Raw genomic sequence first — 55,776 nt, forward strand, 5'->3', positions numbered from 1 at the left:
GCGAGGCCGGCCTGGCCGGAGTTCACGCCGCCCGGCGCGGAGTGCAGGCCGCCGATCGTCTGGACGGCGAGCTGCAGGTTGCCGTCCTCGGCGCTGCCCCAGGCGTAGACGATCGTGTTCACGCCCTCGGCCACCTCCACGTCGGCGGGGCCGATCACCGGGTCGGTCGTGCCGGCGACCGCCACCGCGGCGGACACCACCCCGGCCGGGAGGTTGAGCACGGCCTCCTTCGGGTTCTCGAGCCCGGAGACGACGGCCTGTCCGCCGGCGAGGATGTCGACGGCCGGCGCCGCGGCGGTGTGCCGGACGGTGAGGCGGCCCTCACCCGCGGCGGTCGTCGCGATGTCGTTCGTGAACAGCGTCGCGGTCGGGGCGCCGTCGGCGCCCAGGTGGGCGACGGCGGTGTAGCTGGTGCCGGCCTCGAGCGGCAGGTCGACGGGGCCGATCACGGGCTGGGAGTCGTCCGCGGCGTCCGGCGCCGTGATGGCCACCGAGTAGGTGCCGGCCGGCAGCTCGAGCGGGCCGGCGAGGTCGCCGGGCTGGAAGTCGTCGAGCGTGAGCTCGCCGTTCACCCACACGTCCACCGGAGTGTCCGGCACACCGTGCAGGACCGAGAGGTCCGCCGCGGTGTCGGAGAGAGCGTTCGCGGGGATCGCCAGCGCTGCGGCGGCGAGAATGCCGGCGGTGGTGCCGGCCAGAAGCGTAGAGCGCATTTTCAGTCCTCCTCTGAGGTGTCGGCGTATCTCGCCGTCACCCATCACTTCCGGGCTTCCCCCTCCTTCGGATGCACCTGCTCCGATTTTTTTCCCACTGTGGCGCGGTATGCCCTTTCCGACATACTGAGCATGTGTTCAACAACGCCTCTTCCGACCTGATCGGCACGCTCTTTTGGGTCGGCCTCGTCGTCGTCCTCCTCCTCATCGTGCTCGTCTCCCTGCTGCGCGGCATCAAGGTCGCGAAGCCCGACGAGGCGATCATCGTCACCTCCCGGCAGCGCGGCCGGAAGACGGGCGCCGAGGAGGACGAGAACGCCGGCCAGCGCGTCGTGTTCGGCTCGCGCGTCTTCGTCAAGCCGATCATCGAGGCGCACTTCAAGCTGAGCCTGCGCAGCCGCCAGCTCAACGTGCAGGCGACCGCGCAGACGCGGGACGCGATCACGATCCGCGTCAACGCCGTCGCGGTCGTGAAGGTGGGCGGGTCCGAGGCGATGGTGCGCGCGGCCGCGCAGCGCTTCCTCAACCAGCAGGACGAGATCGAGGCCTCGACCGAGGAGGTGCTCAGCGGCTCGGTGCGCTCGATCGTCGGACAGCTGACGGTCACCGAGATCATCACCAACCGCTCCGCGCTGCAGGGCCAGGTGCTCGAGGCGGTGCGGGAGTCGCTCGACGTGCAGGGCCTCCAGATCGACACCCTCCAGATCAAGGAGATCGACGACGACAACGGCTACATCCGCGATCTCGGCCGTGCCGAGGCGGCGCGCGCCAAGCAGGTGGCCGAGATCGCCGAGTCCGTGTCGCGGCAGGCCTCAGAGGAGGCGCGCATCGCCGCGGAGCAGGCGGTCGCGGAGTCGCAGCGCAAGCTCGACCTGCGCCGTGCCGAGATCCAGAAGGAGACCGACCGGGCCCGCGCCGAGGCGGCCGCCGCCGCGCCGCTCGCCGAGGCCATCGCCCAGCAGGAGGTCGTCTCGCAGCAGGAGGTGACCGCCGGGAAGCGGGTCGGCCTGCGCAAGCAGGAGCTCGACGCCGAGATCCGCGCCGTCGCCGACGCCGAGGCCTACGCCGTCCAGGCGCGCGCGGAGGCGGACGCCACCGCCGCCCGCGCGAACGCCGCCTCCGAGCGCGACGCCCGCAAGGCGGCGGCCGAAGCCGCCGAGGCCGAGGGCATCGCCGAGCGCAACCGCCGCATCGCCGCCGCGGAAGCAGCCGAGGCGGAGGGTCGCGCCGAGCGCAACCGGCGCATCGCGGGCGCCGAGGCGCTCCGTGCCGAGGGTGAGGCGCAGGCCGACTCGACCCGCGTCACCGGAAACGCGACAGCGGACGCCACCCGCGCCCAGGCCGAGGCCCTGCGCGAGCACGGCACCGAGCTGCTCCGCCAGCAGGTCATCGAACAGCTGCCCGACATCGTGCGCGCCGCGGCCGAGCCGCTCGCGGCGATCTCGCAGATGACGGTGATCTCCTCGGACGGCAACGCCACGGGAGCGCTCGGCCAGAGTGTCTCCAACCAGCTCGCCACCTCGACCCAGCTGATCAAGGACCTCGTCGGCATCGACATCTCCGAGATCGTCACGGCCCGGGCGGCGGGCACCGCCGCCGGCGATGCGATCGGACAGGCCGGCAACGGCCGCCGGCGCCCCTCGACGGCCACCGAGAGCTGATCGACGCGAGGAGGGACGGCATGGCAGCCACCCCCGAGGAGATCGCCGAGCGCATCGACGAGCGCGTGCGGCGGGAGTGGCCAGGCACGCACGTCGGCTCCCGCACCGCCTTCATCGCCCCGCAGATCGGGGACGGCGGCGTCACCGACACGCTCCTCAAGCTGGTGCGCCGCGTGATCGAGGAGGAGCTCGAGCAGGAGGCGCTCACCCGGCTCTGAGTCGAGGCGCGGCGCCCGATCCTCCCCCGCCGAGTGCGCCCCGGCGCGCCGAGTGCACCCCGTGCACCGGGAGCACTCGGTGCTGCGGGGCGCACTCGGCGGGTTCGGTCAGGCGCGCTCGTTCGGCACGATGATCCACATCGCGAGGTAGATGAGGATCTGCGGTCCCGGCAGCAGCAGCGACAGCACGAACAGCAGCCTCACCAGGAACGGCGAGATGTTGAAGCGGTTGGCGATGCCGGCGCAGACGCCGGCGATGATGCGGCCGCGGATGGGACGGGTCAATGAAGGCATGCGCCCATCATCGCGACCGGACCTGCGGGACGCCAGGCTTCCTGGCGAGCGCGGGCGAGGGCTAGCGCTCCCAGGACTCGCTCTCGGTCTCGACGTGGAGCGGCGGCTCCGAGCGACGGTGTGGTAGCCCTGGAGGTATGACACCACCTCGCCCGGCCCCCACGGACGTCCCATCCCGATCGGGAAGCCGGAGCGGGCGTTGATCGGCAGACCGGAGTTCAGCGTCGAGCCCTGGGGCATCACGGCGGCGGGCGCCGACCTGGAGACACTGGCGCAGAGCGAGACGCTGTTCAGCCTCTCGAACGGACACCTCGGCTGGCGCGGCAACCTCGACGAGGGCGAGCCGGCGGGGATGCCCGGCAGCTACCTCAACGGCTTCTTCGAGGAGCGCCCGCTCCCCCACGCCGAGCCCGGCTACGGGTATCCGGAGACCGGCGAGACCCTGATCAACACCGTGAACGGCAAGCTGATCCGGCTCCTCGTCGACGACGAGCCGCTCGACCTTCGGACGGGCGAGGCGCGGCGCCACGAGCGACGGCTCGACTTCCGGCAGGGGATGCTTCGGCGGGACCTCGAGTGGACGTCGCCGTCCGGTCGGACCGTGCGAGTGCGATCCCGGCGGATCGTGTCCCTGACCGAGCGCTCGGTCGCCGCCGTCGTGTACGAGGTGGAGGCCGTCGACCGGGCCTGCCGGGTGGTGGTGCAGTCGGAGCTGCTCGCAAACGAGCCGCTGCCGGTCGAGTACGACGATCCACGCATCGCCGCCGCACTGAAGCGGCCCCTCACCGCGGTGGCCGCGTCCGCCTCCGGCGCGCGGGCGGACCTCGTGCATCGCACGTCCGGCAGCCGGCTGACCGTCGCCACCGCGATGGACCACCTCATCGAGGGCACGGTCGGCTTCGGCGTGGAGACCGTCGTCGAGCCCGACCTCGCCCGTACCACTGTCACGGCCGACCTCGAGCCCGGCCAGTCGCTCCGCATCGTCAAGTTCGTCGCCTACTGCTGGTCGGCCGATCGCGGGCCCGCCGCGCTGCGTGACGAGGCGGACGCGAACCTCGCCGTCGCGCTCCGCTCCGGCTGGGACGGCCTCGTCGAGCAGCAGCGCGGCGTCCTCGACGACTTCTGGGCGCACTCGGACGTCGCGATCGACGGCGACCCCGAGCTGCAGCAGGCCGTCCGGTTCTCGCTGTTCTCCGTGCTGCAGGCCTCCCTGCGGGCCGAGGGGACCGCCCTGCCCGCGAAGGGCCTGACCGGCCCGGGCTACGACGGGCACTCCTTCTGGGAGACCGAGATCTTCGTCCTCCCCGTCCTCGTCTCGACGCTGCCGGACGCCGCGCGGGACGCTCTCCGCTGGCGCCACTCCACGCTGGGCATCGCCCGCCGGCGAGCGCAGGAGCTGCGCCTCCGCGGCGCCGCGTTCCCGTGGCGGACGATCGACGGTCGCGAGTGCTCCGGCTACTGGCCGGCCGGCACGGCCGCCTTCCACGTGAACGCCGACATCGCGCACGCCTGCCTCCGGTACCTCCGGGCGACCGGCGACGACGAGTTCGAGGCGGGCATCGGCCTCGAGCTGCTCATCGAGACGGCCCGGCTCTGGCAGACTCTCGGGCACTTCGACGCGCACGGCCGCTTCCACATCGACGGCGTGACCGGGCCGGACGAGTACTCGGCGATCGTCGACGACAACGTGTACACGAACCTGATGGCCGCCCAGAACCTCCGAGGCGCGGCCGAGTTCGCGGAGCGCCACCCGGCGGGCGCCGCGAAGCTGGGCGTGACGCCGGAGGAGATCGCCGGCTGGCGGACCGCCGCCGGCGCCATGTCGATCCCCTACGACGAGGAGCGGCGGGTCCACCCGCAGTCGCACGAGTTCACGGACCACGACCGGTGGGACTTCGAGGGCACTCCGCCCGAGGAGTATCCGCTGATGGAGCACTTCCCGTACTTCGAGCTGTACCGGAAGCAGGTGGTCAAGCAGGCCGACCTCGTGCTCGCACTGGTGCTGCGATCGCGCGAGTTCACCGACGCCGAGAAGCTGCGCGACTTCGCCTACTATGAGGCCCTCACGGTGCGCGACTCGTCACTGTCGGCGGCGGTGCAGGCGATCGTGGCCGCCGAGGTGGGCGCCCTGCAGCTCGCGGCGGACTACCTGGCCGAAACCGCACTGATCGACCTCGGCGACCTGCACGGCAGCACTGGAAGCGGCCTGCACATGGCGTCGCTGGCGGGGATCTGGACGACGCTCGTCGCCGGGTTCGGCGGCATGCGCCATGACGAGGACGGCCTCCGCTTCGCGCCGCGCCTTCCCGAGAATCTGGACCGCCTCTCGTTCGGCATCCGGGTCGACGGCGGCTCGCTTCGAGTCGAGGTGGGGCGGGACGAGACCGCCTACACGTGGACCGGTGCGGCGGCTCTGCGCTTCGCCCACGGCCGCGAGCAGGTCGAGGTGGAGCCGGGCGCGTCGACACGGCTGCCGAACCCGCCGGTGCCCGTCCCGGTTATCGAGATCACGCAGCCGCGCGGGCGCTCCCCCAGGACGGTCATCCACAGCAACGGCGGCTAGCGCGCTCGGCGCGCCGAGTGCCCCCTGAGACACCGAATGCACCCTGGGCACGGGGCGCACTCGGTGCTTCGGGGCGCACTCGGCGGGATCGTGCGTGCGCACTGGGACGCGAGCTCCTCCGCAGGTCGAGAATGAAGCATGCGCGCTCCCATCCTCGCCCCGCGATGAACGCCCTGGCGCCCCCGAGCGGCGACGGCTGCTCGGCCTGCGAGGAGACCGGCGGCTGGTGGTTCCACCTGCGGCGGTGCGCCGAGTGCGGCCGCATCGGCTGCTGCGACTCGTCGCCCTCCCAGCACGCCCGGCGGCACTTCGAGGAGACCGGCCACCCCCTCATCCGGACGTTCGAACCCGGGGAGGGCTGGTACTGGCACTACCCGACCGCGCAGTTCGCCGACGGGCCGGAGCTCCCCCCGCCGCAGAACCATCCGCTCGAGCAGCCGGCACCCGGTCCCGCCGGTCGCGTCCCCGCCGACTGGCGCGAGCGCCTGCACCCACGCTGACCCGGCCGCGGCGCCTGATCCTGGCCGGTGTGCCGCGCGCCGGGGTCGCCGCAGCGGCCGCTTCCACGACCACTCCTGCCGCCTTCGCGGCAGGCTGAGCCGTCAATCGAGGATGGGGGCGGACGCCTCGAGCAGCACGTCGGTGAGCACGATGAGTTCGGCGAGGGCGTCCTCGGGCGCCTCATCCGGGAGGCTGCCCCGTCGCGGGACGGCGCCGCGCTCCAGCGAGTCCGCGACGTCGACCGCCTGCTTCCACCGCAGCGCGATGGCCGCGTCCAGCCCGCGGCGCACCTCGGCGCCGTCGGCGCCCGGCGCCTCCTCGCGCAGACCGTCGAGGTAGGCCGCGAAGGCCTCGTCGAGAAGCGGAGCGACCACGTTCGCGGAGGCGTCGCCGCGCCGGACGGAGGAGAACAGGAGGGACGCGAGATCCGCGCCGACGGAGCCCGGGCCGACCGACTCCCAGTCGATCAGCACCACCTCCCCGCCCGAGCGGAACACGTTCGCGCCGACGGCGTCGTGGTGGCAGAGCGTCTGCGGCAGCGCCTCCAGGACGGCTCGCACCCGCGGCTGCGCGAGGATCAGCCGTTCGGCTGCGTCGAGCCGGTCGCCGAGGCGAGCCACAACTGCGGGATCGCGCCGGCGCAGGGTGGCGAGGCCCTTCTCGGCCGCCTCGGGCTGGGCGTGCCTGTCGATCCAGCCGCGGAACAGCCACGGCTCCCGCAGGTCGCGGCCGAGCCACCGACCGCCAAGTCCGCCGAGGTCGCGGGCTGCGGCGAGGATCGACTGCGCATCGAGCGGCCGAGTGCCCTCGTGCCGGATCTCCTCGAGCCAGAGGAGCTTCCGCCCGTCCGCCTCAGCGGACATTCCGAACACCCGCGGAGCCCGGACGGCCGGCGCGAGGTCGTCGAGCAGCCCCGACGCGTACGCCGCGTACTCCCGGTCGCCGTTGTCGATGAGGTAGGGGACGGCGAGGTGCGGACCCTCCGTCGTCTTCTCGATCATCGACCACGGGATCCGCTCACCGTCCGCGTGGGCGACACCGGAGACGCGCGTGACGGCGCGGTGCGCGAGGAACGCGTCGTACTCGAGGGGGTCGCGGCGCACGTCGGACAGCCCGTTGACGTCGCGGGTCAGGGCGGCCGCGACCGCCGCTCCGAGATCCACCCGGCGAGCCTAATGTCGCAGCGGCCGCCTGCGGGCTTCGGGCCTGCCGCCTGATGGTCAGGAGGTCAGATCGGGGGCCAGTCCGGTTGTCCGGAAGGCTGCGCTTCACATGCCGATCGGTGGCAGCTCGACCACTTTCACCCTGCAGGCATCGCGCACACTCGAGGAAGGGCGAGATCCCCGGGTCGCGGTGAATCACCTACTTGTGCATCCCCAGCGAGCACGACACGTTCTTGCAGTGCGTCACCGCGGCCTGGTGGTCCCGCCCGTCATGCGTCGCATCTCCTCCTGGATGCGGTCCTCGGTGATGTAGGACCGGCCCGGGCCGTAAGCCGCGAAGAAGATGAAGGCCGCAGCGATCCCCATGCCGAAGATGGGCCACAGAGGCCAGAAGTAACCTGCTCCGCTGAACAGCCAGATGCCGACGAGCAGGAGCGAGACCGCCGCCCATACGCCCAGGTACTGCCAGAACCCGAGCTTCGCCTCCAGCCGCTTGCGCGCCTGCCTCCTGAGCTCGTCGTCGGTCATGGCGGGGAAGCTAAGAGGCGAGCGCCGGCAGGTGCAGGGTCTTTCGACCCGCGGCGAGCCCGGCGACTGGGACATCGGCCGGCGGCGCCGGGCCGCGGCCTTCCGTTCCCGGGAGGCTACAGGCGGGAACAACGCCTGATCGGAGGCAGATCCGATGTCGGAGGGTGGTGGCAGAGTGCAGGCGTGGAAGAGCGGACGACGACGCTGCTGGCGGAGCAGGCGGACACCCTCGCTCTGCGCGTCGACGCCCTCGCCGCTGGCCGTCCGACGGCTCTCGCGGAGACGCTCATGGCGGCCTCCGACGGCGACCTGCTCGACTTCCACCGCAACGCCGTCCAGGTCCTCCGGCTCGCCGAGGCGGCCGTCGTCTCGGCCGCGGGCGAGGTCGCCCGGCGCAGCGAGAGCGGCCTGCCCGACTCCCTCGCCCGGCGGTACGGCGAGAAGAGCGCGGCCGCCCTGCTCGCTCAGCGCTCGGGTCAGCACGAGGCGGACGCGGCGGCGCACGCCAGGCTCGGGCTGGCGCTCGCGCAGCGGGAGGGCGTGACCGGGGACGTGCTGCCGCCGTTCTTCCCGCGGGTCACCGAAGCCCTGGCGGCAGGGCTGCTCTCGACGCGATCCGCTCGGGCCATGGTGCAGGCGCTCGAGAAGATCGAGCGATCCGCGACGACGGACGACCTGGGGCGCGCCGAGAAGCTGCTCGTCGACGGCGCCATATCGCACTGGTCGGCGACGACCCTGCTCGACGTATGCCGTGCGCTGCCCGACCGCTTCGACCCCGACGGCGCGGAGCCTCGGGAGGCCGCGGTGCGAGCTCGGCGGGGACTGCTCAAGCGGGTCCTCGACGACGGGACCATCCAGTACCTGCTCAACTGCGATCCTGAAGGCTCCGCCTATCTCGACGCGGCGCTCGACGCGCGCACCGCCCCTCGTCGCCGAGTACGGTTCGAGGAGGACGATGAGAGCGACGGGGCCATCGCTCCCGACGCGACGAGGTGGGACGACCGCAGCTGGCCCCAGAAGCGTCTGGACGCTCTCATCGACATCGCGCGCGACAGCATCCGGCACGACGACGGTCAGATCGCGGGAGTCGACACCACCGCAGTCATCCACGTGCCCCTCGAGGCGCTGACCGAGGGCCGCGGCGCGGCCTGGTTCGAGGGAGTGGAGACGCCCGTCTCCGCCCGCACCGCCCAGCGGGTGATGCAGTGCGCGGACATCGTCGCCGTACTCCTCGACGGCGACGGGCAGCCCATCGGGCTCGGCCCCACCCGGCGCTTCTTCAGCCGAGCGCAGCGCCGCGCGATGGCCGCGCGTGACGGCGGGTGCGTCTGGCCGGGCTGCACCGCGCCCCCGCGCTGGTGCGACGGCGCCCACGTCGAGCCGTGGCGCAGCAGCTTCCGCACCGACATCGGCAACGGGGTGCTGCTCTGCCACTTCCACCATCGCCGACTCGATGAAGACGGCTGGACCCTCGAGATCCGCGACGGTGTCCCGTGGTTCACCCCGCCGTCCCACATCGACGCATCCCGCACCCCGCGGCGGGGCGGACGCTCGTCGGCGCCCAGGGCGCGACCACCCGGCGGCTGACCGGGCATCCTCGTCAGTCGGCGGGCCGCACCGTCGTGAACGCCCCGAACTTCGGCTTGCGCATGTCCCCGGAAGACCGGCCGGTCAGGCGCCGCATCACCCAGGGCGCCACATGCTCCCGGTAGTAGGCGGCCTGTCGCTCCCGCGCGGCCGGCGACTGCTGGGGCGCCGGCAGCGACCACCACTCCGCGGGCGGCTCGACCCCGAGCGCGGTCAGCACGCGGGCGGCGACCCGATGGTGGCCGCGGGCGTTCATGTGCAGCCGATCCTCGCTCCAGTAGTCGCGCTTCGACAGCTCCTCGTCGGGCCAGTTGAGCGCGCGGATGATGTCGGTTCGATCGGCGAACCGCTCGGTGACGGCCTCGGAGAGCAGGTCCCCGCGGCGCTTGATCAGCCGCCCCAGCGGCAGGTGCGGGGACGGGTTGGCGCCGCTCAGCAGGATGAGCTGCACGCCCTCCTCGTCGCAGCGGCGCAGCACCTGAGCGAACACGTCGACGATCGCGGTCATCGGAGTGCGCGGGCGCAGCATGTCGTTGCCGCCGCCGTTGAACGACAGGTGCGTCGGCTTGAGCGCGAGGGCGGGCTCCAGCTGCTGCTCGAGGATCGGCCGCGCCAGCCTGCCGCGGATCGCGAGGTTCGCGTACTCGATCGGTTCGCCCAGGCCGGTCGCCCAGCCCTCGGCGACGAGGTCCGCCCAGCCGCGGACGATGCCGCCCGGCAGCTCGTCCCCGACGCCCTCGGTGAAGGAGTCCCCGATCGCGACGTATCGCACGCTGGTCATCGCGACAGGTGGTCCCTCCCCGGAGCGCCCCGGCGCACCGACAGATCGACCCTAGACGCTCGGCGAACACCGGCGGAGCCGCCGTCCGGCGCACACACCTTCCGCCGCGGGGCCTCGCTCCGTAGTGTGAGCACTCCCAGCCCCGCCCCTTCGCAGAGAGGCGGCCCCCCATCGCTCGTGCCGTTCCCACAACCGAACACGGCGTTCCCGTCCGCGGCAGGCACCGGCTGCCCGGAAGCCGCCAGCGCCCGCCGTCAGTCGATGCGGGGCGCTCCCCCGGCGCGCCCGTGCTCGCGCGAGTCAGTGTCGACTTCGGCATCGACCTCGCCCGCGCGGTCCCGGTCGACGGCGGCCTCGACAAGCGCGCGCACCTCTACTTCGGCGAGGACGCCGACGGCGGCGCCTGGAGCGTGAAGCTCAGCCGGCGCGACTGCCGGTTCGGACTCGCGTTCGCCCGATCGCTCGCCGACGAGGGGGTCCAGGGTGTCAGCGCACCGGCGCGCTCGCTCGCCGGCACGCCGTGGAGTGAACGGGATGGCGTGCTGCTGTCCGTCGCCCCGTGGGTGATGGGCGCGGACGCGACCGAGACAGGGGCGGAGCCCGCGCAGTGGGAGGCGCTCGGCGCCACGCTGCGCGCAGTGCACACGCACCGACCGCCTCCCGGGCACGCTCCCGCGCGCCGCGGGATCCGGCGCAGTAGGACTCCGGCGTCGCGGCTGCTCGTGGACGTCGATCACGTCGTCGAGCACTCCCCCACGACTTCCGCCGCCGCCGAGCAGCGAGCCGACCTCGAACCGGTCCAGGCGCTGTGGGCGCACCACCGGCACCGGCTCGACCGCCTGGCACGCACCGCCCGAAGGCTGAAGGAGGAGCGGACCCCGGCACCCCGCGTCCCCCTGCACGGCGATCCCCACCTCGGCAACGTCGTGCTCGACGAGGGCGGTCGGCCGTGGCTCATCGACTTCGACGAGGCGACCATCGCCCCGCGCGAGGTCGACCTCATGCTCGTCGAGCTGGGAGTCCTCTTCTCGATGCCGATCGACGACGAGCAGCGCCGCGCGTTCCGCTCCGGCTACGGCGACGTCCCGCTCGACGAGCAGCGCATCGCCCGCTTCGGGTGCATGCGGGCGATCGAGGACGTCTCGGCGACCATGCACCGCCTCCTGTCGGGCAGCTCGGCGGAGGCCGAGACGCACCTCGCGATCCTCGACGGGATCCTGGGCCCGCACGGCCTCGTCACCCTCACCGAGCAGTACCTGGAGGGGATCGGCGCCTCGCGATGACCCGGCGCCATCCGCCCCGCTTCCCGACTACGAACTCCAGCAGACGAAAGGCGAGTGCCATGCGCAACCGACGATCGATCCTTCCGGCAGCGGTGGCGCTGCCGGTGACCCTCGCCCTCGCGGGCTGCACCGGCTTCACCGGCGGCGGCGGAGGCGGCGACGACTCCGGATCGGGCACCCTGACCTTCACGACGTGGGCGAGCGAGTCGGAGCAGGCGGCGTTCGAGTCGCTGATCGCCGACTTCGAGTCGTCGCACGAGGGCACCGACGTGAAGCTCAACGTCGTGCCGTACGAGCAGATGTTCAGCAACATCGACGCGCAGCTGAGCTCCGGCGAGGCGCCCGACGTGTTCCGTGTCGACTACGGCAACCTCGGCGTCTACTCGAGCCAGGAGCAGCTGCTCGACTTGAGCGACTACTTCGAGCAGGACGAGATCGACGCCTTCGTGCCTGCCATGTGGGAGGCGGTGTCCTACGACGGGGTGCCATACGGCGTTCCGCACCAGACGGACGTGTCGGCGCTCATGGTCAACGTGCCGCTCCTCGCCGCTGCCGGCGTCACCGACATCCCGACCTCGGCCGACGACGCGTGGACGTGGGACGAGTTCGCCGACGTCGCCGCGAAGCTGCGCGCCTCCCTTCCCGCCGACAAGTACCCGTTCGCCTACAACTGGCAGCTCGGCGGAACGCTCCGGTGGCTGAGCTGGCTCTTCCAGGCCGACGGGGCGCTGCTCGAGGAGGACGGCACGACGCCCGCCATCGACTCGGCGGCCGGCGCGAAGGCGCTCGACTTCACGAAGAGCTTCTTCGAGAACCAGTGGGTGCCACCGAACAGCTCGGTGAAGTCGACGACCTACGCCGACTCCCTCTTCTCGGAGGGGACGACCGCGATGGCCTTCGTCGGGTCCTTCCTCGTGCCGGACGTGGATGGCCTCGCGGACTTCGAGTGGGCGGTCACCCCCATGCCGGTCGATGCTCGCGGCGCCACCGATCTGGGCGGCAACGCGCTGGTGGCGACGGCCGACACGTCGGAGCCCGACCTCGCCGCGGAGTTCCTGAAGTTCATGGTCGAGGCCGAGAGCATGACCGCGTTCTGCGCCGCCACCAACGAGCTGCCGACCCGCGTCGACATCGATCCGGCGTCCATCGACTTCGCCGTCCGTCCCGACGTCATGCCCGTCTTCGTCGAGCAGGCGGCGACGATCGAGCCGAGCGACGTCAAGCAGCTGACGTCGCCCTATCTGGCGCAGATCGCCGTCGCGCTGCAGGACGAGCTCGAGCTCGCGTTCACCGGCGGCCAGGCGACGGACGAGACCCTGCGCAAGATCAGCGCCGCCGTGGAGGAGGCGACAGGCTGATGACGGCGGTGCCCCTCCGCCGCCCGTCAAGCCGCGGCGGGCGGCGGCCGGCACGGTCGCGGGACGCCCTCGCCGGCTACGGCTTCCTCGCGCCGAACCTGCTGCTGATGGCGGTGTTCCTGTTCGTGCCGATCGCATGGGCGATCCAGCTGTCCTTCCAGGAGACCCGCGGCTTCGGCACGCCCGAGTGGGTCGGATTCGACAACTACGCCCGCATGGCCGCGGATCCCGTGTTCTGGCAGAGCCTCGGCAACACCGTGCTCTTCACCGCCGTGACGGTCCCCCTCGAGCTGCTCGGCGGGCTCGGCCTCGCGGTGCTGCTGAACTCGGTCCTGCCCGCTCGCGGCGTGTTCCGCACGATCATCGTGCTGCCGCTCGTCATCTCGGGCGTCGCGTCGGGGATGATCGCCGTGATCCTCTTCTACGAGTCGAACGGGCTGATCAACAAGCTGCTCGCGGCGGTCGGGCTCTCCCCCATCGGGTGGCAGTCGGACGGCGCCTCGGCCATGGTCTCGGTGATGGTCGCAGCGGTGTGGCTGCGGATCGGCTTCAACATGATGATCTACGTCGCCGGACTGCAGAGCGTCTCGCCCGACCTGTACGAGGCGGCCCGGATCGACGGGGCGACCGCCTTCCAGCAGTTCCGGTCGGTGACGGTGCCGCTCGTCGGTCCGTCCACCTTCTTCCTGCTGATCATGAACGTGATCGCGTCGTTCCAGGTGTTCGACCTGATCTTCGTCATGACGGGCGGCGGCCCGGGGTACTCCACCTCCGTGCTCGGCACCTACGCGTACCGCAACGGCTTCCAGATCCGTGAGCAGGGCTACGGGGCGGCGCTCGGCGTCGTCATCCTCGTCGTCACGCTCGTGTTCACCTATGTGCAGTGGCGCACGAGCCGCACGCGCGACCTCGTCGAATAGGAGCGCCCGATGACCGCCCCCACCCTCGTCCAGTCCGCCGCCGTCGCCGCCCCGCCGACCACCGGAGCGCGGCCCTCGCGGCGCCGCCGACGCGGATCGACCGCCGGCCTCGTCCTCCGAACCGCCGTGGCGGCCATCGCGGCGGCGGTCGTCTTCTTCCCGCTCTACTGGATGCTCGTGGTCGCGTTCTCCCCGCGCGGCGAGGCGTTCGAGCCGGGCCTGCGGCTCTGGCCGAGCGCGCTGACCCTCGACAATTTCGCGAGGGCGTTCGAGCGCTATCCGGTGGGCGAGTGGTTCGTCAACTCCGTCGTCATCGGCGCGTTCATCACCGTCGTCACGGTCACGCTCAACCTGATGGCGGGCTACGCCTTCGCGCGCATCGCATTCCCCGGGCGGAACGTGCTCTTCCTCGTCGCGCTGGCGACGCTGATGATCCCGGTGCAAGCGATCATGGTCGCTCAGTTCCGGGTCGTCACCGGCCTGCAGATCTACGGCACCTACTGGTCCGTGATCCTTCCGGGCGCGGCGACCGCGTTCGGCATCTTCCTGGCACGGCAGTTCATCCTCGCCATTCCGCAGGAGCTCGTCGAGGCCGCCCGCATCGACGGCGCCGGGCACGTGCGCGTGTTCCTGCGGATCGTGCTGCCCCTCAGCCGGCCGCTCATCGCGGTGCTCACCCTGCTGACTCTGCTCGGCAGCTGGAACGACTTCGCCTGGCCACTCATCGCGCTGAAGGACAACGCGCTGTTCACACTGCCGATCGGGCTGCTGTACATGAAGGGACAGACGACACCCGACTACAGCGGCATCATGGCGCTGGCCCTGTTGTCCGTCCTGCCGATGGTCGTGCTGTTCCTCGTCTTCCAGCGCTACTTCGTGCAGGGCTTCGCGCGCAGCGGCATCCGCTGACCGGATCCCCGCGCGGAGCGGTGGGCGAGCCGGGCGCCGGCACTCCCGCTCGGGAGCACGAGAATGGGGTCAGCCTGCGCGAGAGCGCCGGCTGCACCGTCGACCCGAGCAATGGAGCCCGATGTCAGAGCAGTCCCCCCTTCCCGCGCCGTCCGAGCCGGAGGTCCTGGCGGCCGCGGCCGCGATCGTCGACGCCTTCGCGGCGACCGACGGCGAGCGCTACTTCGCGACGTTCGCTGCCGACGCGACGTTCGTGTTCCACACCGAGCCGCAGCGGCTCCCCGATCGCGGCGCCTACGAGCGGATCTGGGCGGGCTGGCTCGAGAGCGGCTGGCGCGTCGTCTCCTGCGCGTCGACGGACCAGCTCGTCCAGCCGTTTCCGGGCGGCGCCGTCTTCACGCACACCGTCGACACGACGGTCGACACGGGCGCAGGCACCGAGTCGTACCGCGAGCGCGAGACCATCGTCTTCCGCGTCGCCGACCCGGCCCATCCCGCATCCGGCCTCGTCGCCGTGCACGAGCACCTCTCCCCGCAGCCGTCGGCCGACGACGACGCGGCCTGATCGTTCCCGCCCACCACAGAAGGACCTGCAATGACGCTCTACTCCCGGCTCGACCGGTATCTCGAGGACCACTCCGATGACGCGGGCCCCGTCCGCGGCACCCTGACGCTCCCCCGCGTCGGCATGATCTGGCTCGCCGCGAACCTCGTCGTCACGACCCTGCTGACCGGCACGCTGTTCGTGCCCGGCGTGGACTACGGCCTCGTCGTGCTGCTGATCATCGTCGGCACGCTGATCGGCGCGGCCGTGCTCGTCACGGTCGGCAGCATCGGCACCCGCACCGGGCTCCCGACCATGGCGCTGACCCGCGGGCCGTTCGGCATCCGCGGCAGCCTGCTGCCCGTCGCCGTCAACGTGCTCATCCTGATGGGGTGGAGCTGGGTGCAGGCGATGCTCGCCGGTATCGCCCTCGACTTCCTGGTGGCGTCGGTCACCGGGTTCTCGAGCCCCGTCCTGTTCGCGGTGCTCTGCCAGACCCTGGTGGTGCTGCTCGCGATCTTCGGGCACACCGGCATCGCGAAGGTCGAGCCGTGGCTCGCCGTGCTCATCCTCGGCATCATCGCGTACATCTTCATCGTCGCGTTCACGACGTACGCGCCGGCGGAGTTCGCCGCGATCGCCGAGGACCCCGCGCTGGGCTACACGCCCATCCTCGTGCTCGACGTCGTCATCGCGACCGCCATCTCGTGGACCGTGCTGGCCGCCGACTTCAACCGGTTCGCCGGCTCGACCCGCGCGGGCGTGATCGGCTCGGGCGTGGGCTATTCGCTGTCGACCGTCATCTCGATGACCGTCGGCGCGACCGCCCTCGGCTACGTGCTCCTCTCCGGCGGCGAAGCCATCCCGTTCGACCCGGTGACCATCATCGAGCCGTTCGGCGCCCCGCTCGCGATCGTCATCTTCCTGTCGGTCATGGCGACCAACACGATGGTCGTCTACGGCATGGTGACGACGGTCGTGAACGCCGTGCCGGGCGGACGGAAGCTCCGGTTCCTGCCCACCGCGCTCATCATCGGCGTGATCTCGATCGCCGGGGCGACGTTCTTCGGGCTGCTGAATCAGTTCACGACGTTCCTCGTGACGATCGGGGCGCTGTTCGCCCCGATCTTCGCGATCATGATCGCCGACTACTACCTCATCAAGCGGGGCGCCTACACGGCGGACATCATGCGGGCGCGCGAAGGCCGGTACTGGCACCTCGGCGGGGTCAATTGGGGCGCGGTGGTCGTCTGGGCGATCGGCGCGATCGCGGCCTACGGGTTCACCTACCTGTGGCCTACCCCGATCGGCGCGACCATCCCCGCCTTCGTGATCACCTTCGTGCTCTACACGCTGATCTCGCTCCGCGAGCGCTCCTCCCGGCCCGCAGCGCGCAGCGAGCACCTGCTCGATGCGGAGCCGGCACAGGCGCAGCATGCGTGACCTGAGCCATCCGCTCGCCACCGGCATGCAGGTGTACCCCGGGGACCCGGAGGTGCACCTGCAGGCCGCGCTCGAGCTGGAGCGGGACGGAGTGGCGGTCACCGCTCTGCGGTTCGGGTCGCACACCGGAACCCACATCGACGCCCCGTCCCACACGATTTCGGGCGGGCGCACTCTGGACCGGGTCGGGCTCGACGAACTGGTCGGCGACGCCCTGGTGCTGCACGTCCCCGGCCTCGCGGATGGCGCCACGGTCACCACCGAGGACCTCGGCGACCTGCCGGACCGGGTGCCGCCGATCGTGGTGCTCGACCTCGGCTGGGCCCGCCACTTCGGCACGGCACGAGCGCTGGCCCATCCCGCCGTGGGCGTCGAGGTCGCGCGCCTGCTGGTCGATCGCGGCATGCGCGTGCTCGGCGTGGACACGCTCAGCCCGGACCCCACCGGCCCCGAGGGAGGCGGCGACTTCCCGGTGCACGAGGTGGTGCTCGGGGCTGACGGACTCATCGTCGAGAACCTCGCTGGACTGGACGGGCTGCCGACGCGGACGCGGATCGGCATCTTCCCGCTCCGACTCGCGGGCGACGGGGCGCCCGTCCGGGCGGTCGCGTTCGACTGATGACGCGCACAGGCCTAGCGTGACCTCGTGAGCATCCAGCGCGTGCAGCCCGGACCCGGGCAGGAGTCCGTGTGGGACTACCCGCGGCCGCCGCGGGTCGAGCCGAGCGGTGAGCGGGTCGTGGTGCGGCTCGGCGGCGTCATCCTCGTCGACACCCGCGACGCCCTCCGCGTGCTCGAGACGAGTCACCCGCCCGCGTACTACCTGCCCCGGTCGGCCTTCCGCGCCGGCGCCCTGATGCCGGCCGCCGGCTCCTCGGTGTGCGAGTACAAGGGCCTCGCCGCCTACCTGGACGTGCAGTCGGGCGGCAAGGTCGCGCGACGGGCGGCGTGGACCTACCCGTCCCCGCTGCCGGGCTACGAGGCCCTCGCGGACCACGTCTCGCTCTACCCCGCCGCGATGGACGCGTGCGAGGTCGACGGCGAGGCCGTCGTGCCGCAGGAGGGTGGCTTCTACGGCGGCTGGATCACCTCGCGGGTGGTCGGGCCGTTCAAGGGGGCGTCCGGCACCCTGGGCTGGTGAGCGCTCGGACGTCGACGAAGCGCGGAACAGCCGGGCGGATCGGCCGCCCCTGAGACAATGGGCGCGATGGACCCGCTCTCCTTCCTCGGCGACGTGCATCCGGGAGTCGTGGTCCTCGTGCTCGTCGCCGCCTTCGCGGCCGGCTGGATCGACGCCGTCGTCGGAGGCGGGGGCCTGCTGCAGCTGCCCGCCGTCCTGCTCGTCCCGGGGATCACCCCGGTCGAGGCGCTCGCGACGAACAAGACCGCGTCCATCTTCGGCACCACGACGAGCGCCGTCACCTGGTACCGCCGAGTCGGACCGGACCTCGGGACGGCGCTGCCCATGGCGGCGGTGGCCTTCGCCGGCAGCTACGGGGGCGCGACCCTCGCCTCCCTGCTGCCCGCCTCCGTCTTCAAGCCGGTCATCGTCGTGGCCCTCGTCGTCGTCGCCGTCGTCACGGTCGCCCGCCCGGCGCTCGGCAGCGTCGTCGCGCTGCGCCACGAGGACAGCCGACGGCACCACGCGGTCGCCGGCCTGCTCGGACTCGCGATCGGCTTCTACGACGGGCTCATCGGGCCCGGCACGGGCACCTTCCTGATCATGACCCTGATCGCGGCGCTCGGCTACGACTTCCTCCAGGCCAGCGCGAAGGCCAAGATCGTGAACGTCGCCACGAACGCCGGGGCGCTGCTCTTCTTCGTCCCGCAGGGTCACGTGATCTGGGCGCTCGGTCTGGCCATGGGAGTGGCCAACACGGCGGGAGGCTGGCTCGGCTCGCGGACCGCGACCGCGCGGGGCAACCGGTTCATCCGACTCGCGTTCCTCGTCGTGGTGGCGGCGCTCATCGTCAAGGTCGGCCACGACGTGGTGGTCGAGAACGTGGTGCCCCTGTTCTCGACCTGAGGTCCATGCCGGGGCCTGACCGACGTGGGAGGCGGAGGCGGACGACGCAGTACGCTTCCTTCTCCAGCCGTTCTCGAGGAGGTCGCCGTGGCGGAGAAGCAGCCCGCGATGTCGCCGTCCGACCTCCCGGTCGAGGAGGTGCTCGCCCGCGCCACCGGTCCCCGGCGGGCCGAGGCGGAGGAGCTGCTCGCACTGCTCGGCGAGATCAGCGACGAGCGCCCGGTCGTGTGGGCGGGGCGCATCCTCGGCTTCGGCGAGTACGAGTACCGCTATGAGAGCGGGCGGGGCGGTCGCTCCCCTCGGCTTGCGTTCGCCCCCGGCCCCCGGGAGCACACGGTCTACCTCCCCGAGGACTTCGCGGAGCGCTGGCCGGAGGTCCTCGCGAAGCTCGGCAAGCACCGCGCGACCAAGACCTGCCTCTACCTTCCCCGGCTGACCGGCGTGGACCGCGAAGCGCTGCGCACGCTGCTCGAGCGCTCGCTCGCGGAGACGGCTACCGCGCCACCCGGTAGTGATAAAAGAGGACGCGCGAACTGAGAGTGCGCGTCTCGATGAGCTCCAGATCGACGCGCCGCTCGTGCTGCGGGAAGAACGGGACGCCGCCGCCGAGCAGCACCGGGTAGACCCTCGCCCGGTACTCGTCGAGAAGTCCCAGCTCGGCGACCGCGGCGGCGAGGGCTGCGCCGCCGATGCCGATGTTCCCCTCACCCGGCTCGGCACGCAGCCGCTCGATCTCCTCGGCGAGACCGGACGTGGCCAGGCGGGCGTTGCCTTGCACCTCGGACAGCGTCGACGAGAACACCACCTTCGGCAGCCGCTTCCAGAGCGTCGCGAACTCCGTCGTCGAGAACTCGAGCGACGGGCTCTGATCGACGGTCTCCCAGTACGTCATCGACTCGTACAGCCGCCGACCCAGCAGGTGCACGCCGAGCGCGCGCACCTCCTCGGTCGCGAACCGGAAGAGCTCCTCGTCCGGGAACCCCCAGTCCATGCCGCCGTCCGGCCCGAGGATGTAGCCGTCGAGCGAGACGCTCATCGAGTAGGTCACGCTGCGCATGCGGACATCCTCGTCGCGCGCGGGCTTCCCTCGCGAGAGCGAGTTGCTACCCGATCGCGAGCGCCGGATCCGGGTCGTTCCACTTCTCCACCGTCTGCAGGACCCAGAAGAGCAGGAACAGCGCCAGGGCGAGCGCCTCGAGGACGAGCACCCATGGGATCGGCGCGGCCGGCGGGTTCACCACGAGAACGAGGATGGCGGCCGCCACGTCGACGACCATCCCGACGGCCACGAGCAGGTACAGGCGCCGGAACATCGGGGACGGGCGCAGCCCCGCCCGCCCGGGGAAGGCGTTGGCGACGGCGACCGACCCGATCAGGAGGAAGAACAGGCTGGCGGCGGCGAAGTGCGCCGTGGTGAGGAAGGCGTCGCGGGCGAACAGCCAGCCGCAGAGCACCGTCACGGCGACCACCACGCCGATCGCGACCGAGACGGCGACGGCACGAGGATCGACCTGGCGCCGGATCGCGAGGACCACCCCGACGGCGAGGACCCCCAACACGACCACGAGGTAGGTGAGGACCGCGGCCTCGATGTCGGGCTGGACCTGCGCGGGCACGCAGCCGGGAGCGGGACAGCCGGGCAGGCCCGGCACGTCTCCCGGCAGCAGCGGCGTCGGCACGAACGCGACCAGCGGGGCGAGCAGCGCGGCCGCGTCGAGGAGGGCACGAGGAACTCCGCGGCCGGAGAGCGCGAGGAGGGCGAGCGAGGCCGCGACGAGGGCACCGACGAGCACGTTCCGAGCGGGCGTGTAGTAGTACGCGCTGATCGAAGGCAGCCAGCCGATCCGGAACGCCGCGATCACCACACCGGTGAAGATGACGACCACCGCGCCGGCGATGCTCATGCGGAGGTACCGGTAGGTCCTCTGCAGCGACGACGTGTCAGCCACCGATGTCCTCTGCGTCTGTTCGGATGAGTGAGGAATTCGGAGCGTACCGGCTGGGGCTGACTACACGACGCGCACGCTCCGACTCCACGCCGTCAGCGCCCTCCTGCCCGAGCCCCCGACGCCCGAGCTGCGCATCACCCCGTCGGTGACAGGGAATGCGCCGACCACCCTTCCAGTTGTTTACCTCTTGTGAACCTCTTCTCCTCCCTCGCCCTCGGCGATCTCCAGCTCAACAACCGCATCGTCATGGCCCCGCTCACGCGACTGCGCGCCGATGACGCAGGCGTACCGAACGAGCTGCTTGTGGAGCACTACGCCCAGCGGGCGGGGATCGGGATGATCGTCACAGAGGGCACCTGGCCGATCCAGGAGTCCCGCTCCTATCCGCGGCAGCCCGGCATCGAGACCGAGGCGCAGGTCGAGGGCTGGCGCCGGGTCGCCGACGCCGTCCACGAGGAGGGCGGCACGATCGTGATGCAGCTGATGCACGGCGGCCGCGTCTCGCACCCCGACATCACCGGCACTCCCCGCATCGTCGCTCCGAGCGCTCTCGCCGCCCCCGGCGAGACGCGGACGACCGCCGGCAAGGTCGACATGCCGGTCCCGCACGCCCTCACGCTCGACGAGGTGCGCGCCACCATCGACGTGTTCGTCCGCGGTGCCGAGAACGCGATCCGGGCGGGCCTCGACGGCGTCGAGGTGCACGGCGCGAACGGCTACCTCATCCACGAGTTCCTCTCCCCCGTCTCCAACGTCCGCGACGACGTGTACGGCGGCAGCCCCGAGAATCGCGCGCGATTCGCCATCGAGGTGACAACAGCGGTGGCGGACGCGATCGGCGCCGGCCGCACCGGCATCCGCCTCTCCCCCGAGCGCAACATCCAGGGCGTCCTCGAGGAGGACCCGGCGGATGTGCTCGCCACCTACACGGCGGTCGCGAAGGGCCTCGCGCCCCTGGGCCTCGCGTTCGTCGACGTGCTGCACCCCGAGCCCGCCGGCGACCTCGTGCAGACGATCCGCCGCCTGATCGGCGCCCCGCTGATCGCGAACACCGGCTTCGCCACCCCCACCACCCGGGAGGAGGCCCTCGCGATCGTCGCCGACGGACACGCCGACGCGGTCGGTGTCGGCCGGGCCGCCATCGCGAACCCCGATCTCGCGATCCGGTGGGAGCTCGAGACGGAGGAGAACGAGCTCGTCGGCGCGACCATCTACGGTCCCGACCACCGCGGCTACAACGACTACCCCAGCCTCGACGCGGCGCGCGCCGGACGCTGAACCGCTGCTGCGCGGCTGCCACAGATCGTGTGGCAGCCGCGCAGCGGGTCGTCAGCCGCTGATGTGCCGCCCGAGCAGCGAGAGGTCCGCCGGGCTGAGCCGGTCGGACGCCGTGTTGGCCTGGTGCCAGTGCGGGTACCGCAGCGGCTGAGCACTCACCCGGTCGAGGCGCTCCACCTGCTCGGCGCTCAGCACCACGTCCGCCGCCGCGAGGTTGTCCGCGAGCTGCTCCTCGGTCCGGGCTCCGGCGATCACCGACGTGACGCCCGGCTTGCCCAGTGTGTAGGCCAGAGCGACCTGCGCCGCGGAGACGCCCAGCTCCTCACCGACCGCGACCACCTCGTCGATCGTGTCGTAGAGCTTCACCTCGTCGTGGACGGGCGGCTCATCCCACCCCTCGAACCGGCGGGTGCCCTCGGGCGCGTCCTGACCCCTGCGGTACTTGCCGGAGAGCAGCCCTCCGGCGAGCGGGCTCCAGACGAGGACGCCGAGGCCCTGATCGAGCGTGAGCGGGATCAGCTCCGACTCCGCGTCCCGCGCCTGCAGCGAGTAGTAGATCTGCTGGCTGACGAACCTCTCCAGCCCCCGCCGGTCCGCGACCCAGAGCGCCTTCATCAGCTGCCACCCGGCGAGGTTCGACGCGCCGATGTACCGCACCTTGCCGGACGTGACGAGCGCGTCGAGTGCGGAGAGCGTCTCCTCGAGGGGCGTCTGCCCGTCCCACTCGTGCACCTGGTAGAGGTCGATGTAGTCGGTGCCCAGCCGGCGCAGGCTCGCCTCGGCGGCGCGGAGGATGTGGTGGCGGGAGAGCCCCGCGTCGTTCGGCCCGTCGCCCATCGGCATGCGCACCTTCGTCGCGAGGAGGACCTCGTCGCGGCTGCCGCCGAGTGCCTCGCCGACGATCTCCTCACACACGCCCTGCGAGTAGACGTCCGCGGTGTCGATGAGGTTCACTCCGGCGTCGCGCGCCATGCCGATCTGACGACGCGCGCCTTCGACGCCGATCTGCCCGACCGCGCTCGCCCATCCCTTGCCGCCGAACCCCATCGTCCCGAGAGTGATCGTCGAGACCCGCAGGCCGGAGCTGCCCAGCTGTCTGTATTCCATTCGACCAAGCTACTCACCCTGCTCACCCGGCAGCCGGCGGCGGCAGCGTCGTCGCCTTCCTGCTGATCGGGGCGCCCACGCTCTCGCAGATGGGTGCCGACTCGGATCATCAGGTGGTGCGCAGTGCCTCCGGGAGGGCTACGCTCTGACCTCGGAGAGCCGGGAAGCCTGGTCGGCCCGCGAGGAGTGCGCGGGCGACCGCTCGGGCACTGGTCCGAACCTGGAGATGATCGTGCTCACATCCGATCACCCCATCGTTGTGCGCGCCCTGCACAAGCACTACGGAGCGACTCCCGCCCTCGACGACCTGGACCTGACCGTTGGAGCAGGCGAGGTGCATGGCTTCCTCGGCCCCAATGGGGCAGGCAAGTCGACCACCATCCGCATCCTGCTCGGCCTCATCCGAGCCACCTCCGGATCCGTGCAGGTGCTCGGTCGCGACCCCTGGCCGGACCCGGTCGTCACCAATCGGGACATCGCGTATGTTCCCGGCGACGTCTCCCTGTGGCCGAATCTCACCGGCGGAGAGATCATCGATCTCCTGCTCAGCCTGCGCGGAGGAGGAGGTCCAGGTGAGCGCGCCCGCCTGATCGACGCGTTCGAACTCGACCCCCGCAGGAAGGCCAGAACCTACTCCAAAGGCAACCGGCAGAAGGTCGCCCTGGTGGCAGCTCTCGCCCGGCCCGCGCCCCTCTACATCCTCGACGAGCCCACGTCCGGCCTGGATCCCGTCATGGAGTCCGTCTTCCGCGCCGAAGTGCGCCGGATCCGAAACACCGGCGCTACCGTGCTGCTCTCCAGCCACATGCTGAGCGAGGTCGAGCAGCTTTGCGACAGGGTCACCGTCATCAGGGCCGGTCGGGTCGTCGAGACAGGCCGGCTGGACGATCTGCTCCGCAACGCCCCCACCGTCTTCCGCGTCATCGGTGTGCCGGCGGAGGCCGTCATCAGGGTGCCCGGCGTGACCGGCGTCCATTCGAGCGGCGACGGGATCGAGTTCGCGGCGGACAGCAGCGCCATCCCCGCCGTGCTGCACGCACTGCACTCCTTCAACCCCAGCTCCCTCACCGCCACCCCGCCGGCCCTGGAGACGCTCTTCCTGCGGCACTACGAGACGGCCCGGTCATGAGCGCCCACTCGATCCCGACGCTGCACCTGCGGCGGGAGCGCATCATCCTGCCGATCTGGCTCGCCGGCCTCACCCTCCTGCTGACCGCGGCCGGAGCGGCGATCTCGCGCGAGTTCGGCGACGAGCGGGAGCGCGCAGCTCTCGCCGCTGTCGCCGCCGGCAATCCCGCCTTCCTGTTCCTGAGAGGCCTTCCGGATGGAACCGGCGTGGGCGCGCTCGTCTTCTTCCAGACTTTCGCGTTCCTGGCCGTGCTCATCGGTCTCATGAACGCCTTCCTCATCGTTCGCCACACCCGAGCGGACGAGGAACGGGGACGCAGCGAGCTACTGCAGGCCACTCCGATCTCCCGGACGGCGCCGCTCACCTCCGCACTCACGGTCGCGCTGCTGGCAGACCTCGTCGCTGCGGCCGCCGTGACTGCCGCTGGGATGCTCCTCGGCTTCGCCGCCTGGCCGGCTCTCCTCTTCGGGCTCGCCCTCGGCTGCGTCGGACTCGCCTTCGCGGGACTCTCCGCAGTGGCCGCGGAGGTCATGCCGACCTCCCGGTCGGCGAACGGGCTGGCCGCGAGCCTCGTCGGAGTCGCCTACATCACCCGAGGGATCGGGGACGCCCTGGGAACCGCTGACTCGCTCGACTCGGTCAGCCCGTCCTGGATCTCCTTCCTCTCGCCGATCGGCTCGGCGCAGGCCGCGGCTCCCTTCTCGACCGCGACCCCTCTCCCCTTGCTCGTGCCCGCGCTCCTCGGCGCTGCAGGCGCAGCCGCCGCCGTGCTTCTCCGCCGTCGCCGGGACCTCGGCCAGAGCCTCCTCCCGGACCGGACCGGACGTGCACTCTGGTCGAACGCCGACGCCTGGCGCCTGGCGATCCGCTCCCAGCGAGGCGTCACGACCGGCTGGGCGATCGGCACGGCGGTCCTCGGCGGTCTCGCCGCGGCACTCGCACCGGTCGTCTTGGCCGCGGCACAGGCCAATGACGACCTCGCCGCTCTCATCCGGCGACTCGCTCCCGGCCTCGCGGTCGAGACCGCCGACCTCTTCACGGTGGCCTTGCTCGGCATCGCGGGAACCCTCGCCACCGCGTCAGGGGTGCAGGCCGTCATGAGGCTTCGCGCCGAGGAGAGCGAGGGCCGGGCGGAACTGCTGCTGCCGTCCCCGCTTCCCAGGAGTGCGTGGATGGGCATCCAGCTCGCCGTTGCCGCCGGCTCGGCGATCATCGTCGCGCTCGCTGCGGGCGTTGCTGCGGGTGTCGGGTCCGCGCTGGTGGAGGGCACGACGGAGCGTCTCCTCATCCCCCTTGCCGCCGTGCTCGTCCACCTTCCGGCGGGCGCGGTCTTCCTCGCGCTCACCGCGGCCGCGTTCGCATTCGTTCCGCGGCTGACGGTCGCACTCGGCTGGGGGCTTCTCGTCCTCGGCCTGGTGGTCGGTCAGCTCGGCGACCTCATCGGCCTGCCCTCATGGCTGCAAGCGGCGAGCCCGTTCCACCACGTGCCCGCCATCCCGATGGAAGCCCTCGACCCGGCGCCGCTCCTGATCTCTCTCGCGGCTGCCGCGCTGGTCGCAGGTGCAGCGGTCGTGCAGCTCGACAGAAGAGACCTGGTCTCGTGAGGCGATACCAGGGGCGCAGGACCTGTGCTCGAGCGGGGTGCGCACCGAGGTGAGCGGAGGGTCCGACGGCTCTGCACGAGCAGGGGTAGAGGCGCGACCCAGCCTCCCGCGTAGGCTGACGCCATGGTCTCCCCGGCGCCGCTGATTCCGCTGAACTCCGGGACGAGCATCCCCCAGGTCGGATTCGGCGTCTTCAAGATTCCGCCGGAGGAGACTCAGCGGGCCGTCGAGGACGCGCTCGAGGTCGGCTACCGGCACATCGACACGGCGACCGCCTACCGCAACGAGGCCGAGGTGGGTGCTGCCGTGCGCGCCTCGGGACTGCCGCGTGCCGAGGTCTTCGTCACGACGAAGCTCCGCAACGACGACCATGCGGCCGGCGACGTGGAGGGCGCGTTCGAGCGGAGCCTCCGGGCCCTCGACCTCGGCTACATCGACCTGTACCTCATCCACTGGCCGATGCCCCGCCGCGACCGCTACGTCGACACCTGGCGCGCGTTCGAGTCCCTGCGCGCGGACGGGCGAGCGAGGAGCGTCGGCGTGAGCAACTTCCACGTCGAGCACCTCGAACGCATCATCGCCGAGACCGGCGTGACTCCCGCCGTGAACCAGGTGGAGCTGCACCCCACCTTCCAGCAGCGCGATCTGCGAGCGTTCCATGCAGCGAACGGGATCCAGACCGAGGCGTGGGCACCGCTCGGTCAGGGGCGCTACGACATCTTCAGCCTGGCGCCGATGCAAGCGGCTGCCGCCGCTCACGCCGTGACGCCTGCGCAGGTCGTCCTGCGCTGGCACCTCCAGACGGGGATCATCGCGCTTCCGAAGTCCAGCTCCCGGGAGCGCATGCGCGAGAACCTCGACATCACCGGCTTCGAGCTGAGCGCGCACGAGATGGCGGCGATCGACGCCCTCGACGAGAACACGCGGCTCGCGGCCGACCCGAATGACTTCAACGACTGAGCGATGGAGCAGAGCACGCAGATGAAGGTCGTCGTCACCGGTTCCCGAGGCAAGGTCGGGCGCGCGACGGTACAGGCGCTCGTCGACGCCGGGCACGACGTGCTCGGCGTCGACCTGGTCCGCCCCGTCTTCGATGCCGGCGTCGTGGTGCCGGGCCGCTACCAGATGGCGGACCTCACCGATGCCGGGTCGGCCTTCGCCGTCGTCGCGGGCGCCGACGCGGTCGTGCACACGGCCGCGATCCCACAGCCGACCGGACACCCGCCGCACGTGGTCATGCAGACCAACCTGATGTCGACGTTCAATCTGGTCGAGGCCGCGGTGCACTTCGGGGTGCGGCGCTTCGTCAACGTGTCGAGCGAGAGCATCGTCGGGAACTTCTTCCCCGAGCGGCCGTTCCTGCCCGACTACGTCCCAGTGGACGAGCAGCACCCCCTGAAGCCCCAGGACCCCTACGCCCTGTCGAAGGCGTTCGGCGAGCAGCTGATGGATGCCGCCGTGCGACGGTCCGACCTGCGGACGATCACCATCCGCCCGTCCACCGTCCACAATCGCGACAACTACGAGTCGAACCTCGGGAAGCAGGTGCGCGACCCGTCGAACCTCTCGGCCAACTTCTGGAGCTACATCGACGCGGACGACCTGGCGGACGCGCTCGTCCTCGCCGCCGAGTCGGACCTCCCCGGTCATGAGGTGTTCTACATCGCCGCGCCCGACAACGCGGGCGGCCACGACTTCGCCGAGATTCTGCACCGGTACTACGGCGACCAGGTCGAGCTGCGTCCCCTCAGGCGCGTGGACTCCTCCGGCATCTCGACCGAGAAGGCGGAGCGGCTGCTCGGCTGGACCGCGAAGCGCTCCTGGCGCGACTACCTGGATGCCGACGGCCGCGCGCTGCCGCACTGAACGACGGTCCACGGCGGCAGCCCGTGCACGCCGCGGTGCCCGAACCGGAGATGCGCATCGACCCCCCGCCCTAGACTCGCGTTCGGAGGGAGCAGGCGAAATGGCAACGAGCAGCGACGTCGCGAAGCTGGCGGGAGTGTCGCAGAGCACCGTCTCCTACGTGATGAGCGGGACGAGGTCGATCTCGCCGGCGACCCGGGCGCGGGTCGAAGCGGCCATGGAGCAGCTCGATTACCACCCCAACGCCGGTGCGCGAGCACTGGCGGGCCGTCGGACCAACGTCATCGGGCTCGTCGCTCGCCTCCCGGGCAACACTGACGTCGCGGCGCTCCTCCCGTTCATCGACACGATCTCCAGCTACTCGCGCGAACGCGACTACGACGTCGTACTGGTCACGGAGGACGAGGGACCCGCCGGTCTCGAACGCCTCGCCGGGCGCGCGATCGTCGATGCGATCGTCCTGATGGACATCCGGCGCGACGACCCTCGCGTCGCCACCGCTCGCAGACTGCAGATCCCGGTCGTGCTCATCGGCGTTCCCGACGATCCGCATGAGCTCGACTGCGTCGACTTCGACGTGCGACTGGCGGGACGCCTCGCCGTCGAGGAGCTCGTCTCGACGGGACACCGGCGCATCCTGCTCATCGGAGAGACCCCGGAGGTGCGGGCCGAGAACTTCGGCTTCATCGCCCAGTTCACCTCGAGTGCCCACGAGGCGGCGCAACAGGGTGGCGTCCGATGGCAGTTGTACGAGCCCGACGCCGAAGGGTGGGCCGGGTTCTCCGGCTTCGACTCCCTCATCGACAGCATGCGCGACGACCGCGTCGGCATCGTCGCCCGGACCCCGCAGGCCCTCGACATCACCATGCAGATGCTGACCTCACGCGGCGTCGTGCCCGGGGTGGACGTCTCGCTCGTCGGCCTGTGCACCGACGACGCGGCGGCCGGTTTCCGCTTCCCGGTGACCAACGTCTCCCCCGAGCCGCGCGAGGTGTCCCGGTTGGCCATGGAGACGCTCTTCGAGCGACTGGACGACAGCGACGCCGCTCGTGAGGTGCGCCTGATCAGGCCTCGGCTGACACGCCGGACCACCACCGTTCTGCATCGGTCCTGATCGGTCCTTGCACGTCGGCGCATCGTCGCCTAGCCTGTCGATGCGCATCGAATCGATGCGCATCGACAACGCCGCCGCTGTGGACGGCACGGAAGGAAGTCCGATGTCTCAACGACGAGCCGGGATGCGAACGGCGGCCGCGGTCGTCACCCTCGCCACCGCCTCCCTCTCGCTTGCCGGGTGTGCCTCGGCCGCATCCGGTGACGCGGGCAGCGGCACCAAGGTCACCATCGCCTCCTGGTACGAGGACAACGTGATCGGCACCTCGATCGACGCAGCGAATGCCGCCCTCGAGTCGGACGACATCACGCTCGAGTACACCCAGATCCCGCTCGACCAGTACAACACGTGGCTGAGCACGCAGCTCGCCTCCGGCGAAGGCCCCGACATCATCATGGACGGCGCGAGCTTCCCCGCGCGCGTCGCGGCCGGGAATCTCGTCGATATCAGCGACGAGACCGTGGTGACGAATTTCACCGAGGAGGGCCTCGCGCTGGCCACCGACGCCGACGGCAACGTCTACGGCGTGCCGTCCTACGGCTGGTTCTCGGGCGTCTTCTACAACAAGGACCTGTTCGAGCAGGCCGGCGTCGAGGTGCCGACGACGTTCGACGAGTTCCTCGACGCGTCCGACAAGCTGAAGGCCGCCGACATCACGCCGCTCGCCGCAGGCCTCGCGGACAGCGACAAGGCGATCCACTCGCTCATGGGCTATCTGGAGAATGCGTACTACCGCAACGGTGAGGGCAGCCCGGAGGTCGACACCGACTTCGCCTACGGCGAGGCCACTCTCGACGGCAACTGGAACGACCCGCTCGAGGAGTGGAGCAAGCTCATCGACCACGGGGTGCTCACCCCGGAGATGGTGGGCGTCCCACTCTCGCAGTCGCTCGCCGAGTTCACCGACGGCAAGGCCGCGATGTACATCAGCGGGGCGTGGGACTACCAGGCGATCAAGGACGCCGGTCTCGACTTCGGGATGTTCTCCCACGTCGGCAACGCCGCGGACAACCAGTGGCTGCTCGGCGGACCGGCCGCGAGCATGGGTGTGAACGTCGACAGCAAGAACCCGGACGCCGCGATGAAGGCGCTGGAGGCGCTCGCCTCGGAGGATGCCATGCAGGCGATCGTCGACGCCAACCCCGGCGCGTTCAGCTACTACAACGGCGTCGAAGGGGACTTCCCCGCCGAGTACGAGCTCGTCGCTCCCCTCCTCGCCGAGGGTCACGTCGCGGTGGGCTGGGACCGCTGGGGCGTGAACATGCCGGCACAGACGATGCTCGACACCCTCACCAAGGGACTGCAGAGCGTCATCAGCGGTCAGCAGAGCACTGACGACCTGATCAAGCAGCTCGACGACCAGGCCGACTCGATCCGGTACTAGATCGCGAGGGGCGTGCGCCCATCCCGATGGACGCGCGCCCCTCACTCGAAGAAGAGGACCGACCATGCCGCACGCTCCCGCAGAACAGCTGCGCCCACCGCCCCCGACCACCGCCCCCTCCCCCAGGTCCGGCCCGTCGCTCGCTGCTGGAAAGAAGCGCAGGCCGGGCGCGGCCCGGGCGCAAGTCCGCCGCAACCTCCCCTACGTCCTGATGGTGCTCCCCGCGCTGATCATCTTCGGGATCTTCTTCATCATCCCCGTGATCCGCACGGCACTGCTCAGCCTGACGGATCAGAGCAACCACAGCCGCGAGACGAGCTTCATCGGTCTCGAGAACTACGCCGAGGCGCTGACCAACCCCCAGATCGTCGCCGGGATCCAGCACTCGCTGATCTATGCGATCGCCGTCGTCGTGCTGCAGAACCTGCTTGCGCTCCCCGTGGCGCTGCTCCTTCACTCGAAGATCCCGTTCCGGGGCGCCTTCCGCACCATCTTCTTCGGGCCGGCGGTCCTCAGCGTGCTCGTCGTGGGCTATCTCTGGAGCTACGTCTTCTCGTCCAACGACTATGGCCTCCTCAACACGGTGCTGCGCGGCGTCGGCCTGGCGAACGTCAACTGGCTGGGCGATCCGAATCTGGCCCTCGGGTCGATCATCGCCACGCAGGTGTGGCAGTGGTTCGGCTATCAGATGGTGATCTATCTCGCCGCCCTGCAGACCATCAACCCCGACCTCTACGAGGCGGCCGCGCTCGACGGAGCGGGACGGTGGAAGTCCTTCTGCTCCGTCACCCTTCCCGGGCTGATTCCGGCGTTCCAGATCACCGTTGTCACGGGTCTGATCTCCGGACTGAAGGTCTTCGACATCGTGATCTCGATGACCAACGGCGGCCCCGGCTACGCGACCGAGACGGTCCTCACCCTGATGTACCGCAAGTTCTCCGAGGGCAACTACGGCCTTGCCGCGTCCTTCGGAATCCTCTTCCTTCTGGTCAGCCTGCTGATCGGCAGCCTGCTGCTGCGGGTGTTCCGCCGACTCGAGACGAGGTTCTCATGACGACCACCGCTCAGCGGCTGCCCTCCATCCGCCGCACGCGCCGCCGCACCTCGACCCTGGCGCTGATCTGCCTGATCGCCCTCGCCATCCTGGTGCTCATCCCGATCTACTACCTGATCGTCACGACGCTCAAGTCGACGACCGAGGCGGCCTCGAACCCCATGGGTCTGCCGTCGACGCTCGATCTCTCGGTGTACGTGGACGCCTTCAACCGGATGGAGTACCCCCGGGCGTTCCTCAACACGTTCCTCATCACGCTCGGATCGGTGGCAGGCGTCGTGGCCCTCGGTTCCATGGCCGGGTACGCGCTCCATCGCAAGGCGAAGAGCCGACTCGCCTCGATCGCGTTCCTCGTCCTGCTGTCCGGGCTGATGTTCCCGTACCAGATGTCGATCCTCGGGCTCTACGAGGTGGTCAAGGGTCTCGGCCTGATGAACAGCCTGCTCGCGGTGATCCTCATCAACATCGCGGTCAACCTGCCGTTCGCGACACTCCTCTTCTACTCCTTCACCGCCACCATCCCCCGGGAGCTGGAGGAGGCCGCGGGCATCGACGGGGCTGGGGTCTTCCGGACCTTCCTGACGATCGTGTTCCCCCTGCTGCGGCCGGCGGTGGTCACCGTCGCGATCCTCAACACCCTGAGCGCCTGGAACGACTTCATGGGGCCCCTGTACTTCCTGCATTCGCGAGACAAGCAGGTCATCCTTCAGGAGGTGTACCGCAACATCGGCCAGTTCTCGATCGACTGGGCATCGCTCTTCCCGATGATGGTGCTCGGCGTCCTCCCGCTCGTCGTCTTCTACCTCATCCTGCAGCGCTACGTCATCGGCGGCGTCGCCGGGTCCATCAAGGGCTGACCCGGCCCGCTCAACCAGAAAGCACCATTCCATGACGCTCGTCTCTCCACGCTCCACCCTGCTCACTTTCCCGCTCGGAAGCGGATCCGTCAGCATCGATCAAGACACAGGGAGCCCCGTCCAGTTCACCGACGACCGTGCACCGGAGCGCACCTTCCTCCTCGACGAATCCGTGCCCTGGCACTCCGTCGAGCACTCGTGGGGATCCGGCCACCTGATCGGCGACGGCTGGGCGGCGCGGTGGAACGCGCCCTCGGAGCTCGTCGTCGACGAACACGGGCTCCGAGCGACGCACCGGCTGTCGGAGCGCATCGAGGTGACGGTCGAGCGCCACGGCGGCGACGTCTTCCGGGAGGTCTACCGCTTCCGCAACATCTCCCGGGAACCGGTTCGGCTCACCAGCATCGGCATCCAGACGCCTTTCGCCGACCTCTACCAGAACGCAGAGGACGCCCTGAGTCGCCGCGTGCATGCCCATCTCTTCACCGGCGGCACCTGGGCCTGGGCGCTCGCCCAACCCATGGCGGGCGACGGGCGCCTGCTCGGACTGATCGTCCGCGAGGGCGCCGTGCACGGGTACTCCGTCGAGACCCGCAACGCGAACTCCATCTCCAATGCTCGCGGCCACATCGTGCTGCAGGTGACCGACGCCGCCCGCAACGCCGGTGCGTTCGGAGGGCAGCCGGTGCTCGAGCTCGCGCCCGACGGGGACTACACCCTCGCCTGGGAGCTGAGCTGGTACGACGACGTCGACGAGTTCCTCGCGGCGACCTCCGCCCCCGCTCGCTTCTCCGCCTACGCCGTGCCGCTCGGAGAACACATCGACGTGCTCACCGCGCAGGCCGTGGCCGCCGAGAAGGAGGTGACGATCGCCCCCATCGCCGGCGGCGTTCGCCTCACCGCACACACCCCGGGCTCGTACCGGGTTTCGATCGGCGCGGACGCGAGAACCGAGGTCCTCTTCCACGCCGACCTCGAGACCACCGTCACGGCCCGCTCCTCCTACGTCCTGGCCCATCAGCGGACCACCGAGCGCCAGGGACTGCTCGCCAACGCCATCGTGCCGGTCGACACCTCCACGCGGCTGACCCAGGCGACCAACGGCTGGTCGGATTGGACGGACGGCTCCGAGCGCATCGGAGTCGCGCTGATGCTCCACTACGCGCTCGCGCGCGGCTGGGTCGCCCCTGAGGTCGACGACTTCCTCGAAGGCTGGAGCCAGTTCGCCCGCGTCCACCTTTTGGACGGCAGCGCGGCACCGAGGCGCGGGTCCCAGGACCACAGCGGTACGAGACTGTACGACTCCCCGTGGCTCGCGCGGTTCTTCGTCGAGCGCTTCCGCTGGAGGCGCAACCCGGATGACCTCGAATTGGCGGCCCGCATCCTCGAACGCGCCCTCGAGCTCGGCATCGGCAGGTTCCTCGCCATCGGCTACTCGGAGGCCTGCGTGGCGGTCGCCGATCGACTGGCCGAGGACGGACAGACGACTCGCGCCCAGCAGCTCCGGAACGAGCTCGTCCGGAGCGCCCGCTACTTCATCGCCATGGGCACCGCGCTGCCGGCCCACGAGGTCGCCTACGAGCAGGCGATGGTCGGGCCGCTCGTAAGCCTCCTGATCGACGCGCATCGGATCAGCGGCGACCCCGACCTCCTACCGGAGATCAGCACCCGGCTGCGCTGGCTCCTGGCGTTCGGCGGTCCTCAGCCGCACGCCCGACTCCAGGGCGTCGCAATCCGGCACTGGGACGGCTACTGGTTCGGCCGCCGCCGCCAGTGGGGCGACGTGTTCCCGCACTACTGGAGCGTGCTCACCTCCACCGTCCTCGCACGCCTCCCCGACCCGCTCCGCACTGCCGAGACCGAGGCCCTCGCGGGCACCATCCTGCGCGCGAACATGAGCAACTACTTCCCCGACGGCTCGGCCACCTGCGCATTCGTGTTCCCCACGGCCGTCGACGGGGAGGCCGCCCATGTGGCGGACCCTCTGGCCAACGACCAGGACTGGCATCTGGCGATCTGGATGGACCTCGACGCACAGGACGCTGCGCCGAGTTGATCGAGGGGGTGCGGAGTGCCAGCCGGGTGACCTGCTCGGTTGGGAGCCGGCGGAGCGTGCCGGCGAACGGGTCGGCTCCGCGGAGACAACCGCCTGATCTTCTGCACGCCAGTCCCGCGGGCGTGCCCGGCGATGATCGGCTTGGGCACTCGGGGAGCTCCGCAAGGAGAGTCGAGTGGACCGCTCACCCCCTGCGCATGTTGAAGGCGCGTTCGACCGGGTCGGTGCAGTTCCGAGCAGCAGCCACGAGGAGTCGGCGTGGCGAGTTCTCGGGATCCGCGGTCGCCGAGGAGGCGCCTAGTTCCGAGGCACTGAAGCGAGGTCGATCGCCGGGGCGCCTGCCGGCACGAGCCGGGTGAGCTGAGTGACGTGCCGGGGCTCGAGCTCCCCGAGTGCCGACACACCGAGAAGCTTCATGGTGCGCTCGATCTCACTGCGCAGGATCTCGATCGCGCGGTCCACGCCCTGACGTCCACCGGCCATCAGCCCGTAGAGGTACGCCCGTCCGATGAGGGTGAACTTCGCACCGAGCGCGACGGAGGCGACGATGTCGGCGCCGTTCATGATGCCGGTGTCGACCATGATGGTTGCGTCCTTCCCGACCTCGCGCACGACGTGCGGCAGCAGGCGGAACGGGATCGGGGCGCGATCCAGCTGGCGGCCGCCGTGGTTGGACAGGATGATCCCGTCGACGCCCGAGTCGACCAGTCGCTTGGAGTCCTCGACATTCTGGACGCCCTTGATGACGATCTTCCCGGGCCAGATGCTGCGGATCACCGCGAGGTCGTCGTAGCTGATGGTGGGGTCCATCGCGGCGTTGAGCAGGTCCCCGACGGTGCCGCCGGTGTCCGACAGCGAGGCGAACTCGAGCTTGGGGGTGGTCAGGAAGTCGTACCACCACCACGGCCGGGGGATGGCATTCACGATGGTGCCGACGGTCAGCTGCGGCGGAATGGAGAACCCGTTGCGCTTGTCGCGCAGACGCGCACCGGCAACGGGGGTGTCGACGGTGAACATCAGCGTGTCGAATCCGGCCTCGCCGGCCCGGCGAGCGAGTTCATAGGAGATCTCGCGCTGGCGCATGACGTACAGCTGGAACCAGTTCCGGCCGTGCGGGTTCGCCGCCTTGACCGTCTCGATCGACGAGGTGCCGAGCGTCGACAGGGTGAACGGGATGCCGGCGGCCGCAGCCGCCGATGCACCGGCGGTCTCCCCCTCGGTCTGCATCAATCGGGTGAAGCCGGTCGGGGCGATCCCGAACGGCAGGGCGGACGGGCCGCCGAGGATGTCGCACGACATGTCGACGTTCTCCGCCGGGCGCAGCACGTCCGGATGGAACTCGATGTCCTCGAACGCCTGGCGCGCCCGCGCCAGGGACAGCTCCCCCTCGGCGCCGCCGTCGGTGTAGTCGAACGCGGCCTTCGGCGTGCGTCGCTTCGCTATCGCGCGAAGATCGCCGATCGTCAGCGCCGACTCCAGCCGGCGCTTCCGGCCGTTCAACTCCGGCTTCTTGAACTTCATGAGTTCCAGGAGCTCGACAGGGTTGGGCAGCTGGCGCTGAACCATCGTTGGTCGTCCTATCCGGTCGCGGTGTGAGCGAGTATTGGTGGCCTGGTGGCGGAGTGAACCCTATCGGGCGCGAGGCTGATCGATCGGCGTCGCAGCCTGAATCGATTCACCGTTCCCGACCAACAATAGACGCACCGCCCCCGAGAACACATCGCCTGCGCAGGGGAACTTGCAGGACAAACGGTCGCGTTTCCTCCAGAGATCGACGGCGCAGAACCCCAGCTCAGCGCCGAGTGGGGACGCGCCGGTAGCCGTCGCGGAGCAGTTGCACCGCCGTGCCGGCGAGCGCGGCCAGGGCCAGCAGCCCCAGCGTCATCATGCCGATTGCCATGTCGGATCCTCCCTTCGCGGCTCGCCGGCGGGAACCCACGCCGGAACTACGGGGCGGAGGGAGAAGAAGGGGATGGTGATCTGGCAGAGCGGGCCGATGAGCAGGGCGAAGGCGAGGGTGCCGATCCCGGCGTTGCCTCCGAGGAGCCAGCCGAGCGCCACGACGGTTCCCTCGACGGCGGTTCGCGCTCCCCAGATCGGCCAGCCGAGCCGTCTCGAGATGCCCAGCATCAGTCCGTCACGCGGGCCCGCACCGAACTGAGCGCCCACGTAGAGTCCGGTCGCGACGGCGAGGAGCAGCAGCCCCAGGACGAACAGGCCGATCCTCGCCAGGAGGGGCTCAGGCGTGGGCACCAGCCAGAGCACGACCTGCGCCGCCGCACCTACCAGGAGCACGTTGAGCAGGGTGCCGATGCCGGGTCGCTGACGGAGCGGGATCCAGAGCAGCAGCACGAGCGCACCGATCCCGATGGTGACCAGGCCGAACAGCAGGCCCGTCCGCAGCGAAACACCCTGACCGAGCACGTCCCAGGGCGTCACGCCGATGCCGGCCTGGATGATCAGCCCGTCGGCGAGACCGTAGAGCACGAGCCCGGAGAGCAGGCGGGTCCAGCGGGCAAGGAGCAGTCGATCGATCACCAAGTGATCCAATCGCGCAATTGGACTTATAGAACAGGTCCAATCCGCATAGAGTGGCGCCATGACACGAGCGATCGGTGCGGCACAGCTGGCGGAGCTGCTGAGCGACTGGCGTTCGGCTCCCGGCGCGGGCTACCGCACCCTGGCCGATCGCGTGCGGCTGCTCGCCATCGACGGGCGCCTGCCCGCCGGCAGCCGCCTCCCCGGCGAACGGGAGCTGGCCGATCGTCTCGGCGCCAGCCGGAACACCATCGCCGCGGCGCTCGACGAGCTGCGGGCGGCGGGCTACGTGAAGACGGTGCGCGGATCGGGCAGCGTCATCGGCATCCCGGGCGGCACCATCCAGTCCCCCGGCTCGACCGACGGCATGCTCGACTTCGCGACCGCCTCCTCCCCCGCCGTCCCCGGCTTCCAGGCCGCCGCCGAGCGGGCGCTGCTGCGGCTGCCTTCCGCTCTCGGCGGTTCCGGGTACGAGTTCGTCGGCATCCCGGCCCTCCGCGAGGCGCTGGCCGCGCGGTACACCGCCCGCGGGGTGCCGACCTCGCCGTCGCAACTGCTCATCACCTCCGGCGCGCAGCCGGCCATCGCCCTGGTCGCGCGCACCCTGCTGTCCCGCGGGGACCGCGCGATCGTGGAGACTCCGGGATATCCGCACGCCTATGAGGCCCTCCGCGCGGCGGGGGCGCGGCTGCTGCCGATCGCGGTCGACTCCGACACCGGCTGGAACCTCGACGAGACGGAGCAGCTGCTCCGGCGGGCCGCCCCCTCGCTCGCCTACGTCATGCCGGACTTCCACAATCCGACCGGCCGCTCGATGACCGAAGCCGAGCGTCGACGTCTCGTCCGCGCCGCCGAGGATGCCGGAACCCTCCTGCTCGTGGATGAGACGACCGGCGAGCTTGACATCGATCGCGGGCCCATGGTGCCCCCGGCGGCCTTCGCGTCCCGCCGCTCGAGCGTCGTGACGATCGGGTCGGCGAGCAAGACCATGTGGGGCGGCCTCCGCGTCGGCTGGATCCGAGCAGGCGAGGAGCACATCGCGTCCTTCGCCGCTGCGCGCCCGGCCGGGGACCTGGGGACCGCGGTCTTCGATCAGCTCGTCGTGACGGAGCTGCTCGCCGAGTTCGACCAGGTGCTCGAGCATCGGCGGCGGGAGCATGGTGCCGCCCGCGACGCCCTGCGCGCCCGGCTCGCGGAGCGCCTGCCGCAGTGGCACGTCCCCGAGATCGCCGGCGGCCTCTCCGCCTGGGTGCGGTTCGACGCCCCGGTCAGCTCACAGCTCGCGATCGGGGCACGATCACGCAGTCTGCGGATCGCCGCCGGCCCCTGGTTCGGGCTGGACGGAGCGTTCGAGCGGTTCCTCCGCATCCCCTTCTCGTCGGGCCCCGAGGCCAGCGTCCGGGCGGTCGACATCCTCGCGTCCGTCTGGGCGGAGGTCGCCGACGCCCCGCGCACGATGGATCCTCCGCTGGCCGCCGTGGTCTGAGGAGGGACGACCGACGGTCCCTATGGGCGGCGAAAGGCCCTGGTGGTCGCCGCGACGGTCATGAACCCTTGCGGGGAGCCACAGGCGTTCCCGCTCGGGAGGAGACGGCGATGCTGACCCTGCATCAGATCGATGAGATCGATGGCCCGCGCGAGCAGGTGTGGGACACCTTCGCCATCCCGGAGAACGAGTTCCAGTGGGACCCGAAGGGCCCGATCTGGATGGAGAAGCTGACCGATGGCCCGCTCGCTGAGGGAACGCGCTACCGCGGGAAGTGGCACATGCTCGGCAAGCTGGAGTGGGTGTACGGGGAGTTCGAGCGGCCCCGCATCGTGGTGCATGACGGCATGGCGGCAGGCATGCGAATGGTGCACACGCTGACTTTCGAGGACGGGGCCCACGGCGGAACCCGGTTCGTTCAGCGCGCGGACGTGACGCTGCCGTCGTGGATGAAGCCGCTGACCCCTGCGCTCCGCCCGGTGCTGCAACGTCGGCTCAGGCACATCGGCAGCAGTCTCAAGAGCTATGTGGAGGGTCAGCGCGCTGCCGATGAGGGCGCTGTCGCGGGCTGACAGCCACTCGGCCGACGAGCGGGGCCGGTGCTCCTGCTCGCCGACCAGGACCGGACGTGCTGGGACAAGCGCGCGGTTCTGGAGGGGCTCGCGGTGACGCCCGGGGCGCGGGCCTCCGGCCCACCGGGGCGGTTCACCCTGCAGGCGGCGATCGTCGGCGTGCCTACCCCTACCGTCGCCCGAGGGCTCGGAGGTGCCGTGCTGGTCCGTCTCGCGGTGGCGCGCCCAGGCCATCGGACACGACACGGACACGATAGGGAGTCCTGAGATCGGCACCTTGCAGCGGTGCCGGATGACCCAGGCTCCTCCGAGTAGGGCGGACGGGACTTGAACCCGTGACCGATGGATTATGAGTCCACTGCTCTGACCAGCTGAGCTACCGCCCCGTGACGCACCTCACCTTAGCCGCCGCCCGGAACGGCGGCGGCCAAGGCGGGCGTCACCCGGCGAGGCGGAGCCAGACCGTCGTGTCGGCGGGCACCAGGCGCGGCGAGCCGACGCCGGACGCGAGCGCGACCGTCGCGTCGGCGAAGCGGTCGCCGAGCTCGACGTCCTCGCGGGTCGTGTTCGCGACGACGGCGACCGAGCCGTTGCGGAAGCCGAGCACGCCCTCCGGCAGGTCGGGCAGCCACTCCAACTCTCCCCCGCCGAGTCCGAGCTCACGGCGCTGGACGAGCGCCGCGCGATACAGTTCGAGCGTCGAGCCGTCCCGGCCGGACTGCTGGTCGACCGCGTAATCCCCGTAGTAGTCGGGCTGCGGAAGCCAGGTCGTGTCGGTGTCGCCGAAGCCGAACGCGCGGGCGTCCTTCTCCCACGGCATCGGGATGCGGCAGCCGTCGCGGCCGCGCACGGTGTGGCCGGAGCGCTCCCACGTCGGGTCCTCGCGGAACTCGTCCGGCAGCTCGGTGTGCTCGGGCAGGCCGAGCTCCTCGCCCTGGTAGAGGTAGGCGGCGCCCGGCAGGCCGAGCATGAGGAGCGTCGCGGCGCGGGCCCGCCGGAGGCCGAGCTCGCGGTCCGGCTGCGGGTCGTCCGCGCCGATGCCGTCCTGCAGCTCGAGGTCCGCGTCGAAGCCGAAGCGGCTCGCGTGGCGGATCACGTCGTGGTTCGAGAGCACCCACGTGGTCGGGGCACCGACCGCGCCGTTCGCCGCGAGGGAGGTGTCGATCGTGGCGCGCAGGTCCTCGGCGCGCCACTTCGTCTCCAGGTAGGCGAAGTTGAACGCCTGGTGCATCTCGCCGGGGCGGGTGATGCGGGCGATGCGGTCCGGCATGAGCCAGGCCTCGGCGCAGAGGATGCGCTCGCCCTCGTACGAGTCGAGGACGCCGCGCCAGCGTCGGAAGATCTCGTGGATGCCCTCCTGGTCCCACATGGGCGGGAACTTGCCGTCGATCGGGCGGACGACGCCGAGGTTGAGGTGCGGCCAGCTCGGCAGGCCGGGCGCCTTGACGAGCGCGTCGCAGACGTCGACGCGGAAGCCGTCGACCCCGCGGTCGAGCCAGAAGCGGAGGGTGGCGTCGAAGTCGTCGCGGACGGCCGGGTTGTCCCAATTCCAGTCCGGCTGGGACGGGTCGAAGAGGTGCAGGTACCACTGGCCCTGCGTGCCGTCCGGCTCGGTCACGCGGGTCCAGGCGGGGCCATGGAACATGCTCTGCCAGTCGTTCGGCGGCAGGGAGCCATCGGCACCCGTGCCGTCGCGGAAGATGAACTTCTCCCGCTCCGGGCTGCCCGGGCCGGCGGCGAGGGCGGCCTTGAAGTCGGCGTGGTCCCAGGAGCAGTGGTTCGGGACGAGGTCGACGATCACCCGGAGGTTCAGCTCGTGGGCCCGGGCGACGAGCGCCTCCGCGTCCGCGAGCGTGCCGAAGCGGGGGTCGACGTCGCGGTAGTCGGCGACGTCGTACCCGCCGTCCTTCTGCGGCGACGGGTAGAACGGGGACAGCCACAGCGCGTCGACGCCGAGCGAGGCGAGGTGCTCGAGCCGGCTCGTGATGCCCGGGAGGTCGCCCTCACCGTCGCCGTTCGCATCCGCGAAGGAGCGCGGGTACACCTGGTAGATGACGGCGTCGCGCCACCACTCGGTCGGGGTCGCGCCGGTCGCAGCTGCGTTCATCGGTCGCCTTCCTTCGCGGCATCGCCGCCGTAGAGGTCGAGCCGGCGGTCCCCGAGGGCGTCCGCGTGCTCGGTGAGGGTCTTGTCCCGCGACACGGTGAGATCGACGGGCACGGTGAGGAGCCCGGCGTCGGTGCGCTGCGCGACCACGTTGCCGTACTGGTCGATGACCGCGCTCCCCTGGTTCCACTCCTGGCCGCGCTCGCGTCCGGCGCGATCGCAGACGGCGATCGCCACCTTGTTGACGCGGGCGTTCGCCATGCCGATCATCACCTCGGGGAACAGGTCGCCCGTGACCTTGGGCACGCGCGGCCAGTTGGTGGGGACGGCGACGAGGTCGGCGCCCTCGACGGCGAGGTGCCGCACCATCTCGGGGAACTCGAGGTCATAGCAGACGAGCACGCCGACCCGGCCGGCCTCGGTGTCGACGACGGGCGGAAGCTCGTCGCCCGGGGTGAAGAACAGCTTCTCCCGGTTCCAGAGGTGCGTCTTCCGGTAGACGGCGCGCACACCGGATGCGTCGAGCACGGCGGCGCTGTTGAAGAGCCGCCCGTCCTCGGCGAGCTCGGCGAAGCCGACGACGGCGACCGCGGTCGTGCCGGCGAGGAGCTCCGCCCACTCGGCGAGGAGCGGCGAATCCGCCGGGAGGGCCGCCGCCCGCACCTCGTCGACGCTCTCGAACATGTAGCCGGAGGTCGCGAGCTCGGGCAGCACGATCACGTTCGCGCCGGCGGCCGCCGCGTCCGCGATCGCACGGGCGACCCGGCGGCGGTTCTCGTCGTTGCGACCGACCCAGGGCGCGATCTGCTGCAGGGCGACGACCGCGGTGGACGCGGGGGCGGTCACTTGACCGCCCCGTCGACGACGCCGGAGATGAGCCGGCGCTGCAGCAGCACGTAGAAGAGGATGATCGGCGCCGCGACGAGCACGGCGGCCGCAGCGGTGACGGCCGGATCCGTCGCGCGGGCAGCGCCCGAGAAGAACGACAGCGACAACGGCGCCGTCTGCACCGCCTCGTTCTGCGGCAGCAGCACGAGGGCGAGCAGGAACTCGTTCCAGGTGAAGAGGAACACCAGCGTCGCCATCGTGCCGATCGCGGGCCGCGCGAGCGGCGCGATGATGCTGCCGAGCACCTGGCGGCGCGAGGCGCCGTCGAGGTAGGCCGCCTCGACGAGCGACATCGGCAGGGTGCCGAGGAAGGAGTTCATCCAGAACACGCCGAGCGGCACCGAGAGGCCCACCTGCGGCAGGATCAGCGCCCAGTACGTGTCGATGAGCCCGAAGCCGGACAGCATCTCGTACAGCGGGTACACCGTCACCTCGTACGGAAGCACGAGGCCGACGAGCAGCAGGCCGAGGATGATCTTCGCGCCGGGCACGCGGAGGAACGTGAACGCGAACGCGGCGAGCGTCGCGACCACCGAGGTGAGCACGACGACGCTGACCGCGACGACGGTGCTCGACAGCAGCGCCGACGCGAAGCTCCCCCGCGTCCACGCCTGAGCGAAGTTGGCGAGGGTCCATCCGTCGGCGCCGCCGAGGGCACGCACCACGATCGTGGCGAGCGGGTAGACGGCGATCAGCGACGCGAGCACGAGCACGGCGTGGCTGAGGACGGAATCACGACGCGCGACGCGCACGGCGGCCTCCCTTCGAGTCGCGCTCCCGGCCGAGGAGCAGCACGACGCCGACGACCGCGAGGGTGACGACGGTGAGCGCGATGGCGAGCGCGGAGGCGAGGCCGATGTCGCGGCTCTGGAACGCGAACTGGTAGACGAACACGCTCGGCACCGTCGTCGACGTGCCCGGCCCACCGCGGGTGGTGTTCCAGACGATGTCGAAGTTCCGCAGCGCGAACGTGACGGTGAGGATCATCGCGACGACGATCTGCGGCCGCAGCGACGGGACGGTGAGCGAGAAGAACTCGCGGACGGCGCCGGCGCCGTCGAGGCGGGCCGCCTCGTACATCTCCCGGTCGATCGCCGCGATGCCGGCCAGGAAGAGCACCATGCAGAGGCCGTACTCGATCCACGTGCCGACGAGGCCGACGGACGGGAGCGCACTGTCGAAGTCGCCGATCCAGGCGCGGGCGAGATCGCCGAGCCCGATGGCGCGGAGGAACTCGTTGATCGGCCCGTCGATGTCGTAGATGCCTCGCCAGGCGACGGCGACCACGACGGTCGACAGGATCTGCGGCAGGAACAGCAGCGCGCGGAACGCGGTGAGGCCGTAGATGCGGATGCGGGACATGAGGCCCGCGAGCAGCAGCCCGAGCATGACCGGGAGCACCGAGTAGAAGAGGAGGAACACGAAGGAGTGCCCGAGGGCCTCGAGCAGCCGGCCGTCGCTGAGGACGGCGGCGTAGTTGTCGAGCCCGACCCAGCTGGCGACGCTCAGGCCGTTGTAGTCGTAGAACGAGATCTGGATCGACTGCAGGATCGGCACGACGACGAAGACGCCGTAGAACACGAGGGCGGGGGCGAGGTAGGCGTAGCCGATCCAGTCGCGGCGCGCTCGGCGCTTCGGCGGAACCGGCGCGGCGGGCCGGAGCGGGGTGACCCGCTCCGACCCGCTCAGCCGGACGTCGGTCGTCATCCGGCGTACGTGCCTTCCCAATCGGCCTGCACCGTGTCGGCGAACTCCTCCGCGGTGGTCCGGCCGGCCATCAGCTCCTGCAGCGCGCCGCCCATGACCGAGAACATGTCGGTCGTGGTCCAGTCGTAGTAGCCGACCTGGCCGCCGGCCGCGATGGTCGCGTCGGCGACGGCGAGGGTCTCGCTCTCCAGCTCGCCGTCGCCGGTCACGCCCTCGAGCAGGACGGGGAGGCGGCCGGTGTCGACGATCTCCTGCGCGGTCTCCGGCGTGCGGAGCATGTCGAGGAAGGCGATCGCAGCCGGGCTCGCGTCCGAGTTCGCCGAGATGTGCCACGGGGAGGCGATGGCGCCGACGCCGCCGTCCGGCAGCGCGGACATGCCGAAGCCGGGGGCGGGCGCGTCGGTCAGCTTGGCGCCGTTCCAGGAGCCGCCGACGAAGAACACGCCCTCGCCGCCGGCGAAGCGCGCGATCGCGTCCTCGTTGCCGATGCCGTCGTAGCCCTCGCCGAAGAAGCCCTGCTGGGCCCAGTCTGCGATGCGCTCGGCGGCCGCGAGGTTGCCCTCGGTGGCGAAGGTGGCGTCCTCCTCGCCGAACACCCAGTCGCGGATGTCCTGCGGGTCCTGCTCGGCGGCGGCGATGTCGGAGTAGACGTGCATGGCCGCGTACTGGTCGGCGTTGCCGAGCATGATCGGCTGCTCGCCGGCGGCGGCCGCGACCGGCAGCGCCGCCTCGAGCTCGTCGATCGACTGCGGCACCTCGATGCCGAGCGCCTGGAGCTTCGCCTTGTTGTAGTAGATGCCCTGCACCTCGGTGATGACGGACATGCCATAGAGGGTGCCGCTGCCGAAGCGGGTGCCGTCCTCGTTCCAGCGCGCCGGAGCGAGGGTCTCGGCGGCCGCGTCGGAATCCCAGCCGTAGACCTCGGCCACGTCGTCGAGCGGACGCACGAGCCCGGCCTCGACGAGCGCGCCGTCGACCGCGTAGCCGATGTTGCCCTGGAACACGTCCGGGGCGTCCTTGCTGTTCGCGGCGTTGACGACGGTGGCGATGAGGTCGTTGAAGCTCTTGTACTGCATGTCCACCGTGACGTTCGGGTACTCCTCCTCGAACCGCGGGATGAACTGCTCCATCAGCCCCTGCTCGGCGACATCCGCCCAGCCGGTGAGGGTGATGTCGCCGAGCTCGGCGACCTGCTCGGGCGTGACCTCGGCGGTGATCTCCTCGGTCTCGGCACCGCCGGCCGAGTTGGAGCCGGGCGCGCAGGCGGTGAGGCCGACGGCGAGGGCTGCGACGCCGGCGGCGAGCAGCACGCGGTGCGGGCGCCGCGATCGGAAGGCGTTGGACGTCATGGAGTGCTCCAGATGCTCAGGGTGCGTGGGAGGTGCGGGACGGTCGGGGTCAGGCGGACGCGTGGAGCGCGATGCGGCGCGTGGCCGTCTCGCGGTGGGCGTCCATGGCCTCCGACGTGGAGATGGTCTCGACGGCGGGCGCGAGCGCGGGCGTCGCCTCGCGCGACACGCGCTGGAACGTCAGCGGCTTGAGGAACCGCGAGACGGACAGCCCGGCGCTGTGCTTGGCGCCGCCGGCCGTGGGGAGCACGTGGTTCGTGCCGGCCATCCCCTTGTCGGAGTAAGCGACGGTGCTCCAGGGCCCCAGGAAGACGGAGCCGTAGTTGGTCAGCCGCGAGAAATAGTAGTCGTCGTCGGCGGTGAGCACCTCGAGGTGCTCCGGCGCGAGGTCGTCCATCAGCGCGATCGCGGTCTCGGGGCTGTCCGCGACCGTGATCGAGCCGTAGTCGCGCCAGGCCGGTCCGGCGATCGGCTCGGTGGAGAGGACGGCGAGCTGGCGGTCGACCTCGACGAGCACCTCGTCGGCGAGCCGCTGCGAGGTGGTGACGAGCGCGGCCGGCGAGTTGACGCCGTGCTCGGCCTGGCCGAGCAGGTCCGCCGCGACGAGGCCGGCGTCGGCGCTGTCGTCGGCGAGGACGGCGACCTCGGAGGGGCCGGCGAGCAGGTCGATGGCGACGGTGCCGAACAGCTGGCGCTTCGCCTCCGCGACGAACGCGTTGCCGGCGCCGACGAGCATGTCGACCGGGGCGTCGCCGACGAGGCCGAAGGCCATCGCGGCGAGGGCCTGGACGCCGCCGATCACGAACACGCGGTCCGCGCCGGAGAGGTGCGCGGCGTAGAGCACGGCGTTGTTGGCGCGGCCGTCGGGCCCCGGCGGGGTGCAGGCGACGACGGTGGGCACGCCCGCGACCTTCGCGACGCCCACGGTCATGAACGCGCTGGCGGTCAGCGGGAAGCGGCCGGCCGGGAGGTAGGCGCCGACGCGGCCGACGGGGATGTAGCGGACGCCGGTCTCGAGGCCGGGGACCAGCTCGACCGAGAAGTCCTTCAGGTGCGAGCGCTGCTCGTTCGCGAACGCCTTGGTGCGGGCGGAGCCGAGCTCGATCGCCTCGCGGAGGTCGGCGGGCAGCGCGTCGCCGCTCGCGGCCAGCTCGGCGCCCGACAGCTCGAAGTCGCGGTCGTCCCAGCGGTCCAGGTCGCGGGCGTAGCGGCGCACCGCGTCCAGTCCGTCGCGCTCGATGGTGGACAGCATCTCGGAGACGGTGGCGATCACCTTCGGGTCGCGCTGGGCGGCGGGGGCGGTGACGCCGGGCGTCTTGACGTGCGAGAAGCGTCCCTCGAGGGAGGCGAGAACGGGAGCGGAGAAGAGCATGCGGGCGACGCTAATCGAAGCCCAAATATCGGACCAGAGCCCGACCTCCTTGACGTGGCATAGGGTTCTCCTGTGTCAATCGGGCAGTACCGGGCGTTCGTGGTCGCCGCGGAGACGGGATCCTTCACGGCCGCCGCCATCGACCTCGGCATCACCCAGCCGTCCGTCTCCGAGCTGGTGCGCCGCCTGGAGAGCGAGTACCAGGTCCAGCTCTTCGTCCGGGGTCCGCGCCGGCTGACCCTCACCGCCGCCGGTGAGGAGCTGCTTCCGCACGCCCAGCAGATCGTCGCCGGGGCAGAGGCGGCGGAGCGGACGCTGAGCGACATCCAGAGCCTCGAGGGCGGCGTCGCCACGTTCGGCCTGCTCCGGAACGGCGACTACTACCTGCTGTCCTCCCTCATCGAGCGCTTCCATGCCGAGTATCCGAACGTGCGGGTGCGCCTCGTCGGGCTCAACTCGGTCGAGGTCGCCGCGGCGGTCTCGACGGGCGAGCTCGAGGCCGGGCTCGTCGTGCTGCCGATCGACGACGAGGACCTCGTCGTCACCCCGCTCTTCCGGGATGAGGTGTTCTACGCGAGCGCCGACCCGGCCCGCCTGCAGAAGCCCAAGACGATCGCCGAGTTCTGCGCGGCGCCGCTCGTGCTCTACGACGCGCACTACGGCTGGCGCGACCCCACCCGGCGACAGCTGGCCGCCCGGGCCCAGCTGGAGGGTCTGCGCGTCGAGGCCCGCATCGAGGTCGAGCACATCGAGGCGGCGCTCGGCCTCGTCAGCCGCGGCGCGGGCGACACGATCGTGTGCCGCGCGATCGCGGAGTCGTCGACCATGCCCGAGGGGGTCGGCGTCGTGCCGTTCGAGGAGCCGCTCTACGACACGATCGCGATGATCCGGGGCCGGTCCGCCGGCCTCTCCCCCGCGACGCGGGAGCTGATGCGCTTCGCCCGCGACATGATCCCCGGCCCGCTCCCGCAGGGCTGACCGCGTGCGCCGGCTGTGCGGATGCTGCGGATGACTCACGACGGTGTACGGGGGTGCGGATGTCCGCATGACCCGCGGCGGGACAGGCGCCACCCGCGGGGCCGGCTCGCCGGTCAGGGCCTCAGCGCGTAGAACCGGAACGCGGCGAAGTCCTCGATCGGCAGCACTTCGACCGCCGAGAAGCCCGCCTCGGCCGCGTACCGCTCGAGGACGGCGCGGCGCATCACCGTGCCCGTGCCCACCGAGTCCGGCGTCGAGAGGCTGTCGGGCAGACAGACCAGCAGGCTGTAGCCGTACATGAGGCGCTCCAGCTCGTCGCCCTCCGGCGTGAAGCCGTCGGCCACCGCCTCGTCCATCACGACGAGGATCCCGTCCGGGGAGAGCGCATCCCGGATCGCGGCGAGCACCGATTGCGGGTGCGGAAGGTCGTGCACCGCCTCGAACACGAACGCGACGTCGAACCCGCTCTCCTCGAGTGTGCTCGCATCCCCCGCACGGAAGTCCACGCGTTCCCCGAGTCCCGCGTCGCGGGCGTTGCCGCGCGCCCGGTCGATGGACGGCGCGTCGATGTCGACGCCGACCAGAGCCGCCTGCGGGTACGCCCGGGCCAGCGCCAGGGTCGACCACCCGAGCCCGCAGGCGACGTCGAGGATCCGAGCACCCGGCCTCGTCAGGCGCTCGTGCAGGTCGGGGACGGCCGCGAGGGCCGGTGCGAGGCGCTGCTCGAACCACGGGCGGTTGATGTCCGCCTGCGATTCCCGGGCGTCGTCGCCGAGCTGCGCCCACGAGACGCCTCCACCGTTCCGGTAGGCCTCGACGAGTGCCGGCAGCTGTGCGAGGGATGCGGCGAACATCCGGGCGACCGGCGCCGAGAAGAGCAGCGAGTCGCGGTCGACGAGCACCTCGCGCACCGCGTCCGGCACGACGTACCGGCGCCCGGTCGAGTCCTCGGACACGACCGCGAGGATGCCCGACACCGCCTGCTGCTCGAGCCACTCCCGCGCGTACCGCTCGTGCGTTCCGGTCCGGGCCGCGAGATCCGCCGGCTCGAGCCCACCCTCGCCCGCATCCGCGAGCGCCCGGTACCAGCCGAGCCGGTCACCCAGGTGGATGCTGACGAGGTCCACGAGACCGAGCGCCGATTGCAGCACCCGCTCGGCGAACTCCTCGGCGCCGACGGGCGGACGCCGGGTGCTGAGATCGGTCATCGGAGCGCTCCTCATCGAGTCCGGCCATTGCGGACGCCACGGGGAGGTGCGGGGATGCGTCCGACGCCGCGATCCTGCACCGCAGGCGGGATCGGCGCAAGGTCGTCCGTCGCGCGGGTCCTGCGGACAAGTCGCGACGGTCTACCAGCGCGAGTTGTCCGCACGACCCGCGGACCCGCGGCTAGTCGACCGTCAGGGTGGCGGAGCGCACCTTGCGGCGCAGCGAGCGGAACTGCTCGCGCAGCTTCGCGCTCAGCGGCGGCACCTCGGTGATCGGGTCCTCGACCGGCTCACCGCGGTACATGTGCTCGAACACCTGCAGCGTCGTGTCGATGTCGTGCGGCTCGATGAGGCGCAGCGACGCGTTCTTCATGACGAGCAGCTCCTCCTCGGGCAGCCGCAGCACGCGCTCGATGCGGTCCGCGAGCGCCTGCGAGTCGCCGGGCGGGAAGAGGTAGCCGTTCTCGCCGTCGTGCACGAGGTGAGGCAGCGCCATCGCGTCCGCGGCGACGACCGGGAGCCCGGACGCCATCGCCTCCATCGTCGCGATGCTCTGCAGCTCGGCGATGCTCGGCATGGCGAAGACCGTCGCCTCGGTGAGCACGCGGCGCAGGCGCTGGTCCGTGACCCGGCCGTGGAACTCGACCCGGTCGCGGATGCCGAGCTTGCCGGCCTGGTTCTCGAGGTTCCTGCGCTGGTCGCCGTCGCCGACGATGTCGAGGTGCACGTCGAGGTCCTCGGGCAGCAGCGCGACGGCCTCGAGCAGCTTGTCGAGCTGCTTCTCCGGCGCGACACGACCGTGGAAGGCGATGCGGTTCCGCGTGCGCGGCTCGAAGCTCGGCGTGTAGTCGGCGGCGCGGATGCCGCACGACACCGCGTGCACTCCACGGAGGCCCGTCTGCTGCTCGAGGTAGTCGGCGGCCCGGCGCGTCGGGGAGGTCACCTCGGCGGCGCGGCCGAGGATGCGGGCCGCGTCCTTCCACGCGATCCGCACCGACAGCGGCCAGATGAATCGGGGCAGGCCGGTGAACTCGATCAGGTTCTCGGGCATGAAGTGGTTGGTGGCGACGATCCGGACGCCGCGCTTCACCGCCTGGTTCGACGCGCCGCGCCCTGCGATGAAGTGCGACTGGATGTGCACCACGTCCGGCTTGACCTCGTCGATGATGCGCGCGGCGTTCGCGTTGATGCGCCACGGGTAGACGAAGCGGATCCAGTCGTGCTTCAGCCAGCGGAGGCTGAGCAGGCGGTGCACGGTGAAGGTCTGGCCGGCGTGGCGCTCGCGGAAGGCGCCTGCGCGGTTGTTGTGCGACTGCGCGAGCACGTGCACGTCGTGGCCGCGCTCGGTCAGCCCTGCGGCGAGCCGCATGGCGAAGTTGGCGGCGCCGTTCACGTCGGGCGGGAACGTGTCCGCGACGATGAGGACGGTGAGCGGAGAGTCGTCGCCGGGAACGGGGCCGGCGGTATCTGAGGCGTCGATCGGACTTCCTTGCGGTGCCATTGACTGGGTGGGTCTCACTTCCGGGCGCTTTCACGCTACCGCACGCCTCCGGACGACCGCAGGACGCGGTCCGCGAGCCGCGGATCCCGTCAGCGCTGGGTCTGCGGGTGGTGCTTGGCGAGGTCGAAGACGCCGAAGACGGCGATGGCGCCGGCTACGACGAACGCGAACACCGCGTACAGCGGGGCGGCCTGCGCCTCGCCGAGCACGACGACGCCGATGGCGACGGCGACCATCGGATCGATGACCGTCAGACCGGCGATGACGAGGTCGGGCGGGCCGGCGGAGTACGCGGTCTGGACGAAGTAGGCGCCGAGCGCGGCCGCGGCGAGCAGCCCGGCGAGGCAGAGGAGGGTGAGCCACTCGAAGTCGCCCTGCACGAGACGGTTGATGACGACCTTGGCGAGCGTCGCGACGAAGCCGTAGAGCACCCCCGCGCCGATGATGTAGCCGACCGCTGGCACGTGGTGCCGCAGGAACAGGAAGGCGACGAAGAAGAGAGTCAGCACGACCGCGAGGATCACGAGGATGATCACGAGCTGACGGTCGCGGATCACGCTCTCCACCGCGGTGAACGCGGCGATCGTGACGAACAGGCCCACTCCCCCGACGCAGAGCACGATCGCCCGGATAGTCCGCCTGTTGAGCGGCGTGCGAGTGACCCGGGCGTTGAGGATCGACGTGATCACGAGGGCGATCGCGCCGAGCGGCTGCACGACGATGAGCGGCGAGAAGCGGAGGCTCAGCAGCTGCAGCACGATGGCGAGCCCGAGCATCAGCGTGCCCATGACCCAGGCCGGACGGCTGAGGAGCAGCATGAGCTGGCGCATCGACAGCCCGGGTGTCCCCGTGCCGTGGTGCTGCTCCACCTTGATGACGCCGCTGTGCTGGAACTGGGCGCCGAGGCTGAGGAACACGGCGCCGACCAGGGCGAGCGGGATGCCGATCGCCTGCCCGGGACGCGAGATGAGCTCCTCGGTCAGGTCGGTCAGCTCGGGCGGCACGGAACCAGACTCTACCGGCGGGTCCGGGCCGATAGTCTGAGCGGCATATGGCGATCCTCCCCATCCGCATCACCGGTGATCCGGTGCTGCACGAGCCCGCCGAGCCGGTGACCCGCTTCGACGACGAGCTGCGCACCCTCGTGGACGACATGTACGACACGATGTTCGCGGCGCCCGGCGTCGGGCTCGCCGCGCCGCAGGTCGGGGTGCCGCTGCGGCTGTTCGTCTACAACTACCCGGACGACGACGGCAACGACCGCCGGGGCGTCGCCATCAACCCCGAGCTGTGGATCACTCCGCCGCCGACGGGCGAGGCGGACGAGGACTACGAGTCGGAGGGCTGCCTCTCCGTGCCCGGCGAGCGGTATCCGCTGCGCCGCGCCGAGAAGGCGATCCTGCGCGCTGTGGACCTCGACCAGAAGCCCTTCGAGATCGAGGCGTCCGGCTGGTTCGCCCGCATCTTCCAGCACGAGTTCGACCACCTCGACGGGGTGCTCTACGTCGACCGCCTCGAGTTCGTGCACCGCCGGCGCGCGGTGAAGACGATCGTGAAGCGCGGCTGGGGCAAGCCGGGGTCGTCCTGGCTGCCGGGCGTCGACGACCTCGAGGGCTGACGGACCTCGCCATTCGCAGCGGCTCCGGCGGCTCTCAGGCCGCCCAGCCGAGGAGCCGAAGCACGGCCGCGGCGGCTGCGGCGGCGATCACGACGACGACGAACGGCACTCGCAGCGCGAACAGCACCGCGGCGAGGGCGACGGCCGGCACCCGGGCGTCGACGACGAGGGCCGTGCCGGTCGAGACGGTCTGCACCGCGATGAGCGCGGCGAGCAGCGCCACCGTGACGAGGTTCGCGGTGCGCGCCGCGGCAGGCTTCTCGAGCACCGACGACGGCACGAGGTAGCCGGCGAACTTCAGCGCGAGGCACGCGATCGACGCGAGCAGCACGATCTGCCAGAGCGTCACGTCGGCTCCTCCTCGGCGTCGAGCGCCGCCGCTCGCACGGCGAAGAGATCGAACATCCCGACCACCACCGCGACCGCCGCGGCGAGGAGGACCGGCAGGCCCGCGGGCAGCACCGGCACGAGGGCGGTCGCGACCACGGCGGCGCCGATCGCGACGGCGACCGGCTGCAGCTCGCGCAGCCGGGGCCAGAGCAGCCCGAGGAACGCGGCGCCCGCCGCGGCGTCGAGCCCGTACTGGCGGACGTCGCCGAGCGCGTCGCCGAGCAGCGCGCCGACGAGCGTGGTGAGGTTCCAGCCGAGGTAGACGACGAGGCCGGTCACCCAGAACCCGCGGCGCTGGGCGGCGAGCGTCGGCTGTGCGGTCGAGACGGCGGTCGTCTCGTCGATCGTCAGCATCGCGGCGGCGGTCTTGCGCCAGAAGCCGCCGCCGATCATCGGCTTCACGCGGATCCCGTAGAGCACGTTGCGGGCGCCGAGCAGGGCCGCTCCCGCGATTCCGGCCGGTCCCGCGGCGAGCCCGCCGGAGGCGATCACCCCGACGATGGCGTACTGCGATCCGCCGGTGAACATGACCAGGCTGAGCACGCAGGTCTGCCAGATGTCGAGCCCGGCCGCGACGGAGAGCGCTCCGAAGGAGACGCCGTACGCGGCGGTGGCGACGCCGACCGCGACGCCCGAGCGGGTGGCCGCCCGCAGCGGATCGCGGTCCGCGACGCTAGCGCGTGCCGCCACGGGTCAGGTCGACCCCGTGCACGCCGTTGTGGTGGCGCAGCGCCGGGAAGACCGCCGACACCGAGAAGCCGACGCCCGCCGTCTGGCTGGCCGAGAACACGCCGCCGAACAGCTCGGTGCGCTCGCGCATCTCCTCGATGCCCGGGCCGGTGATCTCCTGGGTCAGCGACCGCAGGTCGTCCTCCACGGTGTAGCCGGCGCCACCGAAGTCGGGGTCGAGCCCCTTCCGCAGCGCGGCGTTGCGGATGCCGTTGTCGTCCACGCGCACCTGGAGGCCGGAGCCGATCCAGGTGAAGCCGACGCGCGCCTCGGTCCCGTCGCCCCCCCACTTGAGCGAGTTGCTCAGCGCCTCCTGGAGGATGCGGTAGATGGCGAGCTCGGCGCCCGAGCTGAGCTCGTAGGGCTCCCCCGCCTCGTCGAAGCTGACGCCGAGTCCGGCGTCGCGCATCACCTTGAACAGGTCGCGCGTCGACTTGAGGGTCGGCTGTGGAGCGACGTCCGCCTCCGACTCGCGGACCAGCGTGTTGACGCGGCGCATGTCGGCCATCGCGGCACGACCCGAATCCGCGATCGTCGCGGCGGCGCGCACCGCGGCGGCCGGGTCGCTCGCGGCGGCGTACCGGGCGCCCTCCGCGTCGGCGATGATCGACTGCACCCGGCCCAGGGCGATCTCGTGCAGCTCGCGGATGATCCGGAGCCGGCCGCCCTGCTCGGCCACCGACAGCTCGAGGTCGACCCGGGCGCGGGCGGACGCGGTCTGCTCGGACGCGAGGAGCCGGGCGCGGCCACGGGCGCGGACCCAGAGCACGAGGAACACGACCGCGAGGAGGGCCGGCACGGCGATCAGGGCCGCCGTGAGGGCGGCGTCGAGGGGCCAAGCCATGCGCGCCAGTCTAGGCTTTCGGGCCAGAGCGGCCCGGAAGCCGATAGGCCGGGTCGCGGATCGGAGACGCGGGTGGATGCGGCACGGGCGCGAGCGCTGCTCGCCGACGCGGACGCCGCCGCCGTGCGCACGCTCGCCGACCTGGGGGCGGAGATCGCGGCGATCACCGTCGCGCGCCAGGACGCGAACTCCGACGACGAGCACGACCCGGAGGGCGCGACGATCGCGTACGAGCGGTCGCAGGCGGACGCGCTGCGCCGCGCCGCCGAGGAGCGCCGGGCGGCGGTGGCCGCAGCGGTCGCCCGGCTCGACGAGGGCCGCTACGGCGGCTGCGCGCGCTGCGGCCGTCCGATCCCGGAGGGACGCCTGGAGGCGCGCCCCTGGGCCGACACGTGCGTGGAGCACGCCCGCTGAAGAAGGAGGAGACGGATGAGCCGGATCGACGTGCCCGCGGGGACGATCGTGCGCACCTGGACCGGGTGGGTGCGGCCTGAGGACGCGGAGGCGTACGCGCGCTACATCGAGGAGACCGGGATGGCCGAGTACCGGTCGACGCCCGGCAACCTGGGCGCCTACATGGTCCTCACCGAGGAGGGCGAGCGGACGAGGGTGTCGACGGTGTCGTTCTGGACGGACCTCGACGTGATCCGCGGCTTCGCCGGCGACGACATCAGCCGCGCGGTCTTCTACGACGAGGACGACCGCTACCTGGTCGCCCGCGAGACGACGGTCACCCACGGCCGCGTGGTGTGAGACGCCCCTAGAGGGCCAGCACCATGTACACGCTGTAGGGGTCGAGCGTGTAGTCGCCGAACGGGTCCGTCTCGCGGAAGCCGGCGCGCTCGTAGAGGCGGCGGGCCGGGGCGAAGAACTCCTGGCTGCCCGTCTCCAGGTAGAGCGCGGAGTAGCCGCGCCGGCGGCCCTCCTCCGTGAGGGAGGCGAGCACCGCTCCCCCGACGCCGCGCCCTCGCGCCGCGGCGGCCGTGCGCATGGACTTCAGCTCGCCGGCCGACGGGGAGAGCTCCTTCAGCGCGCCGCAGCCGAGCAGATCGCCGTCCGGAGTCCGAGCCGTCAGGAAGGCGATCCCGGGCTGGGCGAGCGCCTCGACGTCGAGGGCGTGCACGCTTTCGGGCGGTGACTCGGCCCGCATGTCCGCCATGTGCTCGGTGAGCAGCGCGACGATGTCGTCCCGACGCACGTCGTCCCGCTCGATGCGAAGCCCCACCGCGCTCCCGGACGGAGTCGCCTTCCCCATCGCGCCCTTCCTGATCTGAACCGTTCCGAACGGTGGCGAGCCTAGCCAGCGACTGTGTCGGGCGCGTTTCGGGCTGCGCGGAACAGGAGATCCGCTCTACAGGACGGCGCGCCGTCCTGATCCGCATGCGAAACCGGACGCTCATCCTGATCGGCGTGGAATCTCCTGATCCGCGGAGGTGGCGGAGGTGGCGGAGGTGGGAGCTCCTCCAAAGCAGAACGCCCCAGCCGTGGCGGCTGGGGCGTTCTCGTGGCTCCCCGACTTGGACTCGAACCAAGAACCTGCCGGTTAACAGCCGGCTGCTCTGCCAATTGAGCTATCGAGGAATGGCGCTGAACTACTTTAGCGCACCCGGAGGGGCTCGGCGTTCAATACCCCGCCCGCGGGTCGACGATGCCGACGAAACGGCCAGTGGAGACGTACGCCTCCACGTTCAGGCGGATCCGCTCGGCGAGCAGCGGCGCGATCATCTCGGGCGTGTCGGCCGAGTGCGGGGTCACGAGCGCCCGGTCCTCGGTCCACAGCGGATGGCCGTCCGGCAGCGGCTCCGGATCGGTCACGTCGAGCCCGGCGAAGCCGAGCCGCTCCTCGCGCAGCGCGGCCACCAGCGCGTCGGTGTCGACGAGCGCGCCGCGGGCGATGTTGACGAGCACGGCGGTCGGCTTCAGCAGCGCGAGGCGGTCCGCGTCGATCAGGTGCCGCGTCTCGCTCGTGCTGGCGGCGGCGAGCACGAGGATGTCGGCGTCGGGCAGGACGTCGTCGAGGCGGTCGGCGGACACTGTGCGGTCCGCGCCCTCCACCGGATCGGCGCTGCGCCGGACGACGGTGGCGTGCACGTCGAACGGCCGCAGCAGCCGCAGCAGCTCCACGGCGATGCCGCCCGCGCCGACGATGACCACGTTGCGGCCGTACAGGGACTCGCCCTTCTTGTCGCCCCACGACGCGGCGCGGGCGCGCTCGGTCAGCGACCGGAGCCCGGCGAGGGCCAGCGCGAGCGCGTGCTCCGCGACCGGCTGCGCGTAGGCGCCCTTCGCGCTCGTCCAGACGAGGTCGGGGCGGTCGTGGTCGGCGAGCGCCTGGGCGAACCGGTCGACGCCTGCCCAGGGCAGCTGCACCCACTGCACGTTCGGCCCCTCGTCGAGGGCGCTGAGCAGTCCGTCGGGATCCGCGGGACCGAGCCACACGATCGCCCGCGTCTCGGCGCCGAGGGATGCCACCTGGCCGCCGCCCGAGCGGACCGCCTCGAGGTACTCCTCCGTCACGTCCTCCTCCGGCAGCACCGCGATGGGGCCGACCTGCGGCCGCCGGTCGTCCTCGACCACCTCGACGGTGGCGCCCTCGACGG

General features: G+C 71.2%; 55 protein-coding genes and 2 tRNA genes (2 of these 57 running past the window's edge). 31 read left to right on the forward strand and 26 right to left on the reverse strand.

What is annotated here, in order from left to right; genetic code table 11:
* Positions 1-713 carry the 5' portion of a DUF4397 domain-containing protein gene (locus J3P36_RS03975; protein WP_210505942.1) on the reverse strand. The gene continues 121 nt to the left of window position 1, outside the view, so 713 of the gene's 834 nt are visible here — the first part of the coding sequence; the start codon lies at positions 711-713; its stop codon lies beyond the left edge, outside the window.
* A 134-nt stretch (positions 714-847) separates the two neighbouring features.
* On the opposite strand from J3P36_RS03975, the gene J3P36_RS03980 reads away from it, so the two are divergent.
* Together J3P36_RS03980 and J3P36_RS03985 are read left to right on the forward strand one after the other, a co-directional pair.
* Positions 848-2,374 (forward strand): flotillin family protein, encoded by a 1,527-nt coding sequence (locus tag J3P36_RS03980; protein ID WP_210505943.1) that lies wholly within the window; start codon positions 848-850, stop codon positions 2,372-2,374.
* A 20-nt stretch (positions 2,375-2,394) separates the two neighbouring features.
* Positions 2,395-2,592, forward strand: coding sequence for a hypothetical protein (locus tag J3P36_RS03985; RefSeq protein ID WP_210505944.1), 198 nt, complete (start codon positions 2,395-2,397; stop codon positions 2,590-2,592).
* 108 nt (positions 2,593-2,700) lie between these two features.
* On the opposite strand, the gene J3P36_RS03990 is transcribed toward J3P36_RS03985, so the two are convergent.
* On the reverse strand, positions 2,701-2,886 hold the full coding sequence (locus J3P36_RS03990) for a PspC domain-containing protein (RefSeq protein ID WP_210505945.1): 186 nt from the start codon (positions 2,884-2,886) through the stop codon (positions 2,701-2,703).
* 199 nt (positions 2,887-3,085) lie between these two features.
* Here J3P36_RS03990 and J3P36_RS03995 point away from each other — a divergent pair, with 199 nt between their 5' ends.
* Positions 3,086-5,449: a glycoside hydrolase family 65 protein gene (locus J3P36_RS03995; RefSeq protein ID WP_246854130.1), complete on the forward strand. Its 2,364-nt coding sequence runs from the start codon at positions 3,086-3,088 to the stop codon at positions 5,447-5,449.
* 164 nt (positions 5,450-5,613) lie between these two features.
* Positions 5,614-5,949: a UBP-type zinc finger domain-containing protein gene (locus J3P36_RS04000; protein WP_246854131.1), complete on the forward strand. Its 336-nt coding sequence runs from the start codon at positions 5,614-5,616 to the stop codon at positions 5,947-5,949.
* Positions 5,950-6,051: 102 nt separating this feature from the next.
* On the opposite strand, the gene J3P36_RS04005 is transcribed toward J3P36_RS04000, so the two are convergent.
* Together J3P36_RS04005 and J3P36_RS04010 are read right to left on the reverse strand one after the other, a co-directional pair.
* Positions 6,052-7,113 carry a phosphotransferase family protein gene (locus tag J3P36_RS04005; RefSeq protein ID WP_210505947.1) on the reverse strand — a complete coding sequence of 354 codons (1,062 nt, stop codon included), beginning with the start codon at positions 7,111-7,113 and terminating at the stop codon, positions 6,052-6,054.
* A gap of 243 nt (positions 7,114-7,356) precedes the next feature.
* On the reverse strand, positions 7,357-7,641 hold the full coding sequence (locus J3P36_RS04010; RefSeq protein ID WP_210505948.1) for a 2TM domain-containing protein: 285 nt from the start codon (positions 7,639-7,641) through the stop codon (positions 7,357-7,359).
* 183 nt (positions 7,642-7,824) lie between these two features.
* Between J3P36_RS04010 and J3P36_RS04015 the strand changes: the two genes are divergently transcribed.
* Positions 7,825-9,228, forward strand: coding sequence for an HNH endonuclease signature motif containing protein (locus J3P36_RS04015; protein WP_210505949.1), 1,404 nt, complete (start codon positions 7,825-7,827; stop codon positions 9,226-9,228).
* Positions 9,229-9,241: 13 nt separating this feature from the next.
* Here J3P36_RS04015 and J3P36_RS04020 read toward each other — a convergent pair whose 3' ends face one another.
* The gene (locus tag J3P36_RS04020; RefSeq protein ID WP_210505950.1) at positions 9,242-10,009 is read right to left on the reverse strand and encodes an SGNH/GDSL hydrolase family protein; all 768 of its coding nucleotides are present in this window, start codon (positions 10,007-10,009) and stop codon (positions 9,242-9,244) included.
* A 287-nt stretch (positions 10,010-10,296) separates the two neighbouring features.
* Here J3P36_RS04020 and J3P36_RS04025 point away from each other — a divergent pair, with 287 nt between their 5' ends.
* From J3P36_RS04025 to J3P36_RS04070, 10 genes are all read left to right on the forward strand, one after another.
* Positions 10,297-11,292 (forward strand): aminoglycoside phosphotransferase family protein, encoded by a 996-nt coding sequence (locus J3P36_RS04025; RefSeq protein WP_210505951.1) that lies wholly within the window; start codon positions 10,297-10,299, stop codon positions 11,290-11,292.
* 59 nt (positions 11,293-11,351) lie between these two features.
* On the forward strand, positions 11,352-12,650 hold the full coding sequence (locus J3P36_RS04030; protein WP_210505952.1) for a sugar ABC transporter substrate-binding protein: 1,299 nt from the start codon (positions 11,352-11,354) through the stop codon (positions 12,648-12,650).
* Positions 12,650-13,570 carry a carbohydrate ABC transporter permease gene (locus J3P36_RS04035; RefSeq protein ID WP_210505953.1) on the forward strand — a complete coding sequence of 307 codons (921 nt, stop codon included), beginning with the start codon at positions 12,650-12,652 and terminating at the stop codon, positions 13,568-13,570. Before J3P36_RS04030 ends, J3P36_RS04035 begins: the two co-directional genes overlap by 1 nt.
* Before the next feature lie 9 nt (positions 13,571-13,579).
* Positions 13,580-14,479: a carbohydrate ABC transporter permease gene (locus J3P36_RS04040; RefSeq protein WP_210505954.1), complete on the forward strand. Its 900-nt coding sequence runs from the start codon at positions 13,580-13,582 to the stop codon at positions 14,477-14,479.
* 121 nt (positions 14,480-14,600) lie between these two features.
* Positions 14,601-15,044: a nuclear transport factor 2 family protein gene (locus J3P36_RS04045; RefSeq protein ID WP_210505955.1), complete on the forward strand. Its 444-nt coding sequence runs from the start codon at positions 14,601-14,603 to the stop codon at positions 15,042-15,044.
* A 30-nt stretch (positions 15,045-15,074) separates the two neighbouring features.
* On the forward strand, positions 15,075-16,466 hold the full coding sequence (locus J3P36_RS04050; RefSeq protein WP_210505956.1) for a cytosine permease: 1,392 nt from the start codon (positions 15,075-15,077) through the stop codon (positions 16,464-16,466).
* Positions 16,459-17,085: a cyclase family protein gene (locus J3P36_RS04055; RefSeq protein ID WP_210505957.1), complete on the forward strand. Its 627-nt coding sequence runs from the start codon at positions 16,459-16,461 to the stop codon at positions 17,083-17,085. The genes J3P36_RS04050 and J3P36_RS04055 overlap by 8 nt, the downstream gene beginning before the upstream one ends.
* Before the next feature lie 27 nt (positions 17,086-17,112).
* Positions 17,113-17,607 (forward strand): DUF427 domain-containing protein, encoded by a 495-nt coding sequence (locus J3P36_RS04060; RefSeq protein WP_210505958.1) that lies wholly within the window; start codon positions 17,113-17,115, stop codon positions 17,605-17,607.
* A gap of 66 nt (positions 17,608-17,673) precedes the next feature.
* Positions 17,674-18,492 carry a TSUP family transporter gene (locus tag J3P36_RS04065; protein ID WP_210505959.1) on the forward strand — a complete coding sequence of 273 codons (819 nt, stop codon included), beginning with the start codon at positions 17,674-17,676 and terminating at the stop codon, positions 18,490-18,492.
* A gap of 87 nt (positions 18,493-18,579) precedes the next feature.
* The gene (locus J3P36_RS04070; protein WP_210505960.1) at positions 18,580-19,029 is read left to right on the forward strand and encodes a DUF1801 domain-containing protein; all 450 of its coding nucleotides are present in this window, start codon (positions 18,580-18,582) and stop codon (positions 19,027-19,029) included.
* On the opposite strand, the gene J3P36_RS04075 is transcribed toward J3P36_RS04070, so the two are convergent.
* Entirely contained in the window at positions 18,986-19,549 is a 564-nt protein-coding gene (locus J3P36_RS04075; protein ID WP_210505961.1) for a dihydrofolate reductase family protein, read from the reverse strand. The genes J3P36_RS04070 and J3P36_RS04075 overlap by 44 nt on opposite strands.
* A gap of 46 nt (positions 19,550-19,595) precedes the next feature.
* Positions 19,596-20,441 (reverse strand): hypothetical protein, encoded by an 846-nt coding sequence (locus J3P36_RS04080; protein WP_210505962.1) that lies wholly within the window; start codon positions 20,439-20,441, stop codon positions 19,596-19,598.
* A gap of 189 nt (positions 20,442-20,630) precedes the next feature.
* Here J3P36_RS04080 and J3P36_RS04085 point away from each other — a divergent pair, with 189 nt between their 5' ends.
* Positions 20,631-21,719: an alkene reductase gene (locus J3P36_RS04085; RefSeq protein WP_210505963.1), complete on the forward strand. Its 1,089-nt coding sequence runs from the start codon at positions 20,631-20,633 to the stop codon at positions 21,717-21,719.
* Between the two features lie 51 nt (positions 21,720-21,770).
* On the opposite strand, the gene J3P36_RS04090 is transcribed toward J3P36_RS04085, so the two are convergent.
* Positions 21,771-22,826, reverse strand: coding sequence for an aldo/keto reductase (locus J3P36_RS04090; protein ID WP_210505964.1), 1,056 nt, complete (start codon positions 22,824-22,826; stop codon positions 21,771-21,773).
* 226 nt (positions 22,827-23,052) lie between these two features.
* Here J3P36_RS04090 and J3P36_RS04095 point away from each other — a divergent pair, with 226 nt between their 5' ends.
* The 9 genes from J3P36_RS04095 to J3P36_RS04135 all read left to right on the forward strand — a co-directional run bounded on the left by J3P36_RS04095 (position 23,053) and on the right by J3P36_RS04135 (position 33,890).
* Positions 23,053-23,955, forward strand: a complete 903-nt coding sequence (locus J3P36_RS04095; RefSeq protein WP_210505965.1) for an ABC transporter ATP-binding protein — start codon at positions 23,053-23,055, stop codon at positions 23,953-23,955.
* Positions 23,952-25,559 (forward strand): polyketide antibiotic transporter, encoded by a 1,608-nt coding sequence (locus tag J3P36_RS04100; protein WP_210505966.1) that lies wholly within the window; start codon positions 23,952-23,954, stop codon positions 25,557-25,559. Before J3P36_RS04095 ends, J3P36_RS04100 begins: the two co-directional genes overlap by 4 nt.
* Positions 25,560-25,682: 123 nt before the next feature.
* Positions 25,683-26,519, forward strand: a complete 837-nt coding sequence (locus J3P36_RS04105) for an aldo/keto reductase (RefSeq protein ID WP_210505967.1) — start codon at positions 25,683-25,685, stop codon at positions 26,517-26,519.
* Positions 26,520-26,522: 3 nt separating this feature from the next.
* Positions 26,523-27,425 (forward strand): NAD(P)-dependent oxidoreductase, encoded by a 903-nt coding sequence (locus J3P36_RS04110; RefSeq protein WP_246854132.1) that lies wholly within the window; start codon positions 26,523-26,525, stop codon positions 27,423-27,425.
* A gap of 100 nt (positions 27,426-27,525) precedes the next feature.
* Entirely contained in the window at positions 27,526-28,539 is a 1,014-nt protein-coding gene (locus tag J3P36_RS04115; RefSeq protein ID WP_210505968.1) for a LacI family DNA-binding transcriptional regulator, read from the forward strand.
* A 103-nt stretch (positions 28,540-28,642) separates the two neighbouring features.
* Positions 28,643-29,923 carry an ABC transporter substrate-binding protein gene (locus J3P36_RS04120; RefSeq protein WP_210505969.1) on the forward strand — a complete coding sequence of 427 codons (1,281 nt, stop codon included), beginning with the start codon at positions 28,643-28,645 and terminating at the stop codon, positions 29,921-29,923.
* A 211-nt stretch (positions 29,924-30,134) separates the two neighbouring features.
* A complete protein-coding gene (locus tag J3P36_RS04125; protein ID WP_210505970.1) occupies positions 30,135-30,977 on the forward strand; it encodes a carbohydrate ABC transporter permease in 843 nt (280 codons plus the stop codon).
* A complete protein-coding gene (locus J3P36_RS04130; protein ID WP_210505971.1) occupies positions 30,974-31,834 on the forward strand; it encodes a carbohydrate ABC transporter permease in 861 nt (286 codons plus the stop codon). Before J3P36_RS04125 ends, J3P36_RS04130 begins: the two co-directional genes overlap by 4 nt.
* Before the next feature lie 31 nt (positions 31,835-31,865).
* Positions 31,866-33,890, forward strand: coding sequence for a hypothetical protein (locus J3P36_RS04135; RefSeq protein ID WP_210505972.1), 2,025 nt, complete (start codon positions 31,866-31,868; stop codon positions 33,888-33,890).
* Between the two features lie 297 nt (positions 33,891-34,187).
* Here J3P36_RS04135 and J3P36_RS04140 read toward each other — a convergent pair whose 3' ends face one another.
* Both J3P36_RS04140 and J3P36_RS04145 read right to left on the reverse strand, forming a co-directional pair.
* Positions 34,188-35,456, reverse strand: a complete 1,269-nt coding sequence (locus J3P36_RS04140) for an alpha-hydroxy acid oxidase (protein WP_210505973.1) — start codon at positions 35,454-35,456, stop codon at positions 34,188-34,190.
* A gap of 318 nt (positions 35,457-35,774) precedes the next feature.
* On the reverse strand, positions 35,775-36,428 hold the full coding sequence (locus J3P36_RS04145; protein WP_210505974.1) for a YitT family protein: 654 nt from the start codon (positions 36,426-36,428) through the stop codon (positions 35,775-35,777).
* A 61-nt stretch (positions 36,429-36,489) separates the two neighbouring features.
* Between J3P36_RS04145 and J3P36_RS04150 the strand changes: the two genes are divergently transcribed.
* Entirely contained in the window at positions 36,490-37,914 is a 1,425-nt protein-coding gene (locus tag J3P36_RS04150) for a PLP-dependent aminotransferase family protein (protein WP_210505975.1), read from the forward strand.
* Between the two features lie 110 nt (positions 37,915-38,024).
* Positions 38,025-38,486, forward strand: coding sequence for an SRPBCC family protein (locus J3P36_RS04155; RefSeq protein WP_210505976.1), 462 nt, complete (start codon positions 38,025-38,027; stop codon positions 38,484-38,486).
* 312 nt (positions 38,487-38,798) lie between these two features.
* On the opposite strand, the gene J3P36_RS04160 is transcribed toward J3P36_RS04155, so the two are convergent.
* The 7 genes from J3P36_RS04160 to hisD form a co-directional block, all read right to left on the reverse strand.
* A tRNA-Ile gene (locus J3P36_RS04160) sits at positions 38,799-38,872 on the reverse strand.
* 53 nt (positions 38,873-38,925) lie between these two features.
* Entirely contained in the window at positions 38,926-40,593 is a 1,668-nt protein-coding gene (locus J3P36_RS04165; protein WP_210505977.1) for a glycoside hydrolase family 13 protein, read from the reverse strand.
* Positions 40,590-41,438 carry a nitrilase-related carbon-nitrogen hydrolase gene (locus tag J3P36_RS04170; RefSeq protein WP_210505978.1) on the reverse strand — a complete coding sequence of 283 codons (849 nt, stop codon included), beginning with the start codon at positions 41,436-41,438 and terminating at the stop codon, positions 40,590-40,592. Before J3P36_RS04170 ends, J3P36_RS04165 begins: the two co-directional genes overlap by 4 nt.
* A complete protein-coding gene (locus J3P36_RS16205) occupies positions 41,435-42,232 on the reverse strand; it encodes a carbohydrate ABC transporter permease (protein WP_210505979.1) in 798 nt (265 codons plus the stop codon). The genes J3P36_RS04170 and J3P36_RS16205 overlap by 4 nt, the downstream gene beginning before the upstream one ends.
* Positions 42,213-43,187, reverse strand: coding sequence for a carbohydrate ABC transporter permease (locus J3P36_RS04180; RefSeq protein ID WP_246854133.1), 975 nt, complete (start codon positions 43,185-43,187; stop codon positions 42,213-42,215). The genes J3P36_RS16205 and J3P36_RS04180 overlap by 20 nt, the downstream gene beginning before the upstream one ends.
* Positions 43,184-44,536: an ABC transporter substrate-binding protein gene (locus J3P36_RS04185; RefSeq protein ID WP_210505980.1), complete on the reverse strand. Its 1,353-nt coding sequence runs from the start codon at positions 44,534-44,536 to the stop codon at positions 43,184-43,186. Before J3P36_RS04185 ends, J3P36_RS04180 begins: the two co-directional genes overlap by 4 nt.
* Before the next feature lie 49 nt (positions 44,537-44,585).
* Positions 44,586-45,908, reverse strand: a complete 1,323-nt coding sequence (gene hisD / locus J3P36_RS04190) for a histidinol dehydrogenase (RefSeq protein WP_210505981.1) — start codon at positions 45,906-45,908, stop codon at positions 44,586-44,588.
* Positions 45,909-45,980: 72 nt separating this feature from the next.
* Here hisD and J3P36_RS04195 point away from each other — a divergent pair, with 72 nt between their 5' ends.
* On the forward strand, positions 45,981-46,886 hold the full coding sequence (locus J3P36_RS04195; RefSeq protein WP_210505982.1) for a LysR family transcriptional regulator: 906 nt from the start codon (positions 45,981-45,983) through the stop codon (positions 46,884-46,886).
* A 113-nt stretch (positions 46,887-46,999) separates the two neighbouring features.
* Here the strand turns inward: J3P36_RS04195 and J3P36_RS04200 are convergent, their stop codons facing one another.
* From J3P36_RS04200 to J3P36_RS04210, 3 genes are all read right to left on the reverse strand, one after another.
* Positions 47,000-48,094, reverse strand: coding sequence for a class I SAM-dependent methyltransferase (locus tag J3P36_RS04200; RefSeq protein WP_210505983.1), 1,095 nt, complete (start codon positions 48,092-48,094; stop codon positions 47,000-47,002).
* 181 nt (positions 48,095-48,275) lie between these two features.
* Positions 48,276-49,595: a glycosyltransferase gene (locus J3P36_RS04205; protein WP_210505984.1), complete on the reverse strand. Its 1,320-nt coding sequence runs from the start codon at positions 49,593-49,595 to the stop codon at positions 48,276-48,278.
* An 89-nt stretch (positions 49,596-49,684) separates the two neighbouring features.
* Positions 49,685-50,599 carry a DMT family transporter gene (locus J3P36_RS04210; RefSeq protein WP_307806943.1) on the reverse strand — a complete coding sequence of 305 codons (915 nt, stop codon included), beginning with the start codon at positions 50,597-50,599 and terminating at the stop codon, positions 49,685-49,687.
* A 47-nt stretch (positions 50,600-50,646) separates the two neighbouring features.
* Between J3P36_RS04210 and def the strand changes: the two genes are divergently transcribed.
* Positions 50,647-51,213, forward strand: coding sequence for a peptide deformylase (gene def, locus J3P36_RS04215; protein WP_210505985.1), 567 nt, complete (start codon positions 50,647-50,649; stop codon positions 51,211-51,213).
* A gap of 34 nt (positions 51,214-51,247) precedes the next feature.
* On the opposite strand, the gene J3P36_RS04220 is transcribed toward def, so the two are convergent.
* The 3 genes from J3P36_RS04220 to J3P36_RS04230 are packed head-to-tail and all read right to left on the reverse strand — an operon-like array spanning position 51,248 to position 53,176.
* Positions 51,248-51,562 (reverse strand): AzlD domain-containing protein, encoded by a 315-nt coding sequence (locus J3P36_RS04220; RefSeq protein ID WP_210505986.1) that lies wholly within the window; start codon positions 51,560-51,562, stop codon positions 51,248-51,250.
* The gene (locus J3P36_RS04225) at positions 51,559-52,293 is read right to left on the reverse strand and encodes an AzlC family ABC transporter permease (protein ID WP_210505987.1); all 735 of its coding nucleotides are present in this window, start codon (positions 52,291-52,293) and stop codon (positions 51,559-51,561) included. Before J3P36_RS04225 ends, J3P36_RS04220 begins: the two co-directional genes overlap by 4 nt.
* Complete coding sequence (locus J3P36_RS04230; RefSeq protein WP_210505988.1) at positions 52,277-53,176, reverse strand: sensor histidine kinase; 900 nt, start codon at positions 53,174-53,176, stop codon at positions 52,277-52,279. Before J3P36_RS04230 ends, J3P36_RS04225 begins: the two co-directional genes overlap by 17 nt.
* Before the next feature lie 72 nt (positions 53,177-53,248).
* Between J3P36_RS04230 and J3P36_RS04235 the strand changes: the two genes are divergently transcribed.
* Both J3P36_RS04235 and J3P36_RS04240 read left to right on the forward strand, forming a co-directional pair.
* The gene (locus J3P36_RS04235) at positions 53,249-53,590 is read left to right on the forward strand and encodes a TraR/DksA C4-type zinc finger protein (RefSeq protein ID WP_210505989.1); all 342 of its coding nucleotides are present in this window, start codon (positions 53,249-53,251) and stop codon (positions 53,588-53,590) included.
* Between the two features lie 15 nt (positions 53,591-53,605).
* Positions 53,606-53,929 (forward strand): hypothetical protein, encoded by a 324-nt coding sequence (locus J3P36_RS04240; protein ID WP_210505990.1) that lies wholly within the window; start codon positions 53,606-53,608, stop codon positions 53,927-53,929.
* Between the two features lie 7 nt (positions 53,930-53,936).
* Here J3P36_RS04240 and J3P36_RS04245 read toward each other — a convergent pair whose 3' ends face one another.
* The 3 genes from J3P36_RS04245 to J3P36_RS04255 form a co-directional block, all read right to left on the reverse strand.
* A complete protein-coding gene (locus J3P36_RS04245) occupies positions 53,937-54,431 on the reverse strand; it encodes a GNAT family N-acetyltransferase (protein WP_210505991.1) in 495 nt (164 codons plus the stop codon).
* Positions 54,432-54,681: 250 nt separating this feature from the next.
* Positions 54,682-54,757 (reverse strand) — tRNA-Asn (locus J3P36_RS04250).
* A gap of 42 nt (positions 54,758-54,799) precedes the next feature.
* Positions 54,800-55,776, reverse strand: the 3' portion of a protein-coding gene (locus J3P36_RS04255) for a D-isomer specific 2-hydroxyacid dehydrogenase family protein (protein ID WP_246854134.1). Its footprint extends 22 nt past the window's final position; the window shows 977 of its 999 coding nt (coding positions 23-999); its start codon lies off the right edge, out of view; it ends in the stop codon at positions 54,800-54,802.

The sequence above is a fragment of the Naasia sp. SYSU D00057 genome (assembly GCF_017916505.1).
Taxonomy (GTDB): Bacteria; Actinomycetota; Actinomycetes; order Actinomycetales; family Microbacteriaceae; genus Naasia.

What these genes read in the sequence shown, in the direction of transcription:
- J3P36_RS04075 (WP_210505961.1), bottom strand. Translation starts at nt 19,549, where the DNA reads ATGCGCAGCGTGACCTACTCGATGAGCGTCTCGCTCGACGGCTACATC.
- def (WP_210505985.1), top strand. Translation starts at nt 50,647, where the DNA reads ATGGCGATCCTCCCCATCCGCATCACCGGTGATCCGGTGCTGCACGAG.
- J3P36_RS04200 (WP_210505983.1), bottom strand. Translation starts at nt 48,094, where the DNA reads ATGACCGATCTCAGCACCCGGCGTCCGCCCGTCGGCGCCGAGGAGTTC.
- J3P36_RS04040 (WP_210505954.1), top strand. Translation starts at nt 13,580, where the DNA reads ATGACCGCCCCCACCCTCGTCCAGTCCGCCGCCGTCGCCGCCCCGCCG.
- J3P36_RS04155 (WP_210505976.1), top strand. Translation starts at nt 38,025, where the DNA reads ATGCTGACCCTGCATCAGATCGATGAGATCGATGGCCCGCGCGAGCAG.
- J3P36_RS04135 (WP_210505972.1), top strand. Translation starts at nt 31,866, where the DNA reads ATGACGCTCGTCTCTCCACGCTCCACCCTGCTCACTTTCCCGCTCGGA.
- J3P36_RS04230 (WP_210505988.1), bottom strand. Translation starts at nt 53,176, where the DNA reads ATGGCTTGGCCCCTCGACGCCGCCCTCACGGCGGCCCTGATCGCCGTG.
- J3P36_RS04120 (WP_210505969.1), top strand. Translation starts at nt 28,643, where the DNA reads ATGTCTCAACGACGAGCCGGGATGCGAACGGCGGCCGCGGTCGTCACC.
- J3P36_RS04050 (WP_210505956.1), top strand. Translation starts at nt 15,075, where the DNA reads ATGACGCTCTACTCCCGGCTCGACCGGTATCTCGAGGACCACTCCGAT.
- J3P36_RS04105 (WP_210505967.1), top strand. Translation starts at nt 25,683, where the DNA reads ATGGTCTCCCCGGCGCCGCTGATTCCGCTGAACTCCGGGACGAGCATC.
- J3P36_RS03985 (WP_210505944.1), top strand. Translation starts at nt 2,395, where the DNA reads ATGGCAGCCACCCCCGAGGAGATCGCCGAGCGCATCGACGAGCGCGTG.
- J3P36_RS04240 (WP_210505990.1), top strand. Translation starts at nt 53,606, where the DNA reads ATGAGCCGGATCGACGTGCCCGCGGGGACGATCGTGCGCACCTGGACC.
- J3P36_RS03990 (WP_210505945.1), bottom strand. Translation starts at nt 2,886, where the DNA reads ATGCCTTCATTGACCCGTCCCATCCGCGGCCGCATCATCGCCGGCGTC.
- J3P36_RS04150 (WP_210505975.1), top strand. Translation starts at nt 36,490, where the DNA reads ATGACACGAGCGATCGGTGCGGCACAGCTGGCGGAGCTGCTGAGCGAC.
- J3P36_RS04030 (WP_210505952.1), top strand. Translation starts at nt 11,352, where the DNA reads ATGCGCAACCGACGATCGATCCTTCCGGCAGCGGTGGCGCTGCCGGTG.
- J3P36_RS04100 (WP_210505966.1), top strand. Translation starts at nt 23,952, where the DNA reads ATGAGCGCCCACTCGATCCCGACGCTGCACCTGCGGCGGGAGCGCATC.
- J3P36_RS04180 (WP_246854133.1), bottom strand. Translation starts at nt 43,187, where the DNA reads ATGACGACCGACGTCCGGCTGAGCGGGTCGGAGCGGGTCACCCCGCTC.
- J3P36_RS04055 (WP_210505957.1), top strand. Translation starts at nt 16,459, where the DNA reads ATGCGTGACCTGAGCCATCCGCTCGCCACCGGCATGCAGGTGTACCCC.
- J3P36_RS04035 (WP_210505953.1), top strand. Translation starts at nt 12,650, where the DNA reads ATGACGGCGGTGCCCCTCCGCCGCCCGTCAAGCCGCGGCGGGCGGCGG.
- J3P36_RS04045 (WP_210505955.1), top strand. Translation starts at nt 14,601, where the DNA reads ATGTCAGAGCAGTCCCCCCTTCCCGCGCCGTCCGAGCCGGAGGTCCTG.
- J3P36_RS04115 (WP_210505968.1), top strand. Translation starts at nt 27,526, where the DNA reads ATGGCAACGAGCAGCGACGTCGCGAAGCTGGCGGGAGTGTCGCAGAGC.
- hisD (WP_210505981.1), bottom strand. Translation starts at nt 45,908, where the DNA reads ATGCTCTTCTCCGCTCCCGTTCTCGCCTCCCTCGAGGGACGCTTCTCG.
- J3P36_RS04110 (WP_246854132.1), top strand. Translation starts at nt 26,523, where the DNA reads ATGGAGCAGAGCACGCAGATGAAGGTCGTCGTCACCGGTTCCCGAGGC.
- J3P36_RS04165 (WP_210505977.1), bottom strand. Translation starts at nt 40,593, where the DNA reads ATGAACGCAGCTGCGACCGGCGCGACCCCGACCGAGTGGTGGCGCGAC.
- J3P36_RS04010 (WP_210505948.1), bottom strand. Translation starts at nt 7,641, where the DNA reads ATGACCGACGACGAGCTCAGGAGGCAGGCGCGCAAGCGGCTGGAGGCG.
- J3P36_RS04090 (WP_210505964.1), bottom strand. Translation starts at nt 22,826, where the DNA reads ATGGAATACAGACAGCTGGGCAGCTCCGGCCTGCGGGTCTCGACGATC.
- J3P36_RS04205 (WP_210505984.1), bottom strand. Translation starts at nt 49,595, where the DNA reads ATGGCACCGCAAGGAAGTCCGATCGACGCCTCAGATACCGCCGGCCCC.
- J3P36_RS04125 (WP_210505970.1), top strand. Translation starts at nt 30,135, where the DNA reads ATGGTGCTCCCCGCGCTGATCATCTTCGGGATCTTCTTCATCATCCCC.
- J3P36_RS04245 (WP_210505991.1), bottom strand. Translation starts at nt 54,431, where the DNA reads ATGGGGAAGGCGACTCCGTCCGGGAGCGCGGTGGGGCTTCGCATCGAG.
- J3P36_RS04020 (WP_210505950.1), bottom strand. Translation starts at nt 10,009, where the DNA reads ATGACCAGCGTGCGATACGTCGCGATCGGGGACTCCTTCACCGAGGGC.
- J3P36_RS04065 (WP_210505959.1), top strand. Translation starts at nt 17,674, where the DNA reads ATGGACCCGCTCTCCTTCCTCGGCGACGTGCATCCGGGAGTCGTGGTC.
- J3P36_RS04095 (WP_210505965.1), top strand. Translation starts at nt 23,053, where the DNA reads ATGATCGTGCTCACATCCGATCACCCCATCGTTGTGCGCGCCCTGCAC.
- J3P36_RS04185 (WP_210505980.1), bottom strand. Translation starts at nt 44,536, where the DNA reads ATGACGTCCAACGCCTTCCGATCGCGGCGCCCGCACCGCGTGCTGCTC.
- J3P36_RS04000 (WP_246854131.1), top strand. Translation starts at nt 5,614, where the DNA reads ATGAACGCCCTGGCGCCCCCGAGCGGCGACGGCTGCTCGGCCTGCGAG.
- J3P36_RS04140 (WP_210505973.1), bottom strand. Translation starts at nt 35,456, where the DNA reads ATGGTTCAGCGCCAGCTGCCCAACCCTGTCGAGCTCCTGGAACTCATG.
- J3P36_RS04130 (WP_210505971.1), top strand. Translation starts at nt 30,974, where the DNA reads ATGACGACCACCGCTCAGCGGCTGCCCTCCATCCGCCGCACGCGCCGC.